Here is a 49,670-nt window from a genome sequence, read left to right as displayed (position 1 = left end):
GGATTTGAGCGAGCTGTGCTCTGGAAGGGGAGTACCCTGAGCTCTGAGAAACAGCTCCAGCAAAGCTGGGAGGCTGTGACGCTGGTAGGGAGTCGGCATCACATCGAGCAAGTAGCACTGCCATTCATTGTTTTCCGAGAGTGACAAAAGAGGGATAGTATGTTGCTCCTCAATAATTTTGTGAGCTTTGGCAATGTCACTGAGAGATAGTTTTTGCAGCACCTAGAGCCGTAGGACTCCTTGCTCAGCCAGTTGAGCGATCGCTTTTAGAACCGTTTATAAATTAGACAGAACTATTCGAGCAGCTTCAAGAGTGCGATCGATATCTGTTTTAGTGTGAGCTAAGGAAGTAAATCCTGCCTCAAATTGAGACGGAGCGAGATAAATTCCTTGTTTCAACATCCCCCGATGGAAGTGCGCAAACTTGTTGAGGTCAGATTTCTGAGTATCTTCATAATTATGAATGGGGCCTTCATTAAAGAAGAAACCAAACATACCGCTAATATGCCCTCCACAAGCCGTATGTCCGGTTGCTTGTGCCACTTGCAACAGTCCTTCTGTCAGCTCTTTGGTGATTTGATCAAGTTGCTCATAGGTTCCAGGCTGCTGCAACAATTCCAATGTCTTAATACCTGCGGTCATGGCTAAAGGATTGCCGGAGAGCGTTCCCGCTTGATAAACAGGGCCAGCGGGAGCCACCATTGACATAATCTCTTGCCGCCCACCATAAGCCCCCACGGGCAAACCACCCCCGATGACCTTACCTAATGTTGTGAGATCAGGGGTGACACCAAATTTCTCTTGGGCTCCTCCATAAGCAATGCGGAAGCCTGTCATAACTTCGTCGAAGACGAGTAGCGCTCCATGCTCTTGGGTGAGCTGCCGCAAGCCTTCCAGAAAGCCAGCTGCAGGTGGAATAAAGCCCGCATTACCGACCACGGGTTCTAAAATGACTCCAGCAATTTGGTTGGAGTTCTCTTCAAGAGGGCTTTGACAGCGGCTAAATCGTTATAGGGAGCGGAGAGCGTGTTGCTTGTGACAGATTTGGGGACACCTGGAGAATCTGGCAAGCCGAGGGTGGCAACACCAGAACCCGCTTTGACCAGAAACATATCCGCGTGGCCATGATAGCAGCCCTCAAACTTAATCACTTTGTCTCGTCCTGTAAAGGCTCGCATCAGCCGAAGAACAGTCATGCAAGCTTCTGTCCCAGAGTTGACGAAGCGTACCATCTCAATGCTGGGAACGGCATCGATCACCATCTCAGCCAAGATATTTTCCAGTTCACAAGGAGCACCGAAACTGGTACCTTTCGCGATCGCCTCATGTAGGGCAGCGGTCACAGCAGGATGAGCGTGGCCACAGATCGCAGGCCCCCAGGAGCCGACATAATCAATATATTGGTTGCCATCTACATCCCAAGCATAAGCCCCTGCCACTTGGTCAAAGACGATCGGTTGCCCACCGACAGAGCGAAAAGCTCGAACTGGAGAACTCACTCCGCCTGGCATCAGTTTTTGGGCTGCGGCAAAGATTTCTTGCGATCGCGTCGTGTTCAAGCTAGTCGTCGTCGCTAACATATTGCTTCCTCATCACACTAGATTGCAAAATTTCGCTTGATTGGAGCTGATAATCGCGAAAGTCATCAAAATTAGGGAATCTCGATCATGACTTCGTTGCGTTTCAACATCGGCAAGGTAAAGGGAGAATCGTAGAAGGCATAAGTCGCTGTCCCTTGAGCCTCAATCCCTTGCTGAATCAAAAAGTCCCGGAGTTTTGCTTCCTGTTCTTGCAGTTGATTATCTCCAGCATTGCCAGAGAAACGAATTGCCACCACTTTAGTGCCTGGTAATTCTTTGACAGTAACGCGCTCATCCTTTGGCTTTGGCAGCGTTGCCATTGAATAGGTGGAGGGCATAAAAAACTGCACAGCCCAGGTATTCTGATCACTTGCTTGAGTGACAGATGTAGTCATAGCGATCGCTGAACCTGCGGCTTGCTGCATCACAGGAGCGGTCATGGCAAGTTTTTCGCTTTTCTGCGGTTGAGTGACAGATAGGTTTTGACCAAAAATGTAGCCCGCTAGAATCCCAAAGGCATCATTATTGGCTTTACCTCTCTCCGCCTTCACAACGGTTTCAGCGACAATTTTAGGTTCATATTGCCGAATTTCGATGTCACCGTAGGACTGCAACACAGTGTATTTAGGTTCTTCACTTTTACTCACAATTTCTCCACGCAGTTAGAAGTGCAGTTAAGTGTCAGGTTAAGAGTAGGATGCGGCTGCCAATCGTCCATCTTCCATATGAATGATGCGATCGGCAATATCTAGAATGCGGTTATCATGAGTCACCAACAAAATAGTGCAGCCTTGCTCCTTGGCTAAGCGCTGCATAATCTCCACCACATCCCGACCCGATTTCTTATCAAGCGCCGCCGTGGGTTCATCAGCCAGAACAATTTTAGGACGACTAGCCAGGGCACGAGCGATCGCCACTCGTTGTTTTTGACCGCCAGAAAGGCTGTCTGCATAATAGTCCACGCGATCGCCCAGTCCTACTGCTTGTAACATCTCTGTAGCGATCGCATCCATATCTTTTTCTAGATAGTCTGGATGGAGTTCTAAAGACATCCGCACATTCTGTTTCGCCGTTAAAAAGGTGAGCAAGTTATGAGCTTGGAAGATATAACCAATTTGCTTCCGCACTTGTATCATTTTTCGCTTGCTGGCACCACACATCTCTTGTTCCAAGATCGTGAGGCTACCTTCCTGGACTGAACGCAAACCACCCATCAAACTCAGTAACGTGGTTTTACCAGACCCAGAAGGCCCAGTCATAATCACAATCTCGCCAGGATAAATCTCAAGATTAATGTCAAACAATGCCTGCTTCCGCAGTTCACCTTTACCAAAATAGTGATTTAGCTGATGAGCTGAGATGACAGGCTTTGAAGACATTTGAGCTGTATGAAGGTCTGGCGATCGCGCTTGCTCTAGATGGGGAGACATGGAGAAGGATGAAGGATGAGGGAGGAAGGATAAAAAGGGATGAGATGAGCTAAAAGATATCTGCTGGATCGGCGGCTCTGAGTTTACGGAGGGCGATCGCACCTGCTCCACCACACATAACGACGGTCAGAATTAGAACTGTGACAGCGCGGCTGAGTTTCATGGCGATCGGTAAAAAGGTGACAGATTTAAAAAAGGTATAGAAGCCACTTGCCAGCAGAAACCCTGGTAGAAAGCCTAGAGCGGCGAGGAGGAATGCTTCTTGTAAAATCACTCCAATCAAGTACAGATCGCTATAACCCATTGCTTTGAGCGTGGCGTATTCTGGTAAGTGATCAGAGACATCAGTATAAAGAATTTGGTAGACAATCACGGCTCCTACTAGGAAACCAATGGCTACTCCTAGATTAAAAGTAGGACCAATCGAGGAGCCTGTGTTCCAATAAGCAAATTCACGAGCTGAGAACTGTTCTAAGGTGAGCACGAGCAAGTTATCGGGTACGATCGCTTGCAAATCTGCCTGGAGTTGTTGAATGGATACGTTGGGATTTGCCTCAATAATCCCCAGGTCAATGTCATTGGCTCGTCGCTCGGAAAAGAGGCGCAAAAAGGTAGAGTCACTCATCAGGAGATTCCCTTCGGCTGAAAAGGAAGAACCCAGCGTAAATAAGCCAACCACTTTGACTTCTAAATCATTCGCCTGAACAGATAAGGGATTCTGCTTTTTGAGCAGGGCTGTCACGTCGCCCAGTTGTGGTGTTAGACCCGCTTTATCAAATAGAACTTGATTTAGTAATTTGAGTTTGTCTAGCTGCTGCTCCACTTCAGGGAGGTCAAAAGCAGGCCGATTGGGGTCGATGCCGTAGACAAAGATTTGCCGGCTGGCTTGGTTATCTGGGTTTCGCCAGCTTGCTTGACCAATGTACAGGGGGCGAATAGACTCAACCCCATCCATACCAGCGACGCGGTAGAGGTTGTCTCTAGGAAAACTTTTAATCGACTGTAAGTTATCTGATAACTTATTGACGATAAACAGATCTCCTTTGAGCGTTGCGTAGGGGCGAACTTGGGAGTCGAACAGTGCGTCCCTCACCCCCAGTTGGAAAAACATGAGAAAGTCAGCAAAGGCAATGCCTGCGATCGCCACTAGCAGACGAGTCCTCTGGCTGCTCATTTGCAGTAAGGCAAGGGGCGTTTTGCGAAATAATTTTGGCAGCATGGGTTCGTCGGTGGCAGAAGAGTTACTGGCGGTTAGCGAGAGAATCGGCTTGAATGGCAACCTGAACTTGCAAGTTGGTTAAACTCGCCACTCGTTGACTATCCTTTGGATCAATCTGAATTCTGACTTCCACCACTTTGCGATCGAGATTTTCCCCTGGTTTACCGCTCGTGACTTCTTGCTGAGTCACCTGCAACCCTACCGAGCTAACTGTACCTTCGAGTTCTCCCTCAAAGGATTCACTAGTAATCGCCACGGGCTGACCTTTCTGCACTTGGCTAATATCGGTTTGATACACCTCTGCCACCACCTGCATCTCGTTGGTTTGGCCCAACTCAGCGATGCCTGCACTGCCCACGACTTCTCCGGGTTTAGCATCAATGTCGAGAATGCGACCGGAGATCGGAGCCTTAATCGAGGCTTCTGCTAAATCTGATTCTGCCTTTCTGACGGCGGCGATCGCCTTGTCTACCTGAGCTTGAGCTGCCTGCACATCCACAGGACGCACTTCCTCAATGCGATTTAAGTTGGCTCTCGCTTGCCTGATTTGCTCGCGGATCGTGTTGGCGCTTTGGCTTTGTTTCGCCTTGACCTCATTAAGTTGGGCTTGAGCCGTTTGCAGAGCTAGTTGTCTGCGATCCAGTTCTGTCGCCGCGATCGCACCCTCCCGGTAGAGGGGCAGATAGCGATTGTAATCAGCATTCGCCGTTTCAACTTCTGCTTGCCAACGAGCGATCGTCGCCTGTTGAGTCGCTAGTTCCCCTTCCAACTGCTCTTCCAGACGGGCGATCTCCGCTTCCTGGGCGGCAATCTCCCCAGTCTTAGCACCTGCTTTCACTTTGGCCACTTCTGCCTGCGCGATTTTCACCTGAGCTTGGGCTTCCAAAAGCACATTTTGGAGTCGTGCTTGCGAGTCCATGACAGCAATGACTTGGCCTGCGTCCACGCGATCGCCCCGCTGCACTCGCAGTTCTGCCACGCGATCATTGCTGAGCGTGGCAGGGACGGAGACTTGGATCACCTCTGTCGCAGGCTCAATGCGTCCTAAAGCCGTAATTCGCTGGACTTTTGGGGCAGCTTTGGCTTCTGCAACCACAGTGGGTTGGCTGGGACGCTTGACTTGAGAAATGCCCAGGAAAGCGATCGCGCCTGAGGCAGCAGTCGCAGCAATGATCAGCGCTAGGGTGCCCCGATTTGCAGGCTTGGATAGGGTTTGGAAGTTCATGTTAATGGTTTTGTGGCAGTGTCCAGTTCGCCCAATCTTGAGGCTGCAAAAACGTTTCGTACAGTTCCGCTTCCGGAGTGTTAGGTTCTGGTTGATAGCCATATTCCCAACGCACCAACGGTGGCAGCGACATCAGAATTGACTCCGTGCGACCGTTGGTTTGGAGACCGAAAATCGTGCCTCGATCATAAACCAAGTTAAACTCTACATAACGACCGCGACGATATAGCTGAAAGTTCCGCTGGCGATCGCCATATTCCATTCCCCGTCGCCGCTCCACAATCGGGGCATAGGCAGGGATAAAAGCTTGCCCACAACTACGAACCAAGGCAAAAATTTCTTTCCAACTGCGGGGAGCTAAAGCGCCAATCTGATTGCTAAGAGTAGCGGCTGCACCCTCCAAGTTAGAACCGCGATAAAGTTTTCCTTGTCCATCTTGGTAATCAAAAAAGATACCACCGACACCTCTAGTTTCTTGGCGATGCTGGAGGTAGAAGTATTCATCACACCAAGGCTTGAACACTGAGTAATAATTGGGGTTGTGGCGATCGCAAGCTTGCTTCAGCGTGGTATGGAAGTGAGCAGCATCTTCAGCAAAAGGATAGTAGGGTGTCAAGTCAGCACCGCCACCAAACCACCAAACTGGGCCTGCCTCAAAGTAACGATAATTCAGATGGACCGTGGGAATATAAGGATTGTGAGGATGCAACACCATTGAAGTGCCTGTGGCATAGAAGCCATGTCCAGCCGCCTCCGGGCGTTGCGCCAAAATGGAAGGAGGCAGATGAGAACCCCAAACCTCAGAGAAGTTCACCCCACCTTGCTCAAACACAGCTCCTTCGAGCAATACTCGCGATCGCCCGCCACCGCCTTCGGGTCGCTCCCAGGCATCTTCTTGGAAGCTACCCACACCATCTATCTGTTGCAAGCTCTGGCAGATTTCGTCCTGCAACTGCCGCATAAACTGACTCACTTTCTCTTTGGTATCTATGGGCGGGAGAAAGGTAGATTGAGTGATTTGAGGCGTAGAAATCGGCATAACTCCAACTCAATGTCCTAAGAAGTGTATACACACAAGCAACGCAATATTTCGCAATAGAAGGTGAATTTTCTTCACCCAAGCTACTTGCAATCGATTTAGAAGTGGCCTTTCGCTAACCAACGAGCCGCATCTTTCGCGTGATAAGTGAGAATCAGGTCAGCACCCGCTCGCTTAAAGCTAGTCAGCGTTTCCAGCACCACGCGCTGCTCATCCACCCAACCGTTGAGGGCGGCGGCTTTAATCATGGAGTACTCGCCAGAAACATTGTAGGCAGCCACAGGCAAATTCGTTGCTTCTTTGACTCGCCAGATGATGTCCATGTAGGCCAAGGCAGGCTTCACCATCAGCATGTCTGCCCCTTCTGCGATGTCCAGTTGGATTTCTTTCAAGGCTTCACGGGCGTTGCCAGGGTCCATCTGGTAGGTGCGGCGATCGCCAAATTGTGGTGTTGATTCGGCAGCATCGCGGAATGGCCCGTAGTAAGCGGAAGCATATTTAGCAGCGTAGGAGAGAATGGGAATCCCCTCAAACCCTGCTTCATCTAAAGCAGCTCGGATCGCCTGCACAAACCCATCCATCATCCCAGAAGGTGCAATGATATCTACCCCTGCGTTGGCTTGAGCCACAGCGGTCTTCTTGAGTAGTTCTAGGGTGGGGTCATTCAAGACTCTTCCCGTTAAGTCACCCAGTTCCAAATAGCCACAATGACCGTGATTGGTGTATTCACATAAGCAGGTATCGGCAATCACGATCAGGTCGGGAACGGCTTGTTTAACTGCACTCGCAGCTTTTTGCACAATGCCGCAATCGTGCCAAGCTCCCGTCGCTTCTGCATCTTTATCTTCTGGGATGCCAAACAAGATGATGGCTGGAATTCCCAGGTCGTAAACTTCTTTGGCTTCTTCGACAATTTTGTCTATAGATAACTGGTAGACACCAGGCATCGACACCACTTCTTTGGCAATGCTGGTACCCGGAACCGCAAAGAGAGGATAGATCAGGTCTTGAGTGGTTAAAACGTTTTCGCATACCATCCGCCGGAGTTGCGGATTGCTTCTGAGCCGACGAGGACGATGAATTGGAAACATAGTATTAGTGCCGTGCAGCTACAAAAATTTGATCGAGGATTTCCTGAGCTCCTTGCTGCCGCAAACTGTGGGCGAGCTGAATACCAACCTGTTCTGCCTCATTTGCAGAACCAATGACAGTATCTTTGAGTAACTGTTGACCATCGACACTGGCAACCAACCCAGTTAAGGCTAACGTTTCGCCGTCGAGCTGGGTATGCACCCCAATCGGTACTTGGCACCCTCCCTCAAGTTCTCGCAGAAAAGCCCGCTCAGCCAAAACGCGATCGCGAGTAGGGATATGTTCGATCGCTTTCAGAAGGGATATAACTTCTACATCATCAGCACGGCATTCGATCCCCAAAGCTCCCTGTCCGACTGCATAGAGCGAAACCTCAGCCGGAAGGATTTGGTGAATGCGATCGCTCATGCCTAAGCGCTGCAAACCAGCTGCCGCTAAAATCAGAGCATCATATTCGCCTGCATCTAGTTTGGCAAGGCGGGTGTTCAAGTTACCGCGCACATCCTTGAGGGTGTATTGGGGAAACAGGTGTCGTAATTGAGCCAGTCGTCGCAGCGAAGAAGTACCAATGACAGCCCCAGCGGGTAGCGTATCAATTTGACAACCTTTGTATTTTTCCTGCACCACCAAAGCATCAGCTGGGTTTTCTCGCTCGGTCACCGCAGCTAGAGTTAAACCTTCAGGGAGATTGGTCGGCAGATCTTTCAGTGAATGCACTGCAAAGTCAATCTCTCGGTTCAACATACCGAGTTCCAGCTCTTTGGTAAACAGTCCCTTATCGCCAATCTTAGCCAGAGCTACATCCAAGATATTGTCACCTTGGGTAGACATGGTATGGACTTCAAACGTGATACCAGGGAAGCGTTGCTGCAACTGATCACGCACCCAATAGGTTTGCACTAGGGCGAGTTGGCTTTTCCGAGAACCGATGCGGACGGTACGAGTGGAATGGATAGCAGGAGAGTCAGTAGCTTGAGTTTGTGTCATGACAATTAGCCCAAAAGTGAGGAGTAGTTGAGTTGTCTAACGGTTTCAAAGAAGAAAGCCACATTCTCTTCTGGCGTGTTTTGCAGTACGCCGTGACCGAGGTTCATGATGTGCTTCTGAGTTCCTGCTTTGAGCACCGTATCTAAGATGTTTTGACGAATAAATTCTTGGGGACCAAACAGGATGCAGGGGTCCATATTGCCTTGCACGCCCATGTTGGCACCGAGGCGTTGACGGGCGACAGACATATCCACCGTCCAGTCTACGCTGACAATATCGACACCGGAGTGCACCATCAGTTCCAGAAGACCAGCGCTGTTGTTGATGTAGAGAATCAGCGGCGTTTCTGGATGAGTGGCTTTAATGTGGCGGACGACCTGTTGCAGATAGGGGAGAGAGAAATTCTTGAAGTCTTGAGGACTGAGTTGTCCTGCCCAAGAATCGAATAGTTGCACCACCTGTGCCCCTGCCTCAATCTGGTAGCAAGCATAAGTCGCGATCGCCTCTGCCAACTTACCCAAAAACTGATGCAGCATGGTTGGCTCTGTATAAGCCATACGCTTAATAATGGCGTAATCTTTTGAGCCTTTGCCTTCGATCGCATAGGCTGCCAGTGTCCAAGGTGCGCCCACAAATCCTAACACCGTTGCTTCACCATTCACTTCTTTCTGCAACGTCTGGAGAATCTGACGCACAAAGGGCAGAGAGGCCTCTGGATCAAGAGGTGTCAGCGCATCAATTTGCTCCTGAGTGCGGATGGGAGCCTCAAATACCGGACCCTTGCTCTCAATAATGTCGAAGGGAATGCCAATTCCAGGGAGTGGCGTGAGGATATCCGAGAACATAATCACACCATCAGGTCTAAAGGCATGGAACGGTTGTAGAGAGATTTCCACTGCTAAATCAGGATTTTCCGATCGCTCCCGAAAGGAAGGATACTTCTGACGCAACTCCCGGTAGATCTTCATATAGCGGCCTGCTTGGCGCATCATCCAGACAGGCGGGCGCTCCACCACTTCACCCAGCGTGGCTCGTAGCAAGAGATCATTCTTCATGCATTTCTCCTTACGTTAAGAATAGAAGACAAAACAAGTGGTGACATAGAAAGATATGCTGTCAGTCCAAGAAATTACAGAGCAATTTAGTTGAATGTCAGCTCTGAAACCACTGCCAAGTCAGAATTTGAAGAATTTAGTTGGTTTTGATCTGAATTGAGACCCCAACCCATTGCCAGGCATTTTTGACGAAGTTTGCGATAAGCAAGAGATAGGCTATCACAAGGCACATGAACTTCATCAGTCAATCTATCTGGTACTGCTTTGGGATATTCAGACTCAACAACTGCCTTATCTTCCATCACAACCTTAAAAGCAGCCCTTTGAAAAATAGGGTCCGCCAAGCGAGTGGTTAGGAAATTGCGGAACTGAATGCGCTTAGTAATGGTAGTACTGTCGTCAACAGGGACATGAACCGTAAAGTTGACTATTTTGCCACGCCCAAAGTCAACAACAAGCCGAGTGATATTGGGCATATAAAAACCCAGGCTAACCTTCACTTTTGATTTCGATGGCCGAAAGACGTATTTGAATAAGTCTTTTGCTTGAGTGTAATTTTCAACATTGACATCAACATGGCCTCCCCACGCTTCCGTATGCAGGTCATAGTCTTCCATCTTTTGTTCTGGTTCAAACCCATTACCAAAGGAACGAGTATGAATAATAGACACATGGGACATGTCCATATCATTCTCAAGGGTACGGGTGTAGTGAGCATTTAGTTCATACTCAAAGAAGATTTTGTGGAGGCTCGGATCTTCAAATTCTGGAAGGGGCGGGATTGGAGGACGTTCTGCTTCTGATAAATCCCCATAAAATAGCCAAACAAAACCATATTTCTCCTGCACTGCATAGCCGTCTATACGAGCTCCCCTCGGAATAGGAGTTCCAGGTTGATTAGCAGGGATATCCACACAGGTACCATCAGACTGAAATTTCCAGGCATGATAAGGACAAACAATGCAGTCACCTTCTACCCAACCGACTGAAAAAGCGGCACCTCGATGAGGGCAGCGATCTTGAAGTGCAACGACTTGCCCTTTAGAGTTACGGTAGAGAACAAATCTTTGATTTAGCATCACGATTTGTTTTGGTTTAGCGGTCACTGCCGAGCTAAACTCACAGGCATACCAAAAGTTCTTGAGCACTCTTAACTCCTACATTTAGCTCAGTGAATCCTTGCTCCAAGCCACAATCAGGCTTACATAGATTGCTTAATACCATTGAGTAGAAAGAGCAGTTGATTCGGATTGTTTTCTCTCAATCATTACTAGGGAATTATCCAACTAATAAGAAGCTATCCAATACTTCAAAACAATGTCACTCAGTTTTGAGAAGAGGTTTTGACCACAGGTCTGTATCGTTGCTCTTCTGTACCAAGGTTAAACAGAGCTTGTAGAGTCTGGATAGCAAGACGTTGAGCTTCTAAATCCTGCTGTGTACGCAGTTTTACCATCGGCTCGTGAAGAATTTTGTTGACAATACCTCGAGATAACGCTTCAATCACCATCTGATGTTTTTGAGCAAACTCAGAACCAAGACGAGATAGCGCTTTCTCTAGTTCTTGCTCCCGAATTATTTCCACTTTTTCTCGTAAACAGCTAATCGTAGAGACAGTCTCCCGTGAGCGCAACCAATTGTAAAACGCTTGTACCTCCTCTTCTATCAAGCCCTGGGCTTCTACTGCCATCTGCCGTCGAGTTTCTTGATTCTGAAGAACAACGGTCTTTAAGTCATCAACATTAAAAACCTGAACAGAATCTAGTTCATTCACATCTGCATCTACATTGCGAGGCACTGATATGTCAAATAGCATTAAAGGCTGATTGGCTGCTAAAGCTACTTTCAGCCTGGCTCTATCCAACAGCGGCTCTGTTGAGGAAGTGCTAGTGAAAACAATATCTGAGTCGGCTACGATCGGCATCAGTTCAATCAATGAGTAGCATGGTATTGACACATTACTAAACTGATTAGCTAGTTCCTGAGCTGTCTCGAGAGAGCGGTTGACAATTGAAAGTTGGGCAGCCCCTTTCGCTAAAAGATGTTGGATCAATCGCCGAGCCATTTGACCTGCACCTACCACTGTCACGCGACAAGTTGATAAGTCTTGGAGCTTGAGTTGGGCTAATTCTACCGCAGCGGAGCTGACTGAAACGGCACCTGTTCCGATCGAGGTTTCTGTTCTTACTCGCTTTGCGGCTGTAATGGTTTGCTTAAATAACTGATTCAGAACACATTTGATGCCACTGTACTGCTGGCTCAATGTGTAAGCACGCTTAACTTGGGCTAAGATCTGCCCTTCACCAATTACTAAGCTATCTAGGCCAGAAGCAACTTGCATCATATGCTTGACTGCATCCTGTTGCTGCAAAATGAAGAGGTGTTGGCATAGTTGGTTCAGAGGCAAGCGACTATACTCGGACAAAAACTGGGCAACTTCTTGAGTTGCTTGCTCTATTGCATTAGCAGCAACATAAATTTCTAGACGGTTACAAGTGCTGAGAATAGCGCTTTCTTCAATATGTAGATAGCTACATAGCTCTGCGATCGCCTTTTCCATCTGGGCTTCAGGGATGCTCAGCTTCTCGCGGATTTCAACCGGAGCTGTTTTGTGACTAAGACCAATTACTGCGATATTCATGGTTTATGCATCCTCCCTCGAAGTTTTTTCTTCCGTCTCAGAGATCACGTAATGATTGGAAATGTTTGCTGTGGAAGTTTTTGAACATTACTTAATTGAAGCCAGCAAATGTTGCTCTCAGTTTCAAGAACTTGAGAGGGCTGGGAAACAATATCCAAAAATCCCACGAAAAATCTGTGTACTGTAGCCAGTAAGTAGGTCTTGGCTACAAGCGTTGAAACATTGTTGGGATACTCTTGGCTGATATTAGGCTGAACCTACCAATGACTCGTTGAAGAACAGCAAAAAGAGCAGAGCCAGCATTGCTAAAGCGATCGCTTGCAGAGAGGACAGCTTTGTAGAAGTAGCAGCCCCAACCATCGGTTTACTAGCAGCCTCTTCTAGAGGTTGAGTCTGGATTGGAAATTCAGACGTAAGGTCTTCGCTAATAGTCTGAGGAATAGTCTGAGGCTCTTGGCTGATGAGCGGTTCTGCTATCCATTCTTTTTGGAAAAAGCCAGGGTTCAATACCCCTTGAGGGTCATACTTCTTCTTCATCTCATGAATTGTGGGCCAATAATCACCAAATTGGCGTTGCCATTGTTGTGTCTCAAAATTCACCAGGCCAGTCAAGTATCTTTTACCACCCATCTCAAAGCTTAAGTCACTCAGCTTACTAAGTTCAGCTAAGACAGGCTGAAGCTGCGATCGCGGGATGGTGGGATAAACTCCGAAGCCTATCAATAACTCTTCGTCTGGTAAAGCAAACATGGGTGTTCTGTTATCACGATTGACCAAACAGAAGCAGCCCATTGGAGTTCGACTGACATCGAGGAACGAAGGTAACTTCTGGAGTGCTGTTTCGATATAGTTCTTTGCAGTGGATGCTGGAAGAAATACATCGGTCCAAGGATGGGCAAGATTTGCAGCAGTCTCAACCTGAATGGTTGGTGCAATAAACTGCTCAAAATCCAGATTTTCTGTATGGATATGACGGTAAAAATTCAATCCCGCCAGGACTTCTCTGTCATCTACTGCGTCTTCAGCACTCATTTCAATGGTGATCTGCAATGTATAGAACCATTGAATCAGAGGTTGCATAATGCCCGTAGCTCTAGAAACTCCCTGGACGCAGGGGATGGGCAAAGATACTAGATGATCAACTCTTTTTTCAAGGACCAAAGCTTTTTTGTCATGCAAAAGAGCATCTAGATCATCGTAGAAGAGTAGATATGTGCGGGTGAGTGGAGGATATCGCCTGAGCTTATGCTGTACTTGTGTAATAATTCCAAATTGACCGAAACCACAAAGTACATGATGAAAAAGTTCACTATTTTCTTCAGGGCTACACCAAACAATCTCACCCTCTGCCGTGACAACTTCTAAACCAAGACAGTTACTAGCCTGCGTTCCATTGCGAAAAGATGAAGCACCCACACCTGCTGCCGCATGAGTGCCACCCAGCGTAACATTGAAGTAATTGGTGAGGACAGGAGGCACTAAACCATCGGGTGTACAAGCATTTACCACTTGCCCCCAGGAAACTCCTGCATCCGCCTTAAAGTAAAGGGCGTCTTTGTGAATCTTGTGAATCTGATTCAGACTCCTCATATCCAAAACAATTCCATTTTGGCTCAAGGATTGGCCGCTTAACGAATGTCCTGTGGCACGAGGAGAAATAATCAGCCCTTGTTGATGAGCATACCTAACTGTTTTAACAACATCATCAACTGAGTGAGGGCGGACAACAACCTGTGGCTTTTTGTGAAATACATTCCCGAAGTCTTGAGAAAACTCTGCAAGCATTTCAGGTCTACTACTAACCTCACCCGAAACTAAATATTGGAGGTCCTTGACGATGTTGTTCATAAAAGGTGTGAAAGGGTCTGTCTTCAATCATTGGCCAACCCGATTGGCCGTCAGAACAAAAATTTCAGAAAAATCGTAATTAGCCCTGAGAGAATCGGTTCTTCAGCAGGTTAATTCCAATTTGCACAATTTTAGGAGCCAGCTTAATCAAGTCAAAAATCCGGGAAATCAGGTTTTGGCTATTCTGAGGTGTAGCCGTTATATTCTTAGCTGGTCTTTCATACTTAAACATACAAACACAGTCACCTGCTGCTTGTCTGCTGATAATTGCAGCCTTCATGCCTGGGAAAGCCTTTCTAGTCGCTTCTTGTTCCATTTCGCATAGAGCGCGACAGGGGTTTTCTAGACCATACTCTTTTGCGAGCGAAAGAACTGGACAAACTCGCTGAATCTCGAGTACAGCATCTGTTCCTTCCTGAGAAATATCTACGACATCCATCGTAAAACCCATGATACGAAAAATTGGAATCGCATCAGTGAAGCCTTTAGCTAAGGCAGTGTTATCAATAAAAGCACCCATGAATGCCTTTTGTTGGGCAGGATAGGCTTCCATCATTTTTTCAAATGCCTCATCCTCGCCTATTTCATCGGCTAGCTTTTTGAAGGCTGCAAATCGATTTCTAAACATGTTTAAGGCTTTTGATGAATCCATTTTCATCACATCAGCCATTTGGATGTCGCCAATACCTACAATGTTCTCCATTTGTGAATTCCTCAGATTTTGGTTTTGTGATTATTCAGCTTTGACGATATCAACGATTCCTATGTCATTCGTTAATAGATCAACCAATCCATGCAGCTCGTTTTTAGTGGCTTGAAGGTGGAGATTATTGACGAAAAGTGATTGATCTCCACCTGTTTAACTGCGACAGCGATCCTAGACTCAGCCTCTTTGGCTAAATAGAGACCACCACTTAGGAGTGGGCCAAGGAGTAAAGGAGAATCACTGCAAAAACGATTTGCCTGTTAGCAAAAAGGCAGGCCATAACGATACTTACTTCCTGGGTCGGAGTATCAGAAGAGCGACTGACTGGGGTGAACCTAAACATTGGGTGATTACTAGAGCTACAAATTGCCACAATACGATTTAGCTGGAGCCAGCGGACTTGTCACACTGCAAGCAGAGAGACCTTTTAGACCCATTCGTGGGGGTTTCTGAGTACTTCTAGAAGCTTCTCCTCTCGGCTGCCGTGGATGGGCTGGTCGCTGTAGTTCCAGCAAGCTTCCCCAGGCATACAATTGAGGACGCTTTGAGTATTAACGATGCCGCTGGCTAGACCAAAGCGAACACCTCTGTCATGTAGGAGGATAAACTCGGCGTAACGTCCACGTCTGAGACGCTGCCAATACTTCTGCTGTTCGGTAAATTCCATATTCTTACGCTTCTCAACAATTGGAATGTAAGCTGGAAGAAATGCTTCAGAACAGGTTGTCACTAAAGAAAAGAGAGATTCAGCATCACGGTCTTGCAGGTAATCGAAGAAGATGCCACCGACACCTCGACATTCACCACGATGGGGAAGATAGAAGTATTCGTCACACGCTTTTTTAGCGCGTGGGTAGAATGTGGGGTCATGCTGGTCACAGGCATCTTTGTGCACTTGATGGAAATGCACCGCATCTTCTTCAAATAGATAAATGGGTGTCAAATCACCACCACCACCAAACCACCAAGAACCAGGCTGTGTCCCATCGCCAATTTGGAAATAACGGTAGTTCACATGGGCTGTAGGGACCATGGGGTTCAGTGCATTGATGACGACACTTGTACTCGAGGCGAAAAAAGGAGTTCCTTTTCCACTCGGCATCCCATTGGCAGGATCAGCCATCACTACATCTGAGCCTTGAAAGGTCATACCAGGAGGTAGTTCGCCTTGCATAGATACGTAGTTGATACCAACCTTTTCAAAGACATTGCCATTCCGCAGCGCCATGTCAATGTAAGTGATGCCGTTGTTGTTGTCACCTTCTACCCATTCGCCGTTCTCATCTTTGGTCCAACGTTGTTCTTGAAATTGAGTGCCATCTATTTCTTCGATCGCTTGGCAAACATTCTCAAACATGCGCTTGAAAACCTTCTCAGTTCTTACAAGCATGCTCTGCTGAGATTGAACGGGCTGTTCTACTTTTTCTAAGATTTCTAGCATGAGTGATGTCCTCTCAAAAGCAAATAACGACGATTGTGATTGATACTTTCCCCTGGAGGCGCAAGCATCTGCGAGAGATTGATAAAATTCAATCTCCCAGTACAGCGTAGATACTGCTAGCAAAATTGCTTGGTTTGAAGTTCAAGTATGTGCTCAATCACATCTTGAACCAGGGGACACAGGCGCTCTGTTATGGCGCTTTCAGTGTTCCACTCAGAAACTCACTAAATGATACGAGTTCGCTCTCAAGGTTTCGGAATTCACTGAAGGAGTGCTTCAGTCTTTCTCTCGTTACTTCCGGAAAAGTAGTGAGATAAATTTCAATCTTTCTTGATAACCTCCTTTGAATGAAAAACCGCAGAGAACTACTTCAGGGGCTTTTCGAGTTATTCCCGAAAAATACTGAAACTAAAATTAAAACTCTTTCACAATTGTCTACATAGATATGAGTGATTACTTAATCAGTGATCTATGTCACCTTAACCTAGTGAGGTTTAAGGCTGTAGAAGCTGGGTTGAGCAAGTTATGGCTAGAAGCAGCACAACATGCTCCTTGCTACCTAAAACAAGAAGCAACATCATGATGCTCTCAACCGAGAACTGATGAGCCCTATATCTTGGGAAGCAAGATGGATAAGTAAAAACTCACACCTCCGATAGACTCAACCTTAGCGTCACATGGTCAGGTTAAGTATTCTTTATGCAGCGAGTAATCTTCGTTTAATTATTAACAAAATCTAAAGTCAAGCTCTAGAGACTCTTTGGATACTGTGAGAGCTATTCTTTCATCCTTATTGGACACAAAATTGACACAGCGTAGTGTGCCAATAGAACCAAGCACCACATCGACTCATGTATCGATCGCGTATAGGCAGGAATTAACCATCACATCGGCTGAGGCTTGTAGTCCTAACTTGTAAGTAGTCTCAGCGATCGCTCGATAGGGATGATCCGGGTCAGGCGTGAGAGACGAGATTACTGACGCCTTTAGTTTCCTAGGAGAGATTGATATGACTGCCATAAAAAATATTCTCAACTTGGATGGCGATCGTCTCCTCAATGTCGTTGATGATTGAATTACTCCTGGCGTTGCTGAAACAGTAATAGACCTCGTGCATGAATCATGAAGGATGTACCAGTTCATAGTTGAGTAGGCCAGTAATCAGGGTTAAGCGAAGACCAAACCACTTTTTCCGGTGGAAGGAGAGAACACTCGCCTCCGGCATTATCTAGCTCGGTTGCACCGCAAGACTTTGTGTTACTCCAAGTCAGTCGAGATGTTGAAGTGTTCACAGCACTTGCTGCTCCACTATCTAAGGTATCGAACGGTGCCGCTGCCAGCTTAGTTCATTACTGTTTCAGCAACGCCTCCCGACAAACGCAGTGATTCAGAGAGCTTTCGGCTAATCCTGGTGTGAACTGAATCTGGGTAGACCTGCTGTAAACAGTTTGGATAGCAGGTGCTTTGAAAATTTTAGTAAATTTACGCACCTTTTAATCGAGGGATATTCATCCCTTAATGTCGCTGTGACATTTATATAGGGTTGGGGCGGTGACCAGATCGTAGCTTTTACGGAGATTTCGATGGCTCTACTTTTCTCGGAATACATTGAGGGCAGCAGCAACAATAAAGCCCTGGAAATTTTCAATGGCACAGGGTCAGCAATCGATCTAACTGCTGGTAACTATGTGGTTCAGTTTTACTTCAACGGTAGCTTGACCGCAGGGCTGACTATTCCCTTAACAGGCAGTGTGGCTGCGGGCGATGTGTTTGTGCTCGCTCAAAGCAATGCTAACGCCACGATTTTGGCCCAGGCAGATCAAACCAACGGAGCAGGCTGGTTTAACGGAGATGATGCGATCGTTCTCCGGCAGGGTGGCACCAGTGGCACAATTCTTGATTCCATTGGTCAGATTGGGTTTGACCCTGGTACAGAATGGGGAACGGGGCTAACTAGCACCGCAGACAACACTCTGCGACGTGACAGCAATGTTACTAGTGGCGATACCAATCCTACTGATGCCTTTGACTCCAACGGGCAGTGGGATGGCTTCGCGACGGATACCTTCGATGGATTAGGCAGCTATAGCGCTGCCCCGGCGACTGGAGCAGGCGTGACGATCGCCCAATCTAACAACAGCACTGAGGTTAACGAGCAGGGTGAAACCGCCGATACCTACACGATCGCGCTCAACACAGCCCCTACAGGTGCCGTAGAAGTGGCGATCGCCGCTGACGCAGAAACTCAAATCAGCGCCGATGGCGTCAACTTCTTCAACTCTCTAAACCTGACATTCGCAAATACAACGCCACAAACCATCACGGTTCGAGCCATCAATGATCCAGAAGTAGAAGGTTCTCCCCATACTGGGGTGATTACCCACAGCATCACCAATAGCGCTGACCCCGCTTATTCCAACAGCCTCACACCGATTGCCAATCTCAATGTCAGTGTGATCGACAACGATGTGGCTCTGACCAAAATTTATGAAATTCAGGGAAGCGGGGCAGCTAGTACTAAAGTTGGGCAAACCGTGACGGTCGAAGCGGTGGTTACGGGCGACTTTCAGGGTAGCAGTGGATTGAATGGCTTTTATGTGCAAGAGGCAGGAGGAGATGGCGATACAGCCACCTCAGACGGTATCTTTGTCTTTGCGCCCAACAGCATCGATGTCAGTGCAGGTCAAACGGTGCGGCTCACCGGGCGAGTTTCAGAATTTTCTAACCAGACGCAACTCGACAACATCAGTGGCTTGAGCATCGTTGGCTCCGGAGTAGTCACCCCGATCGCGGCGAGTTTGCCTGTCACCACAGCGACTGACCTAGAGCGCTATGAGGGCATGCTGGTCACCTTCCCCGAAACCTTGACCGTGACTGAAAACTTCAATCTGGGGCGGTTTGGCGAAGTGGTGCTGTCGTCAGAAGGACGATTGTTCAATCCGACCGAATTCATTGACCCGACTGATATCCCGACTACTGAAACCGAGAACGACGAAAACAACATTGCCGCTGTGACCGAGCAGCAAAATGCCAATAACTTGCGTGATATTCTGCTCGATGATGGCAGCAATACTCAGAACCCTGCGACGGTTCCTTTTTTGACTGAAGACGGCACGCTACGAGTCGGCAGCACAGTGGCAGGACTGACCGGGGTCTTGGGCTTCGGGTTTAATAACTACCGATTACAACCCACTGAAGACCCAAACTTCGTTGACTCTAATCCCCGCACAGCCGCGCCTGAAGAAGTGGGAGGCAATGTCAAGGTAGCCAGTTTCAACGTACTGAACTATTTCAATGGCGATGGTAACGGCGGTGGCTTCCCAACCTCGCGTGGTGCGACAACAGCCGCAGAGTTTGAGCGGCAGAGTGCCAAAATTGTCAGTGCGATCGCGGCGCTTGATGCCGATGTGGTGGGTCTGATTGAAATCGAAAATGATGGAGATGGTTCAGAATCAGCGATCGCCGAATTGGTTGATCGGCTCAACGCCTCGTTAGGCACAAAAGTCTACGACTATATCCGTGACCCTGCTACTGGAACGGGAACAGACGAAATTAAAGTCGCTTTTATCTACAAGCCTGAAACTGTCACTCCAGTAGGTACGGCACTCAGCGATCCAGATGCCGTCTACAATCGTCTGCCTGTCGCTCAAACCTTTGTATTGAACGCCAACGGTGAAACCTTTACTCCCGTAATCAACCATCTCAAGTCCAAGAGTGGGACCGGCGAAGGTTTAGACGCAGACCGAGGAGACGGTCAAGGAGCATTTAACTTTACGCGCGTACAGCAGGCAGAAGCGTTGCTCGGCTTCGTGAATAAGCTAAAGACCACCACAGGCGATAGTGATGTCTTAGTTTTAGGCGATCTCAACGCTTACGGAGAAGAAGACCCGATCGACGTATTGCGGAACGGTGGCTTGGTAGACGAGTTAGGCAGATTCATTGAGAATCCCTACTCCTATGTTTTTGCGGGACAGTCTGGACGATTAGATCATGCGCTAAGCACTGCCAGCCTCAGCGAGCAGGTCACCGGAGCCACCGAATGGCACATCAACACCGATGAACCCAGAATCTTAGACTATAACCAGGAATTCAATCCTGCTGGGCTTTATGAGCCTACCCCCTATCGCTCCTCGGATCATGATCCTGTTCTGGTTGGTGCAGAGTTGGCGAGCGCTCTCAACGTCGTGAATGGTGGCAATGGAGAGGATACGCTCAGCGGCACCTCTGGTAGAGACGAACTCAACGGCGATAACGGCAACGACACCCTCAATGGGGGTAACGGCAATGACACCCTCAGTGGCGGCAATGGCAATGATATCCTGCTAGGCCAAATCAGCAATGACATTCTCAACGGTGGCAATGGTGATGACCTCCTGAATGGTGGTCAAGGTCAAGACACGTTGAATGGTGGTAATGGTAGCGATCGCTTTGTGCTAGCAGCAGGTGCAGGTAGAGACACCATTCAGGATTTCCAAGATGGTACAGATTTTCTAGCTCTAGTAGGTGATCTCACATTTGGTCAACTGACGATCGCAAGCAATGCCAATGACACATTGATCCGTGTGACAGCAACCAACGAATTGCTGGCAACGCTAAACGGCATTCCCACTAACAACATTACGGCGATCGATTTTGTCGCTGCTTAAGGTGAAGCGCCTTGGGGTGGATAATATCCACCCTTTTTTGGAAATTTTGCAACACCGAAAACATTACAGCCCCTATTTTCCAACTCTATCAGGACTTTCCTATGACCTCTTCAGAAGCGATTCGCTTTGCTACGTTTAATGCTTCCTTAAACCGCAACAGCGTTGGGCAACTAATCACCGATCTATCTACACCGAACAATACACAAGCAAAAACGATCGCCGAAATTATCCAGCGAGTCAACCCAGATGTGGTGCTGGTAAACGAGTTTGACTATGATGCTGGCAACCAAGCCGCTGATCTGTTTCGGCAAAATTACCTCAGCGTCAGCCAAAACGGAGTTAATCCGGTTGATTATCCTTACTACTATGTTGCACCTTCTAACACTGGGATTCCGTCTGGATTTGACCTGAATAACAATGGTGCGATCGCCGGGGGTGATGATGCCTTAGGATTTGGCGCATTTCCCGGTCAGTTTGGCATGGTGGTGTATTCAAAATATCCGATCGCCACGGAGCAAGTTCGCACATTCCAGAACTTTCTGTGGAAAGACATGCCAGGGGCGCTGCTGCCTGATGATCCAACCACACCTACACCCAACGATTGGTATTCTCCTGAGGAGCTAGAAATCTTCCGTCTTTCCTCCAAAAGCCACTGGGATGTACCAATCGAAGTAGACGGTGAAACTATCCACGTTCTGGCTAGCCATCCCACCCCGCCCGTGTTTGATGGAGCCGAAGACCGCAACGGCAAACGCAACCACGACGAAATCCGCTTTTGGGCTGACTACATTACGCCTGGAAAAGGAGACTACATTTACGACGATCAGGGAAATGGGGGCGGTTTGGCTTCTGGTTCGCGCTTTGTGATTATGGGCGATCAGAATGCCGACCCGTTTGATGGCGACAGCGTTGATTTTGCCATTCAACAACTGCTAGAAAATCCGCTGGTTAATACATCCGTCACCCCGTCGAGCGCAGGTGGCCCCGATGCAGCGGCACGGCAAGGTGGTGCCAATACCACCCATCAAGGCAATCCAGCCTTTGACACCGCAGACTTTGCCGATACAACCCCTGGCAACCTGCGAGCTGATTATGTGCTCCCTTCTACCAACCTGGAAATTAAAGATGCAGGGGTATTTTGGCCGCCCGGCGAAGATCCTTTGTTTCCGCTAGTTGGCAACTTTAATCCCAATGTTCCCGGTGGGTTTCCCAGTTCTGACCATCGTTTGGTGTGGACAGATGTGGCGATCGCCCCAAACATCGATCGCCAAAGCGTGACAGAGATAGAGTTTTTGGGCGAAGTCACCTTCCCGACAAACTTCACCTTTGCGGGCACTCAAGTGGGTGGACTGTCAGGTATCACCTACGACGTGGAGAAGCAAGTCTACTACAGCATTTCAGACGATCGCAGCCAGTTTAATCCCGCTCGGTTCTACACCCTCCAGATCGATCTGAGCGACGGTAGATTAAACACGGGTGATCTCACGTTTCAAGATGTCACAACCCTTACAGATGCCAATGGTAATCCGTTTGCAGCCCTCAGCATTGACCTCGAAGGCATTGGCCTAACGGATGAAGGAACCGTTTACATCTCCTCAGAAGGAGAAGCCAATCCAGTGGCAGGACGGGTGACAAATCCATTTGTGAATGAATTTGACCTGGCGACTGGCAAGCAACTCAGCACCTTGCCTATTCCTGACAAATTCTTACCCTCTACCCCATTTCAAGACCTCAATGGAGATGGAGCAATTACCAACGCTGACCAGCCTTTCACACCCACGAAAGGCATTCGCAACAACCTGGCGTTTGAGAGCTTGACCATCACACCCGATCGCCATTTTCTCTACACCGCTACTGAAAACGCTCTAGCACAGGATGGTGCAGCCGCAGGCTTAGGCGTTGCCAGCCCTTCCCGCATTCTCAAATATGACCTGACTACCGGACAACCCGTCGGGGAATTTGTTTACATCACTGACCCAGTTGAGGTAGAGAGCGTGCCTGCGGGTCAGTTCAAAACCAATGGCTTGGTTGATTTACTGGCACTCGACAACACCGGAACCCTGTTAAGCCTGGAGCGATCGTTCTCCACCGGAGTTGGCAACAGCATCAAGCTCTATCAGGTACAGTTACAGGGAGCCACCGACGTGAGCAGCGTCGATAGTTTAACCGGGTTAGAAGTCAATCCTGTGGCTCAAAAGAGTCTCCTGCTTGACTTTGCTGACTTGGGCCTCACCCTCGACAATATCGAAGGCATTACCCTGGGCGACACATTGCCCGATGGACGGCGATCGCTCATTGTAGTCAGCGACAACAACTTTAGCTCTACTCAATTTACGCAAGTTCTCGCCTTTGCGATCGACACCGAAACTACTCCCGGTGTCACTCCTGTTGTAGAAACACCACCTGTGGTTGATCTGGATGAACCACCAAACAACCAACAGCCAGGAGATGCCGACGATCCAGCCATTTATGTTCATCCCACCGATGCAGCTCAAAGTTTGGTGATCGGCACGCTGAAAGATGGTGGTTTGTCCGTTTATGACCTCAATGGACAAATTCTACAAACCATCCTGCCAGGAGAACCAGGAGATGTACGCTACAACAACGTAGATTTAATGTACGGCTTCAAGGTGGGTGGGCAGAAAGTAGACTTAGCGATCGCGTCTGATCGTGAGAATGACACATTGGCGATCTACCAGGTGAATCCCACCACCCGCCAACTCGCAGATATCACCAGCAACCAAATTCCTGCTTCCATCTTTGGCATTGACGATGGTGAACAGACAGCCTATGGCTTAGCCACCTACACCAGTCCGTTTAGCGGCAAGTCTTATGTTTTCGTCAGCCAACGAGAAAATAGCCAGGTTGCTCAGTTAGAGCTAATCGATGATGGGGCAGGCGGCGTTAGTGCTAAAGTGGTGCGAACCCTCACCGTTCCAATTCCTGCTGGTGGTGAGCTAGAAGATGCTCAAGTCGAGGGCATGGTGGCAGACCGTGAACTTGGCTATCTTTATGTGGGGCAAGAAAACGGCGGTATTTTCAAATTTTCAGCAGAGCCAACAAGCGGCACAACTGGTACGCTGATTGAGGCAGTCAAACCCAATGGCAGCATCTTAGAAGCCGATGTTGAAGGGCTAACTATCTACTATGCCGACAACGGTACAGGCTACCTGTTGGCATCCAGTCAGGGAGATAGCACCTACGCTGTCTTTAGCCGAGAGGGCAACAACGACTATCTTGGTAGCTTTGCGGTAGGCAGCTCCAATGGAGTAGACAGCGTTGAAGAATCAGATGGTGCAGACATCATTAATGTGCCGCTCGGCCCCCAGTTTCCCTTTGGCTTGCTAGCGGTACAGGATGGCAACAACGATCCCGCTGTGGCAATCAACGATGAAGGTGAGATCGAAAATGCCAGCAGCAATTTCAAATTCATTCCTTGGCAGAACGTCGCTACTGCATTTCCTGAATTCCTCAAAATAGATACTACTAGCTTTGACCCACGCAACCCTGCCGCCTTTGCTACAGGTGGAAACAACAGCTTTGCGATCGCTCTAGGTGACACAAAAACCATCCTCAATTTTGGGGGTATTGGGAAAAACACCCGACCCTCAGCCAGCGCGATCGCTGAGGTTGACACACTCAAGTTTGATGGGGAAAGCTTAACTGCCCGGAACTTGTTGCTGACCCAACAAGATACCGATTTGGTGATTAGCTTTGTAGGCGACGATCAAACTCAAGTTACGCTCAAGAACTTCCGCCTAGAAGATTTAGAGAACTTGAGCAAACTGGGCAACCTCCTATTCAATGCCCAAAATGCTGTCCGAGATAGCTTTGATGTCTTTGATGTCAATAGTCAGCGTCGCACCATTTTTAACCGCAACTCAGTCACATTCCTCAACGACCTGGGTAATCGTGTCAGAGGTTTCAATGGCTCCAAGGACGTGATCAACGGGCAAGGAGGCAGCGATCGCCTAGAAGGGTTGAGTGGCGATGATCTGCTGCGAGGGGGCGATGGAGATGATACCCTTCTAGGCGGACATGGCAATGATATCTTGATTGGTGGTGCAGGACTAGACCAACTCACAGGCGGCAGAGGTCGTGACCAGTTTGAGTTGGTAGCCTCAGAGGGCATAGACACGATCACCAATTTTGAGATAGGTCGCGATCTCCTGAGATTTAGTGGTGGCACCACACCCGCTCAAGTGGCGATCGCCCAAGGTGTTGGGGCAAGGCTGAACGATACTGTGATTAGCATTGCAGGTCAAGAAACTGCAATGCTACTTGGCATTCAAGTGAGCGACATCAACAGCAACAGTTTGATCTTTGCCTAGTAGCACATAACCTTGAATCAAAGCAGAAGCTGTAAGGCTGTCTGATGCGTGCAATACCTAGCGCGATCGCGCTAGGTATTGTCTACACTCTACCGCTTCGGCAACTTCCGTATGAAACCTTAGTTGTACATCGCGCCCTATTAAACATGAGGATAGATCCCTAAACTCCCTCTAGAAAACTAGGGTACGCCCTTGCTCTTGAGATTGTCCTTGGGTGTAACTCACTCTATGCACTACTTGTCCATCACAATTTAGTAAACGAATCTCACCACCTTTGTTTGATAATTGAATTGAGTTTTTAGGCAAAGTGATGGAGGTTGTAGCAGCAGGAACCAATACGTTGAATGTTTAATGCCACTACCAGTTTGGTCGGCATCCCAGATTTGCTGATAAATGTCCATGTCTGACTTCCTTTATAAGAGTTTCAAAATTACGAAACGTTGTACTGGACGCTGATTGACTTGTTGCCTTCACTACACACTCAACATTTGCGCATCTGCCATCTTTACAAACACCTCTACTCGTTTACGCTTAAGGCTTCATAGGGAATACTTATCCAGCCACTGATCGCTCTCTTCAAGAAAAAGGCTGGGAGCGTCTTTGGGGCGATCGCTTCACCAAAAGCTAGGATAAAGGAATAGTTTGGCAACGGTAGCAAGTACCTATCTGTTCTCTGCGAGGTTTCCCAAGTGCAGTGCCTCATTAGCCTTGCCTATTGTTTCACCATTCCCTTCCCATCCCACCATTCAAAATTTGCCCACATCACTCCCGGCAATCACACCCACCTAATCTCCGTATGAGCTATAGAAACGCGACAGCTGCGATCGTGGCAACGGGCGTTCGCGCTCACCCAATATGCGTAAGAGCCGCTTTTTGTTAAATGACAACAACACTTGCCATTCCGCTGTCTCTAAGATCCCCGCAACACTTTGTTCTGGATGCTGCCGTGCTTCATACGTCAGCCACAGCAGTTGTCACGATACCATTGAGTAACACGCGATCGCGAACCAATTCAAAATTCAAAATAGATCTGCCAATGCATAGCCGATAGTTAAATCTCAGTCAGTGACCAACTGATGCTCGCTCACCCGACCTTGAGCGTCAAGCCGGATTATCAACCATTCAGAGTCGATGCTCATCAGCCCTCGCTCTGGCCCAAGCCAGTAGACCAGATCATAGTCCTGGAAGTAATCCGTCGTGCCAGGCTGCCCCAGAAGAGCAATGACTTCAGAACGGCTCTTGCCTGCCAATGTATGCCGCTTAAGCAGATCATCAACCATGCACCCGCGCACAGCAGCGGGAGAGTGGAATTGTGAACGCTCTTGCCAGTCGGCAGACTCGAATCGTTTACTTTCGCAACGATCCAAGGGCAGCGGAAGCAATATTTGGCGCAGGGTCCGCAATCCAAAATATCCTGCAATGAGCAAGCATACAAAGATAAAACTGCTCACTAGCACTCAACGGATGGACAGTTTAACTGTTGGGATACGATTGACCATGTGAATCTAACATCAACAGGTATAAGTTTGAAAATAAGCTTCATCGTTGATCAGAAACGTGATCGCTGTTGACACGGGTTGATTTTCCACAAAACCTAGTGTACCGAATACCGTCTCCTGCCAAAATTGATCAAGTTCTAAAATCTCCCGAAAAGGTGCAGGAGGAAGATTATAACTAATCGCATTAATGTCAGCGACAGCTCGTCTCATCTCCAAGTTATTCACACTGACACAGTTTAATTTCGAGTGATGTCTTGTCGGAAGCAGTTGCTCCGTTGCCATACCAGTCATCCTGAGTAAGGGAACAAGCCCCTGTCGAGCAAAGACTTCATCGAGTTGAGGACTGAGGAACTCTGGTATCGAGTCTTCAGCAACTATCATCCACCAGGGCTGCTTGCGCTTTTTGACATAATCAACAGCCACTTTTATTTTTGTTTCTAGCTCAGCCTCGTCACGAACAGGTTTAGTCAGAAAGATGGCATTGATAAAGAAATTGTCTGTGCCGCTCCAGGTGATGACTAATTCATACGCTTCTAAAACTTCTCCTTTAGGGCATGTACTGGTGAAGTAACTCCAAGCATCAATAAATTGTTGATTTGATGCAAAAATCTCTGACTTTAACATGACTTATAGCTCCTTATCGCTGATTTACCTAAGCTGAGCCAGATTTTCTTCAGTCAAGGTGCGATTGATGGACACAGCAGCGAGCGTTCCACTCGCAACTGCTACGGCGATCTGTGAATAAGGGCTAGACACATCACCCACCGCATAGAGTCCAGGAATCGAGGTTTGCTTACTCTCATCTACTTGTATGATGTCATTGCTGCCAAACTTACACCCTAACTTTGCGGCTAGAGGGCTGTGCTGATACGATGGAGGGCGCAGCAATATACCGGAACGGGGCAGCACGTCATTGTTCGTGAAGACGATTCCTTTTAGTTTGTCGTCTTGATATTCGAGTCGAGCGATTTTTTCTTCGCGTAGCTGAACTCCCCAATCTGATAACTGCTGTCGTTGCTCATGAGTTAATTCGGCAGGACCATCTGAACAGAGCACTAAATCGCGGCTCCAGCTGGTCAGCATGAATGTCATTTCAAGTCCTACCTCACCTTTGCCATAAATTGCTAAAGGTTGATCTCGCACTTCCCAACCATGGCAGTAAGGACAGTGGAAAATACTGCTACCCCAGAGTTCTGTGAATCCATCAATTGTCGGAAGTGAATCTTTCATACCCGTGGCTAACAGGAGTTTGCGACCGACAAACTGGCTGCCATCACTCAGGGTCACTTGAAAGCGATCGCTCAATTTCTGAGCATCGACCACTTCACCCACCTGAATTTCAACACCATCATAAGCACGCAATTGCTCTCGTCCAATTTGCAGCAGTTCTGTAGGTGAAATTCCATCTCTAGAAAAGAAACCGTGGGCAGCATGAGCAACTTGGTTGCGTGGCTTTCCGGCATCACAGACCAAAACCCGTTTGCAGGCTCGTCCGAGCATCAAGGCAGCAGTCAAACCGGCTGAGCCGCCACCGACGATGATGACATCAAAAACATCAGTTTGTGAGTTAACGTTCATAGCTTGTTCTAATGTTGTTGGCATTGAGTTGGCACTAAGAGAAAATTGAAACCTGCCATTAAGTGACGTCCATAAAAAAGGTGATCGGTCAAAAACTATCCACCTTCTTTAAGCAGATTCGCCCAGCAAAGGCACTCAGGTACTAACCCCGCTTTCAAAGTCAGAACTGCTAGGTGGTAAACCCACGATGTCTGCATAGGCGGCAGCGATCGCACAAGCACTGATCGGAATCGTCACTAGCAGACCCAGACTCAGCAGCAAAACACCCGCTAGATTGAGTAGTATCAACACCAAAGCAAAGCCCAAGAAAGAGAACCACTGCTTGGAAATCAGCTTGCGGCTCAACTCCATCCCATCCCAGAAGTTCATCTTCCTTTCGAGTACTAAGGGCAGTGCAAAGATGTAGGCGACTGCCAGGTAAAGACCCGGAACGAGAAGCAGTAACAACCCAATACCAATCACCAGGCTAGAAGCGAGACTGACCAGGAAAAGCGGCAGGTAGTTATTGAAACCCCTGAAGAAATCACCAAACGTTGTGGCTCGATTTTTCAAAAGTTTAAACGCCACGATTAAAAAGCCTGCATTTAAAGGAGCAGAAATTAAGAGGCTGATGAACCCCTCCAGAGAGACAGACTGGCTAATTTTGGCGATCGCAACGTTAATCAGGAAAAACACAAGTGTAAAGCCAGCAAACCCAACAGGGTTTTTCTTGAATGTTTTCCAGCCGCTGCCAATGTACTCGCTGATCTTAACTGTGTATCTTTTCTGAAGTAAGCCTTCAAGCCCCGTTGACCCGTAACCTTCCATAATCGTTCTCTCCAAAATGTTATTGGTATCGAGTTTGCAGTAAAAGAAAATTGAAACCTATTATCGAGTGGGTTAGGCGATCGCAACCGCAGGTCGCCAACGCTACAGAGGTCAATCAGCGTGGAACCGATCGTCATGCCATGTTCGGTTGCGACACCATAACAACACGGTTTTTATCCTGAAATACCCCCCAGCATGGCAATCAATCCGCTGGCAGCAACTACTGTGATCGCGCCCCACTTCAACGACGGGTTTCTATCTAGCCAATCCGTGAAGCTGGGTACGCTCAACTTGCCAAAGTCGCCCTCTACGGTGTCGTAACCAGAGATTGGGGCATATAGGTTGTCGGGTGCATCTGCCGATTTTGGCTCACCTGTCAGTTGAGCGGTAAAGCCAACCTGGAGAAATAAGCGATCGACAATCGATGGGGCAATGCGTTGCAGCATTTCTAATACTCGCCCCATATCACCCACAACAAAGTCACGGGTCGGATGTTCAGCGGCATATAAAATGGCATCGGCAACGGTGCTGGGTTTGTTGTAAGGCGGCAATCCAGCAGGTGCGACTCCCATCTTTGTCCGAATTTTGTTGAAAATGGGGGTATTCGTGATGGCGGGCATCACATTCGTGACGCTGATTGGCTGTTTTTGGTGCTGCAATTCAATTCTCATGGAATCTAAAAAGCCTGCTACGCCGTGCTTGGAAGCTGCATAGGGACTTTGTAATGGAAACGGAACTCTTGCCGCTAATGAGGAAACGTGAATGAGTGCGCCACCTCCTTCTTTTTTGAGGTGCGGTAGAGCCACCATCGCGCCATAGGCTTGCCCATTCAGGTTGACATCAATGACTCTTCTAAATTCTTCCGGTGTGACTTGGTCAAACGGGGCGACAACACTGGTACCAGAGACATGCACCCAGGTATCCAGTCGTCCGTAGGTGGCAATGGTCTGGTCGGCGATCGCTTTCACCTGTTCAAATTCGCTCACATCAGCAATGACGGCGATCGCGTCTCCACCCAACTGTTTGATCTCATCTACCAACGTTGCCAACCCAGACTCGCCGCGAGCAGCAACAACAACCTTTGCCCCTTTTTTGGCAAACCGCAGAGCTGTCTCTCTGCCAATTCCACTAGAAGCGCCAACGATGGCAACGACTTGCTGATTGATCGGCTTTAATTTCATGGGTTCTACTCCTAAAATTGAATCTCTTTAAATACAGTTCTCAATGCTTGCGGCGAATAATTGCCAATGCTTACACCGGGGTTCATCCCTTTGAAAAAGATGTCTCACATCAACGTCCGGTGTCAGTCCTTGAGAAAGGATAGAAGGTCGTTGTTGAGTTGTTCTTTGTGCGTGTCGGTTAAACCGTGAGGTGCGTCTGGATAGATTTTCAGGATGGAATGCTTCACCAGTTTGGCGGCTGCGATCGCAGCCGCACCAATTGGCACAATCTGGTCATCATCACCATGAATAATCAGCGTTGGCACATCAAACTTTTTGAGGTCTTCCGTGAAGTCGGTTTCAGAAAATGCTTTGATACTGTCGAAAGCGTTCTTGTGTCCCGCCTGCATTCCCTGGAGCCAAAACCAGTCAATCATGCCCTGAGAAACTTTGGCACCTGGACGGTTGAAGCCGAAGAAGGGACCGCTAGCGAGATCTTTGTAGAGCTGCGATCGGTCAGCTAGGGAGCCAGCGCGAAGCCCATCGAATACCTCGAGCGGCAGTCCGTTAGGATTATTCTCTGTCTTCAGCATCAGTGGCGGAACAGCGGAGATCAGTGCGGCTTTGACAACTCGTCCTGTGCCGTGGCGACCGATATAGCGGGCAACTTCACCGCCACCTGTAGAGAAACCAATTAAGGTAGCTCCGCTCAGATCTAGCGTTTCAATCAGCGTCGCGAGATCATCAGCATAGGTATCCATCTCATTGCCGTTCCAGGGTTGGCTCGATCGCCCATGTCCCCGACGATCATGAGCGATCGCCCGAAACCCGTGGTCTGCTAGAAACAGCATTTGAGCTTCCCAACTATCAGAATTCAGAGGCCAACCGTGGCTGAAGACAACGGGTTGTCCAGATCCCCAATCCTTGTAGTAAATCTGTGTACCATCTTGCGTTGTGATTGTGCTCATAAAATTTCTCCTCAATCAGTATGGGTTGGTTTCAATGCGAACGAAGGTACTGACTCGACATTCACTTCGTTGTTCTCATTCTTCAACAGACATTCCGTTTAGCCCACGCAAGTTCCTTGAGTTAAGCTGCAACTTTCCACGGTATCTTTTGGCTGGGGAAGATGGGGAATTGAGTTTTCCCCTATCCCTATCTCTCTGATTACTTGGTGCGCTCGACTTCCCTTGAAAAGTCAGCTTCTAAACGGTTTGAAGCTCCTGATAGCGTACAGCCGTTCCACTCACGGCGACCATCAACATACTGCTTCCACCGCCAGAATCAATTGTTTCGTAGTCCAAGGCAATGGCAATCACAGCATTTGCACCTAAGGTTTTTGCTTGATCAGTCAGCTCTTTCAGGGCAGTCTCTTTAGCTTCTCTAAGAGATTTCTCATAACTCGCTGAGCGTCCACCTACCATGTCACGCATTCCTGCAAGAAAGTCTTTGAAAATATTTGCACCCAAGATAGTTTCGCTACTGACTATCCCGTAGTGGTCAACAATTTTTTTGCCTTCAATCGTACCTGCTGTAGTCAAAATCACTGTTTCAACTCCTTAAAAAGCGATAGTTTCAAAGTACCTTGGGAATGAGGGAGCCACCTTCACCGCATTGGCTTTTACCTCATTGTTCTCATTCTTCAACAAACATTCCCTTGAGACCACGCAAGTTCCTTGAGTTAAGCTGCAACTTATCGTGAAGCGTGGTTTTCTTCCGAAAAAAAGACCCTGATTCAATGGCTATCTCTTATGTTTAGTAGTTCCAAGAAATCATTGGCCCGACAGCGGCTGCACTTCTAGCTGGTTCTGCCAGCCGTGATCGCGCAAATAAGATTCAAAGTCGGTCTGTGCAGAAAAATCACGCTTCAACTGTGCTAAATCTGCTGCATAGCCAACGTTCTCAAACCAGCGATACATGATGGTCAATTCCTCTCCAATTTGCTGCTCAAACGCTTCAAACGGAATTTGTTGGTATTCGACGGTTTTTCCTAAAACTCGGCTGAACGCAGCAGCGATTTCTGGCATGGTCATGTCCACACTGGCAAGTTCAATTTCGCGGTGCATGAATTCTGCGGGGCGATCGAATACATCAGCGACCATCTCCCCATAATCTTCTTCGGAAAGCTGCTGCAATTTCGTTTCAGGACTCAATGGTTGAAAGAGCGTTCCAGTCTCAACCATCGAGCGCATCATGTTGTAGTTGTAGAAGAAGAATACGGGTCGCAGAATTGTGTAGGGCAACTCGCTCGCTCTGATGTATTCTTCGACTTGAAACTTGCTGTCGAAATGCGGAATACCCGTGTTGCGTTCGGCGCTACCCACCGAACTGTAGACGAAGTGCTGAATGCCCGCGGATGAAGCCGCGTCTGCAACCGTTTTGCCCTGACGGATTTCGGTGTCTACTCCATCTTGAAAAATCTGTAGCGAAAAAACACCGTAGGCACCTTGCAAAGCGCGATCAAGGGAAGTGCGATCGTTAAGGTCTCCGACTGCAAGTTCTGCGCCTGCTTGTTGGAGGGCAAGAGATGCAGGCTTGTTGGGGTCACGCACTAAGGCACGAACCTTGAAATTGCCGCGTTGCAGAAGATGACGTGCGATCGCGCTTCCCTGATTGCCTGTAGCTCCGGTAACTAAGATAAGTCGCTCTGTGTTGATTGACTGTGACATAGAATTTCTCCTGAATCAGTATGGGTTGGGTTCAAGGTGAAGGCGCTGACTCGACATTTACCTTGTTGTCCTCATTCTTCAACAGACATCCCATTTAGACCACGCAAGTTCCCTGAGTTAAGCTGCAACTTATTGTGAAGCGTGGTATTCATCATCACCAGGCTGTAAGGCTCCAGTCTCTCCGGTGGAAAATCACTTTAATTTGTCGTTTGATTAGCGGATATTGAGTGGTGCAATTGGGTAAAGTTTTACCAACTAAGTTTATGTTGCCTCAACTTTCAATTACCACTGGGATATCTCGAATATGTTTTTTAGGCTTGCCATAGCTGTTGTCACCGCAGTGTTGATGATTGCAACCTCAGTCATGTTTCCGGGAGTTACCGCAGAGAAAACGGTAAAACCCCAAGTGCCGGGTGTCTATCAATTCGAGTTAGGCAATTTCACAATTACCGCCCTCAGCGACGGCACAGTGCCACTGGATCTGCATCCCATTCTGACCAATACGAACCAGGCAGAAATCGATCGCCTCCTGGATCACAGTTTCCTTAAAAACCCTGTTGAAGCTTCGATCAATGTATTTCTCATCGATACTGGAGACAAGCAGGTGTTGGTAGACACAGGTTCAGGGCAATTGTTTGGAGAACTAGGCGGCAAGCTACCAAGGTCGTTGCAGGCAGCAGGCTATACAGCCAATGAGATCGATATTGTTCTCATCACTCATATCCATACCGATCACAGCGGTGGTTTGGTTGTAGGGGGTCAACCCGTGTTTCCGGCTGCTACGGTCTATGTCGGCAAACCCGATATTGATTTTTGGCTTAACCCTGCTAACGCAAAGCGATCGCCAGACTATCAAAGATATTTTACCGAAGCAGTTAAAACAGTCAAACCCTATCTGGACAGGGGCAAGCTGAAGTCGTTTTCCGGCGAGACGGTAATTATACCTGGGATTACCGCACGCCCTACACCAGGACATACACCCGGACACAGTTTCTTCTTGGTAGAAAGCCAAGGCGAGAGTATCGAGTTTTGGGGCGATATTGTGCATGTCGCCTCGGTTCAATTTCCGCAGCCCGAAATCACGATCGACTTTGACGTTGATCCGAATGCCGCAGCAGCGCAACGGGCCAAACAATTTGCCGATGCAGAAACATCCCGCCGTCTCGTCGCAGCCGCTCATGTCTCTTTCCCAGGAATCGGTCATATTCGTGCAAACAATCAGGGCTATGATTGGGTGCCTGTGGACTACCGCTGGCGTGAATGATGAGATTGCACCGCAAAAAGAATAAGACATTGAAGCGTCCAGAGATTCCGCGAGCCCGCTATGTTAGCTGTTGGCAATCGTAACGGCTCGATTTACATGCGTGTCCGTAGTCAACTGCTCTACGACGAACGTGGCCAGATCGGCGCGGGTTACCTGTCGGCCCTTCTCTACACCTGCGAGCCCGCGCACGGAGCCGAAAGCTGGCTGGTCGTTCAACACGGCGGGGCGAACTAGCACATAGGGGATTCCTGACTGTGCGATCGCCTGTTCCATAGCGGTCTTATCCGCTGTCGAGCCACGCAGGAATGTAGGCAGCAGCAACAGCCGGAACGGGAGTGTTGCCTGCGCCGTGCTGTCCCCTACACCCAGAGCCGAGATTGCGATAATCCGGCGTGTGCCGTGCTTCTTTGCGGCTGCGACGACAGCGCGGGCAACCCGTTGTTCGATCTCCGTCTTCCGCCACGGCGTCTTGCCACCGACTGTATCGATCACGGCGTCTTGATCAGCTGTCGCGTCGGACATCGTCGCTGGGTCGGTTGCATCCCCCGTGAAAACGCGAACGTTAGGCGGGGCGTTGTATTGAGCACTATCGCGGATGAAGGCCGTCACAGTGTGGCCGGCAGCAATGGCCTGCTCCACCACCCGTCTTCCCGTCTTGCCCGCCGCTCCGATCACTAAGACATTCATCGTGGTACCTCTTTGGGTTGGATCACATTCAAAAGTTTTTACGGCACAGCCAGCTTCTCTACTCTGCGGTTGCAGCATGCTCTATGACTCTAACGACAGCATCTGGATGAGAAACCATCACTACATGCGATGCGCCATTCACGACAATCGTTTCCTTCGAGTTGGCACGCTTTGCCATGAAAGAGAGGGCTGCCTCCGGAATATTTAAGTCGCGATCGCCATAAATGAACCAGGACGGGGTGGACTTCCAAGCAGGGGCACCAGAGGCTTCGTTAAAAGCAGCTTCCTTAATGGGTCTTTGGGTGCTAGCCATCAGCTGTGCCGCTGCGACAGGTACATCCGCAGCAAACTGGGCGTGGAACTTTTCTTGCTGGATATAAAGATCTTGACCCCCATCAGGTATTGCAACAGGTGGCGCGAGCGCTGGCCCAAGGGTGCTGCCAGGATAACGTCCCGAGAGTTCGACGGCAGTCTCACCTGCATCTGGAGCGAAAGCCGCAACATAGACGAGTGCCTTCACGTTATCGTTGTCATTGACCGCGTTGGTGATCACCGCACCTCCGTAGGAGTGTCCGACTAACACCGTAGGCCCCTCAATGCTCTTGAGGACGCTGGCAACATAGTTCGCGTCGCTTTTCACTCCCCGCAGAGGGTTGGCTACGGCAACTGTCGGGTAACCCTTCTCGTGCAGTTGGGTCAATACGCCATTCCAACTAGAAGACTCTGCGAACGCACCATGAACAAGAACGATAGTGGGTTTGATGTCTTGTGCGTTTGTAGTGTTCATGACAGTTCCTAGCGAAGTGATTAGAGTGGTTCCTAAAAAGAGTGCGGCGATCGAAAACAAGCGGGTACTGCTTCTAAGAGCGGACATGTTCACGTCTTGGTCTCCTTTGTGTTCATGACTCGACGGTTACTTCGTTGTTCTCATTCTTCAACAGACATTCCCTTTAGACCACGCAAGATCCTTGAGTTAAGCTGCAACTTATCGTGAAGCGTGCTATTCTTCAGCCCCACCCCGCCAGAACGGTCTACTGGCATTCCTTATTTTTCAAACGGTCGATGGCTTGAGAACACACGCTTCGATCAGTCTCAGCACCTCCATCTCCGTGTTGTGGCTCGCGAACTCCAGCGCCAGCTCCTTTGCTCGCTCACGATATACAGGGTTGTCGAGAACTTCTCTCGCCGCTGCACGTAAGTCCTCTGCCGTTGCCTGATTGGTTCTCAGGTCGATTCCGACGCCCGCCCACTGCACATGTGCCGATACCTCTCCTTTGTCTTCCGTCATCCCTGCCGAGACTATCGGAATCCCATGGGCGATCGCCAGATTTACCGTGCCATATCCTCCGTTTGTGAGCAGCAGATCTACGTTCGGCAGAATCAATTCGTAAGGCAGAAATGACGCGACATGTGCATTTGCCGGAATCTCGGTAAGAATCGACTCGATCGGTTGTCCTCCCGTGGTTGCCAGAACGATCACATCCTCTTCCTTGGCCAGTCCAGTCAACGCTGGACCAATGAGTTGCTCGAGGTTTCGGTTCGCGAGCGTTCCCTGAGTCACAAGAACCAGGCGCTTTGTCCGATCGAGTTCATGCCACCACGTTGGCAGCGCTGGCTGTCCTGGGGGCATCGGTAGAAGACCGATATAGTGCACAGGCGACGAGGAGGACGAATCATCCGAATACTGGAAACTCTCGATTCCCGGTTGCAGATAAAGATCAGGCAGCACAGACATGCTCTCTAGGGGGGAACATGGTAGCGGACCGTAGCCAAGTTCGGCTAGGGCCTTATCTACTCCAGCCTTGGCTGGCTTATGAAACACACGCTCTCGTCTCTCACGTTCTGCAAGCTGCTCTTTTTCCGACATGCCCGGTTGTGGTGGACTGTTCTTCGCACTGAACAGATTCAGCACGCTTATGCCCAGATGCACAATTGCGGGACGTTCCTCGCGTGCTCCCAGAAGCATCGGCAGCGTACCGAAGAACATCGCATCTGCCAGAATGACATCCGCAGGAAAGTCTTGCAGAGCTTGATTGAGTCCTGCTGTCTGCCCGCCGATCTTTTTCGCAAAGAAATATTCGAGGTCGAAAGCTGACAGCTCCAAGCCTGGATTCTTCGCCTGCCTCAGCTCCAAGTAGCGAGGCATCGCATCGGTGAAACTGTTGGTTGCCGGAGGCTCCGGAGTAAACGGCACTCCTGCTGCCTCCACCACCGACCTCAACTCAGGTGCCGTCTGTACAACTACCTCGTAATTGTGTTTTATCAGAATGTTGGCGACTGCTAGCAGTGGATTCAAATGGCCTGGGGCGGCTGTTGATGCAATTAATACTTTCATTGGAAATCCTTTAGTGTGGTTCGGCCACATCTTCAAGTGTTTGCTTTACTCATGGATTCTTACAAGACGGGTTTCCGGATTTGGGCCTAAATACCACCCTATTTGTTTTCTTGGTAGTGTGATTGGTCGCCAAGGTAGTTAACCCAGCTTTCAATCATGTCTTCATTCTTCAACAGACATTTCATTTAGCCCATGCAAGTTCCTGCAGTTAAGCTGCAACTTATGGTGAAGTGTGGTAGTTTTGCAGACTTTTAACCTCGTATTGACATATATCCGTAACGGATATAGTATGAGGTATGGATAAAAAGAATACAACCAATAAACCCCTTACTCCAGCAGTGTTTCATATCCTTCTCGCGCTCTCCACACAAGAGCGCCATGGCTATGAAATCATGAAGCAGGTCGAGTTGGATTCGCAGAGCAAGGTAAAGATGGGACCTGGAACGCTCTACGGCTCGATTGGTCGCATGATTGAGGCGGGATTGATATGTGAGAGTGACAAAAAGATAGACCCAAAAATGGACGACGAGCGGCGGATCTATTACCAAATCACCGGGCTCGGTAAAAAAGCACTCGCTGCGGAATTGGAGCGATACCACGACCTTCTGATGGTTGCTCAACAAAAACGGATCTTTCCGAATACTTTTGCGTAGGACATATGAACGAACGCTTAATACGACGATACCGGAACTGGTATGCAAAACCGCTTCGTCTTTACTCGAAGCCTTACTATGAGCGCTTCGGTGAGGGAATGAAGCAAGCTTTCACCGATCTCCTCCGAGAGCGTGCAGAGGAAGGACGAGGATTATTTGGTTATGCTCTTTGGCTGTTCATCGAAACATCTGCCGGAATTATACGAGAGAACATAACATCTATCGTTAGGCAAAACAAAAACATTATTTACCTTGCACTCGGGACAGCATTCATATTGCTGATGCCTTTGATAGCGATGCTGTTTACCAATCAAGTAGTTTGGGATCTGACCGATTTCATTGTTGCTGGTACCCTCATCTTTGGTACGGGTCTCGCCTATGAACTGGTAGCGAGGAAGGGGGGCACGATGGCATACCGAGTAGCCGTTGGCATCGCACTCGCAGCAGCGTTCCTCCTCGTCTGGATGAACCTTGCCGTTGGTATCATCGGGTCTGAGGACAACCCCATTAACCTGATGTATTTCGGAGTGGTCACCATTGGCATCCTCGGTGCCACCATTGCGCGTTTACGGCCACGGGGAATGGCACGTACGTTGTTTGCAACAGCACTCGCTCAGGCATTGGTTCCCGCGATCGCACTGATGATCAAGAAACCCCAGGTGACATCGGTAGAAGCATCCATGGGTGTGTTGGGTGTATTAGGTCTGAATGCGTTTTTCGTCATGATGTTTATTGGATCTGCTTTGCTGTTTCGGCGCTCCAGAATCAGGCTATGAACTGGAGCTGATTCTATGTAATGCCCTAGGTGTATTTCAGTCCCCAGCCATTTCCAGGTAGCGATAATGAATCCAACCAGGACGAGCAGAAAGCTTTACCCATTCGCCAGAACACTCGGTTACTCTGACGTTGACATCATGTTGGTAAGGGATGACACCAATTCTTCGATCATTAAAATCAGGGCCAGAGCGGATGACGACTCCATCTGGGGCAGTGACCAACACTGTGCAAACAGGTTTAATACCTGGTCTTAGCCGACATAGTTGTTCGACTGGGCTTTGATCTTGAGTAGCTACGGCTGGCGCAGTAGAGCCGACTACAATTAGTGTTAAAAAGGCTAAGGCAGCCAGTTGTTTGTTGAATTTAAGCATGATTTTCCTTAGTTTGGATGAGCAGCTTGCCAGTCTGAGATGAACTCTTTTGCAAGGATGCGAGAAACTGAGCGATCGCCACGGAGACTGGCATCAAGATGGAGAACATGTGTCAGGTTCAAGACGAAAAACTTGAACACACTCGAAAAAGTCCACGGCCCTTTTGACGTAACTAGCTAGGTTCCTCTGAGACTTTAACGACCAGTTTTCCCTTCTTGTTGCCATTGAAAAGTTTTAGGATTGCTTTCGGTGCATTTCCCAAACCCTCGACAACCTCCAGAGCATATTTAATTTTCCCCTGATTAAGCCATTGTCCAAGGTCGCTTATTGCTTCAGACCATCGAGGAATATAATCGAGGATAATAAACCCCTGCACACGAACACGCTTCATCAGAAGGTGGCTGTAGTTATAAGGGCCGGGAACAGGCTCTGTTGCATTGTAAGCTGAGATTAAACCGCATAGAGGAATACGTGCGTGCAGATTAATTTTGGTCAGCACAGCATCAAGAATAGAACCACCAACATTATCGAAATAAACATCAATCCCATCGGGACAGGCTTGAGCGATCGCGCTTTCCAAGTCAACGGTTTTATAGTTGATCGCTGCATCAAACCCAAGTTCTTCAACCAGCCAGCGGCATTTCTCATCAGAGCCAGTTATACCCACCACACGACAACCTTTGATCTTGGCAATTTGTCCAACAATGGAACCAACTGCTCCCGCCGCTGCTGACACAACCACAGTTTCTCCAACTTTTGGCTGTCCAATATCCAAAAGTCCAAAGTAAGCCGTGCAACCCGTAAATCCCAGGGGTCCCACAAATGTGGTGAGCGGACAGGGCAAAGGGGCAGGTAGTCGCATGAGAGAAAAGCCACTGTTTCCTTCAGCGATCGCATAATCTTGCCAACCCAGCAGACCCGAAACCAAATCTCCCTGTTTAAAGTTTTGATTCTTAGATTCTTCAACCACGCCGATAATAGCGCCGCGCATGACTTCCCCGATTTCAACGGGAGGCATATACTGCTCCATGTCACTCATCCAAATGCGATTGGTAGGGTCTAGCGAAAGATAGATGGTCCGTACCAAGATCTCACCTTCCTGAGGGCTGGGGATTGGTTCTTCCCGATACTCAAAATCGCTTTCCTTGATGTCACCAACAGGACGAGATGTCAAGCGTAACTGCCGATTTATCCCTGTTCTCATAGCTTTATCCTTGAGTAGTCCTATTCATAAGTACTTGCATAGCTTCACCTGTTTTTTTCAAAAACGGTAGCTCAACATTTGGAAGTACAACCCCTTCACTTTTCAATGAATGTCATAGATTAAATTCAATGCGAACGAAGGCACTGGCTCAACGTTTACCTCGTTGTTCTCATTCTTCATCAGACATTCCATTTAGCCCACGCAACTTCCTTGAGTTAAAGCTGCAACTTATCGTCAAGCGTGGTATTCTCCAGGAGAAAAGAAAAGACCGTGATTTAGTGGTTTGCAATTCGCACAACAAGGATGCAGCCCCTTATAAAAGTAAAAAAGACTCGCTTTGCCCTTTAATCTGGCAATTTGCTTATGGATGCCAATGCCAAGAAATCCAAGCGCAGTGGGGTTGCCTCTACACGAGTCAGAGGAGTCACTTTGTCGCCTCATGGATGGCAACGATTTCAAGCGGCAAAACAGCAGGCAGAATCGGAGGAAACCTGGGGGAAGCGGTTCACACAGGAAGATCTCAACGAACGCACAGGACTATCTCTCAATACCCTAGCCCGAATCCTTAATCGCGAGCTTGGTGTCGATCGGCAGTCGCTAGAGATCCTTTTTCAGGCATTTGGGCTGGAACTCACAAAGGCTGATTATACACCCCCTGTCGCCGCCTCTAAAACGTTAGAGTCGCAGCGGGAAGATCCGCAACAAGACTGGGATAACGCGGTCGATGCCTCAGTGTTTTATGGCCGTGAAACCGAATTGGCGCAACTGTGGCAGTGGGTAGTAGCTGAACGCTGCCGCGTAGTTGGGCTACTCGGGCTCGGTGGGATTGGCAAAAGCACGATCGCCGTCAAAGCAGCGCTACAGATGCAGTCTGACTTTGAGGTTGTGGTATGGCGATCGCTTGCCAATGCACCCTCATTCGACGATCTCCTCACCAGCCTGTTGAAATTTCTGATGCCGCTTCAAGGCGACGATCCCATCATCCCTACAACGGTAGGCGGAAAGTTGTCGAAGGTGATGGAATATTTGCGATCGCAACGGTGCCTGCTGATTTTAGATAATGCTGAAACCATTTTGCACAGTGAGCAGGTAGGTCAGTGGCAATCGGGGTATGAAGCTTACGGGCAATTTTTAAGAACAGTGGGAGAAACACCCCATCAAAGCTGTTGCTTGCTGACTAGTCGCGAAAAGCCACGGGAAATCGCCCTGTTGGAGGGCGAGCAGAGCGTAGTGCGATCGCTTTCTCTCAGTGGACTCACGCCCGATGATGGACGCGCCATTTTTCAGCAAAAAGGAGCGTTTACAAGTTCACAAGCCGAGTGGCAAACCCTAGTTAATCACTATGGCGGCAATCCTCTGGCACTGAAGTTGGTCGCCTCTGCCACACAAGACTTGTTCGGCGGCAGCGTCGCAGAGGTTCTAAGCTATCTTGAGCAGGGCGTTTTTGTCTTTGAAGACATCCGCGATTTGCTCGCTCGCCAGTTCAATCGTCTATCGATAGAGGAACAGAAAATTCTCTACTGGTTCGCTATTCACCGAGAACCGGTAGCGATCGCAGAGATTCGTGAAAACGTGATTGGTGCAGCTTTACAACAAACCGTTCCCCAACAAGTAAATTCGCTGCTCCGGCGGTCGCTACTCGAAAAAACAGATGGATTATTTTTCTTGCAGCCCGTTGTGCTGGAATATGTCACAGAACGGTTGATACAACAGGTCTGTACAGAATTTACAACCCGACAGCTTGATGTATGGCAAAGTCATTCATTGATTCGAGTACAGGCGAAAGACTATATCCTCAAGATGCAATTACGATTCATCGTACAGCCTGTAATAGAATGGCTTTTATCGTCTTATCGAAATGTTTCAGAAGTTGAAGATAGAGCAAGGCTACTTCTGGCACAACAGCGACAACAGCCAGAATATGGGGCAGGATATGCGGCAGGGAATTTGATCAATCTGCTGGTGCAACTTAAAGTAGATTTGCAGGGTTCCGACTTTTCTGAACTCGTGGTGCGGCAAGCCGACCTGCGGCAGATTAATTTGGTAGGGGTCAATTTTCAAAATTCTGATTTAGCAACATCCCTGTTTTCAGAGACCTTGGGGGTGCCAACATCGGTTGATATTAGCCCCGATGGTCAAGTTTTTGCCGTAGGCGATATCAACGGTTTTGTGTATTTGTGGGACGTTGCATCTCATCAACTCATTGCAACATTTGAAGGACATCGCGGTGGAGTTTGGGCTGTTGCATTTAGTCCCGATGGCACGACACTGGCGAGTGGCGGTAATGATGCGACGGTACGGTTGTGGAATGTGCAAAGTGGCCAGTGTTTGTGGGTTTCGACTGGGCATACGAGTCGAATTTGGTCTTTAAGCTTTAGCGCTAATCGTCAATGGTTAGCCAGTGGTAGTGATGATCAAACCGCAAGAGTGTGGAATTTACAGGGTGACTGCTTGCACGTTTTGAAAGGACACACCAAAAACGTTTATTCCGTTCACTTCTCACCCAACCATCCAATTTTAGCCAGTGGCAGTAAGGATACCTCGATTCGGATTTGGGATGTTGAGACTGGAAAATGCCTAAATGTGTTGCAAGGGCATTCTTCCGGTATTCGCTGCGTGCGCTACAGCCCGGATGGTCAACGATTGGCAAGTGGCGGTCTCGATGGCTGCATTCAACTATGGATTCATCCGCCTAATTCTAAAACTCATTCATTTAGTCCTGAATTATCGCTGCGGGGGCATACCAATTGGGTTCGAAACATTGTATTTAGTCCAGAGAGTGACACTTTAGTCAGCAGCAGTGATGATGGCACCCTTCGGCTTTGGAATGTCCAAGACGGATACTGTACGAATATTTTGGGCGAACAGACGGTATCTGCTCTGGCGCTTGCCATCAGTACCGATGGTCAGGTCTTGATCAGCGCCAACCAGGATCGAACCGTGCGGCTGTGGCAGATGCCGAGTGGGCAAAGCGTCAAAACATTAAGCGGTTATACCTATGGAGAACACGCCTTAATTTTTAGTCCTGTCACAGTTACAGCAGCTCAGAATCAAAGTGATTCTGCCTCAGCGGGAACTGGATCGCCAAATCGACTACTTGCCAGTAGTAGTAGTCAAACGGGAACGATTCACTTATGGCAATGGCAGGTTGATAGAGAACTACTAAGTTCGCCTCCCTATAAAACCCTATACAGAGAAAACAGCCTAATTTCAAATTTGAGCTTTAGCCTGGATGGTCAAACCATCGCTACCAACGGGGAAGATGGCTCCATTTTTGTATGGGATGTACAAACAGGACGGGGCGATCGCTGGATTGCTCATGATGCTCCTGTGTTAGCGGTGCTGTTTAACCCCGTTGGGCAAACCCTAGCAAGCAGCAGCCGTGACCGAACAGTGCGTCTGTGGGATGTGCAAACTCACCAATGCTTACACGTGCTACAGGGTCATCAGAGCAGCATGCGGGCGATCGCTTTTGATCCCCAAGGTCAAACGCTGGCAAGTGGTAGCTATGACCAGACGATTCGGCTATGGAACGCGCAGACCGGAGAGTGCCTACGGGTACTAGAAGGACACAAGGGCGGGGTTTACGCGCTAGCCTTTCATCCAACCGAGCCGATTCTAGCAAGCGGCAGCTTTGACCAAACGATTCGATTGTGGGATGTACAAACTGGAGCCTGTCTAAGGACATTACAAGGGCATACCAGCATCGCGTTTACCATTGCTATTAGCCCTGATGGTCAAACTGTTGCCAGTGGCAGTGATGACCAAACTGTTCGCCTCTGGAATCTGAAGACGGGGGAATGCCTTCATGTGCTGGGTGGGCAAGCCAGTTGGATTGCATCGGTTGTCTTCAGCCCCGACGGTCAAATTCTATTAAGTGGGAGCTTCGATCGCACCATAAAACTGTGGGATGTCGCTACAGGACGCTGTATCAAAACGGTGAAAGGCGATCGCCTTTATGAGGGCATGAATATTCAAGGCGCAACGGGGTTGACGACGGCTCAAAAAACAACATTGAAAGCATTAGGAGCAATTTCGCGCTAGGCATTACCGTTCTTACAATATCTTGCAGAAAAGCGATCGCCTTAACTCAGCGATTACCTAGCGGATCTTAAGTGGTGCAATCTGGAGAAGTTTTGCAAATTGAGCTCATGTCGCAACAGCTTACGCCATAGGCTATTTAGGAGAAAAGCCGTGAACGAAACAGTCTCTTGTTTTATTGAAGATGATGGCTCAACTCTGCCTGTAGCGCCTTTTCCACCAAACGCTTGGTGAGTTGTTTGAGCAACCCTTGCTCTCCGAGAACGGCTTCGGGTCCGGAGTAATCTTACAGCAGTTCATCGAGCAGCTGGTCCACTTTGGCGGCAGAAGGATTCGATTCTTTCATGGGCGGTCTCCTGTCATTGGATGTTATTTTGACCGCTTACACAAAAAACTGTACAGTCTCGTAATAGTCAATCTCAACCGATTCTTGATTTCATCATCTAAAAGCAAGAAGCTGTTTACCTCTGCCAGTAATTTGCCTGGAGATTCTTGTCGACGGCGATCGCAATAAATGGCTGTTGAGAAGTTTTTCAGACAACTTTTGCTAAGCCTTCTGTGATCAAGCTGTTAGACCCAAGATAACAATGCCACCTAGCATTCCAGTGGGCCACCTAAAATAGCCAAAGCGGCTGTGATGGCTGCGACTCCACTGAGTCTAGCCGTGGATATCACAATCACCAAAATATTCCTGGCAACCCTAACGCTGCAATTTTTTAATCGCTTCATCTATTTTTCTGAAACCTCGCGTTGTAGATTAAGCAAAAACTAGCTCAGAATCTTCTCCGTCCTTATTCGCCCGCATGCAAATTAATACTGGAGTATTGAAATGCAAGTTTCAGATTGCTGTTTAGGTTTCGATTTCTGCTTCTTGATGAGGTGCACTTGAACACTTGAGGTCTCATCCATTTTTCTTCAAACCTAACTTCCCCTTCTCTTGAGTTGACTTGTACAATGGTCAGATTGCGGTCACTTCAGTTCTAGGTTCTCCGACTTATGCGAGAGCGATTGCTCATTGATTGGCGTACTCAAAACAGCTCGGAGCGTGGTGGCAAAAGATGAGCTTACGAACCATTACTGCAACTAGATATGTCACGCCACTGCGCGAAGGGGGATCTCTACCAGCCATTGTAGAAGCCGATGATGATGGCATGTATGTGCTGAAGTTTCGAGGGGCAGGCCAAGGCGCGAAAGCACTGATTGCAGAGTTGGTGGCAGGGGAGATTGCTCGAGCCTTAGGGCTGCCTGTTCCTGAGATTGTCTGGGTTCACCTCGATGCTGAACTTGCTCGCACTGAGCCTGATCCAGAAATCCAAGACTTGATTCGAGCTAGTGTCGGGCTGAATCTGGCGCTCGATTACCTACCCGGTTCTGTGACATTTGACCCCATTGCAACGAAACTCGATGCTGACCTCGCCTCTTTAATCGTCTGGTTTGATGCTTATGTGACGAACATCGATCGCACAGCACGGAACACGAATATGCTGATGTGGCATCGACGACTATGGTTGATCGATCACGGTGCAGCTCTCTACTTCCATCACACCTGGAGCAACTACCTAGAACGGAGCCGCACTCCTTTTGCGGCCATCAAGGATCACGTGCTACTCCATAGTGCTAGCACTATGCGAGAGGTGGATGCGAAAATAACGGAACGGCTGACACTCAGCATCATTGAGTCCATCGTGCAGCTGATTCCGGATGCTTGGCTAGGGGAAGACACTCCATTTAGTGGACCCCAGCAACATCGAGCAGCCTATATCGAGTACCTGATAAGACGGTTGGAAGCACCACGTATTTTTTTGGAGGAAGCCGTTCGTGCCCAATCTCTTAGCGTATGATTACGCCATCATCCGCGTCGTTCCCAGAGTGGAGCGCGAAGAGTTTGTCAATGTGGGGGTGGTCGTTTCCTGCGCCAGCCGCAAGTTCCTCGAAGCGCACATTGAGCTCGACGAGCAACGACTCATAGCACTCGATCGCAACCTGGATGTTGAAATCATTCGAGATTATCTCGCTGCTGTTGCCCTCATTTGTGTGGGCGGTGAACCCGCTGGACCCATTGGTCGGTTGCCTCAACGCGATCGCTTCCACTGGATTGTGGCTCCTCGGAGCACGGTAATCCAGACATCGCGAGTGCATACAGGTCTTTGCTCCAGCCTACCCCATGTGATCGAACATCTCCTCGACACCATGGTGCGTCCGTGCAAGCAAAACAAAACGACTGTAACCCACACGGCTTAGTGCTACTGGCACCTTTTCTCAAGGTAAATAATTGTGATTCCTGGGAAGAATGAACCTGAGATGAAGCGGTACCCGTATGCTGATTGCTTTCCTAGCAAGAATCACTGCAATTCCCAAGAGAGCTTTCCCTTTACTTCAGGTTCTGCCACTCATCCTAGGTCTGAGTACATCAGCTGTTAGCATTCTGCTGTAGCAGGCTTTGGTTCAGCAAGAACAAGCTCAGATTCAGCACGCGCTGAGCGTTGAGGCAGGAAATCTAGAACTGGAAATTACGGAAAAGATTAAGCCTCAAGTGCAAGCACTGATGCGGATGGCTGAGCGGTCGGGACGGCATGGCAAACCTTCCCAAGCAGAGTGGGAGTTTAATGCAGCGCTCAATGTCCGAGACTTTAGGAGCTATCAGGCGATTGCCTGGGTTGATCCTGCTCACCGCGTTCGCTGGCTGGTCCCGCTACAAGGCAATGAAGCCGCGCTAAATCTGGAACTGGACTTTGAGCAACGACGCAAAGCTGGGCTGAATGCGGCTTATCAAGCAGCGCAGGGTTGCTGTGAGCCATACTATTGACCTGGTACAAGGAGGGAAGGGCTTTCAAGTCTATGTTCCTATTTTTAGAGAGCAACAGTTTGATGGTTTTATTGTCGCAACTTACCGAACTCAAGAACTGATTAATAGCATCTTGTCAGAGAAGGATGCTCATGGCTATGTGGTTGCCATTTTTGATGGAAAAGACCAGATCTACACCCATGATGATGTAGGCGAGGGCAATCGAGGTAAATGGCACCAAGAGAGTACTGTCGAACTGTATGGGTTGAACTGGCGAGTTCAGGTTTATCCGACAGCGCTCCTGTCCAATCGAATGAGATCGCCCCTGTCCACCATCACCTTAATCGGCAGTTTAGCTGTATCTTGGCTCTTGGCCTTGGCTGCGCATCTAACTTGTCGAGCTAGACTAATAGCCCAGAACGTCAGTGCTATTAACACCGTGTTGAAGCAGGAAGTTGGGAAACGCCAACGGATTGAAGTGGCGCTCCAAGAAGAACAAGACTTCTTGCAGGTCTTACTCAACACGATTGAAGCTGGCATCGTAGCTTGTGACGTGGCAGGAACACTAACGTTGTTCAATCGAGCGGCGAGAGAGTGGCACGGATTAGCAGAGCAACCACTTCCGCCTGAGCAATGGGCACAGCACTATAGCCTTTACCATTGGGACGGCAAAACCCGGATGCGGAAGGAAAAGATTCCGCTGTTTCGAGCCTGGCAGGGAGAGCTCGTCCGCAATGTAGAGATGAAGATTGAGCCACAGCAAGGCCAAACCCGGATGGTCTTGAGCAGTGGCAAGCCATTACCAATGCTCAAGGAGATCAGTTAGGGGCTGTGGTGGTGATGCATGACATCACGGGTTGCAAGCAAAGTGAGATCGAATTGCAAGAGAGTGAGGCAGCCATTCGAGCCCTCTATGAGATTACTGCTGCCCATCAACTGAGTCTTGCAGAGCGATGCCAGCGTTTGTTGGCAATGGGGTGTCAGCATTTCCAGCTTGATTTCGGTTTTCTGGCACACATTCAAGGCGATCGCTATGAAGTCGTCAGTGTTCAAACTCCGGATAATTCAATTCAGCCAGGCGATCGCTTTGATCTTCGGCAAGCTTACTGCCTAGAAACTTTCAAATCTAGCGTTCCAGGTTGCTTGATCCACACCTACATTCCAGGGCCGATTCCAGAAAAGCCCTTGGTGGTTGAATATCTCACACCCGGTTGTTCTTCGATGCTAGGGATGACTGTCCCGATCGCGAGAAATCCGCCTGCTGAGAGGATGATGGCGCAAGATCAAGCGATCGCCTCTCCCGATGTTTTTGCTGATCCCCTGCTTCAGGCTGCCGCACCCATTTGTCGCCAAATTCAGTTGAAGTCGATGCTCGCTGTTCGGACTTCCTATCAGGGGCAGGCAAATGGAGCTGCTGGGTTACACCAGTGCGATCGCTTTCGCGAATGGACTCCTGATGAGGTAGAACTCCTGGAAGCTGTGGCGGCCCAAGTGGGAATTGCCCTAGCTCAGGCTCATTTGTTAGACCAAGAAACTCACCAGCGAGAGGAGCTAGCCATCAAAGGAGAAGAGCTGACGCTGAAAAACTTTGCTTTGGAGCAAGCAAAACGAGCAGCTGAAGCGGCGACTCAGGCCAAAAGTGAGTTCTTGGCAACGATGAGTCACGAAATTCGCACGCCACTCAATGGTGTGATTGGCATGACGAGTCTGTTGCTCAACACGCCTCTCTCTTCTCAGCAGCACGAATTTGCCCAAATCATCCGCAGCAGTGGGGAAGCACTCCTCACCCTGATTAACGACATCAGGACTTACGCAAAAGCAGCTCTAAACTGAAGCAATGAGCTTTACCAAACTCGACTACTGCCAGTATCTACTGAGCAGTCCCATCAACTACACGGTCACGAATTTAGCTGACCATCTGGAGGGGGTTAGCCATGACCGCATCAATCGCTATCTACGTGGCGAGAAATTGACCCCTCGTTTGTTATGGGAGAATGTCAAACCTCTGCTGCAACCCTCTGCCAACGCTTATCTTTTATTCGACGATACTGTTCTCGATAAGCGGCATTCAACCTTAATTGAGCTAACACGGCGGCAGTACAGTGGCAACGAGCAGATGCCTTCGGCAACGCTTCGCGAACGTGTGCTTCGGGGCATTGGGCTGGTGAGTTGCGTGTACGTCAATGGCGAAACCGGCCACTTCTGGGTGATCGATTACCGCCTATATGACCCAGGTGAAGATGGGCAGAGCAAGCTAGACCACGTTGGTCAAATGCTCAAAGGGGTGGTTTACAGCAAGCATCTACCGTTCAGTACCGTTTTGATGGACAGTTGGTATGCCACTCAGAAGCTGATGAGCCAGATTGACCAGTTCCAGAAATCCTATTACTGCCCGCTCAAGAGCAATCGGCGCATAGACGATAGTGGCGGGAGGGCGCCGTATGTGCGAGTTGATGAACTCGTTTGGCGTGAGCAAGAGTTGCAACAAGGCAAGCTCATCAAGATGCGGGGCTTTCCTAAAGACAAGAAGGTGAAACTGTTCCGAGTCACTGTTTCTACCAACAGGACGGAGTTTGTCGCCACCAACGACTTATCTCAAG

Annotated in this window: 42 protein-coding genes and 2 pseudogenes; 13 read left to right on the top strand and 31 right to left on the bottom strand. The window is 48.8% G+C overall.

Going from position 1 to position 49,670, the window contains the following annotated elements; all coding sequences use genetic code 11:
* From H6F72_RS29985 to H6F72_RS25470, 17 genes are all read right to left on the bottom strand, one after another.
* Positions 1–222 (bottom strand): hypothetical protein (locus H6F72_RS29985; RefSeq protein ID WP_206755463.1); only part of this gene is annotated, 222 nt, incomplete at its 3' end.
* Positions 223–276: 54 nt separating this feature from the next.
* Positions 277–939 carry an aminotransferase class III-fold pyridoxal phosphate-dependent enzyme gene (locus H6F72_RS31245; RefSeq protein WP_370527565.1) on the bottom strand — a complete coding sequence of 221 codons (663 nt, stop codon included), beginning with the start codon at positions 937–939 and terminating at the stop codon, positions 277–279.
* A gap of 5 nt (positions 940–944) precedes the next feature.
* Positions 945–1,580 carry an aminotransferase class III-fold pyridoxal phosphate-dependent enzyme gene (locus H6F72_RS31240; RefSeq protein ID WP_370527564.1) on the bottom strand — a complete coding sequence of 212 codons (636 nt, stop codon included), beginning with the start codon at positions 1,578–1,580 and terminating at the stop codon, positions 945–947.
* Positions 1,581–1,651: 71 nt separating this feature from the next.
* The gene (locus H6F72_RS25535) at positions 1,652–2,227 is read right to left on the bottom strand and encodes a heme-binding protein (protein WP_190442195.1); all 576 of its coding nucleotides are present in this window, start codon (positions 2,225–2,227) and stop codon (positions 1,652–1,654) included.
* Positions 2,228–2,266: 39 nt separating this feature from the next.
* Positions 2,267–2,959 carry a DevA family ABC transporter ATP-binding protein gene (locus H6F72_RS25530; RefSeq protein WP_190442202.1) on the bottom strand — a complete coding sequence of 231 codons (693 nt, stop codon included), beginning with the start codon at positions 2,957–2,959 and terminating at the stop codon, positions 2,267–2,269.
* Between the two features lie 100 nt (positions 2,960–3,059).
* Positions 3,060–4,289 (bottom strand): ABC transporter permease DevC, encoded by a 1,230-nt coding sequence (gene devC, locus H6F72_RS25525; RefSeq protein WP_242017132.1) that lies wholly within the window; start codon positions 4,287–4,289, stop codon positions 3,060–3,062.
* Complete coding sequence (locus H6F72_RS25520; protein WP_190442192.1) at positions 4,252–5,454, bottom strand: HlyD family efflux transporter periplasmic adaptor subunit; 1,203 nt, start codon at positions 5,452–5,454, stop codon at positions 4,252–4,254. The genes devC and H6F72_RS25520 overlap by 38 nt, the downstream gene beginning before the upstream one ends.
* A 1-nt stretch (position 5,455) precedes the next feature.
* Positions 5,456–6,493, bottom strand: coding sequence for an oxygen-dependent coproporphyrinogen oxidase (gene hemF / locus H6F72_RS25515; protein ID WP_190442190.1), 1,038 nt, complete (start codon positions 6,491–6,493; stop codon positions 5,456–5,458).
* A gap of 98 nt (positions 6,494–6,591) precedes the next feature.
* Positions 6,592–7,584 carry a porphobilinogen synthase gene (gene hemB / locus H6F72_RS25510; protein ID WP_190442188.1) on the bottom strand — a complete coding sequence of 331 codons (993 nt, stop codon included), beginning with the start codon at positions 7,582–7,584 and terminating at the stop codon, positions 6,592–6,594.
* A 4-nt stretch (positions 7,585–7,588) separates the two neighbouring features.
* On the bottom strand, positions 7,589–8,572 hold the full coding sequence (hemC, locus tag H6F72_RS25505) for a hydroxymethylbilane synthase (protein ID WP_190442186.1): 984 nt from the start codon (positions 8,570–8,572) through the stop codon (positions 7,589–7,591).
* Between the two features lie 5 nt (positions 8,573–8,577).
* Entirely contained in the window at positions 8,578–9,627 is a 1,050-nt protein-coding gene (hemE, locus tag H6F72_RS25500) for a uroporphyrinogen decarboxylase (RefSeq protein ID WP_190442183.1), read from the bottom strand.
* 86 nt (positions 9,628–9,713) lie between these two features.
* Entirely contained in the window at positions 9,714–10,775 is a 1,062-nt protein-coding gene (locus tag H6F72_RS25495; RefSeq protein ID WP_190442182.1) for an aromatic ring-hydroxylating dioxygenase subunit alpha, read from the bottom strand.
* 176 nt (positions 10,776–10,951) lie between these two features.
* Positions 10,952–12,268: a glutamyl-tRNA reductase gene (locus tag H6F72_RS25490; RefSeq protein ID WP_190442181.1), complete on the bottom strand. Its 1,317-nt coding sequence runs from the start codon at positions 12,266–12,268 to the stop codon at positions 10,952–10,954.
* Between the two features lie 246 nt (positions 12,269–12,514).
* On the bottom strand, positions 12,515–14,053 hold the full coding sequence (locus H6F72_RS25485; RefSeq protein WP_199299309.1) for an FAD-binding protein: 1,539 nt from the start codon (positions 14,051–14,053) through the stop codon (positions 12,515–12,517).
* 142 nt (positions 14,054–14,195) lie between these two features.
* The gene (locus tag H6F72_RS25480) at positions 14,196–14,819 is read right to left on the bottom strand and encodes an L-2-amino-thiazoline-4-carboxylic acid hydrolase (RefSeq protein WP_190442179.1); all 624 of its coding nucleotides are present in this window, start codon (positions 14,817–14,819) and stop codon (positions 14,196–14,198) included.
* A gap of 430 nt (positions 14,820–15,249) precedes the next feature.
* Positions 15,250–16,263, bottom strand: a complete 1,014-nt coding sequence (gene hemF / locus H6F72_RS25475) for an oxygen-dependent coproporphyrinogen oxidase (protein WP_190442178.1) — start codon at positions 16,261–16,263, stop codon at positions 15,250–15,252.
* A gap of 849 nt (positions 16,264–17,112) precedes the next feature.
* Entirely contained in the window at positions 17,113–17,283 is a 171-nt protein-coding gene (locus tag H6F72_RS25470) for a hypothetical protein (RefSeq protein WP_190442177.1), read from the bottom strand.
* A 175-nt stretch (positions 17,284–17,458) separates the two neighbouring features.
* Between H6F72_RS25470 and H6F72_RS25465 the strand changes: the two are divergent.
* From H6F72_RS25465 to H6F72_RS25455, 3 genes and pseudogenes are all read left to right on the top strand, one after another.
* Positions 17,459–17,608, top strand: a pseudogene (locus H6F72_RS25465) (IS1 family transposase); the annotation flags it as partial.
* A gap of 238 nt (positions 17,609–17,846) precedes the next feature.
* Positions 17,847–20,909 carry an ExeM/NucH family extracellular endonuclease gene (locus H6F72_RS25460; protein ID WP_190442175.1) on the top strand — a complete coding sequence of 1,021 codons (3,063 nt, stop codon included), beginning with the start codon at positions 17,847–17,849 and terminating at the stop codon, positions 20,907–20,909.
* A gap of 101 nt (positions 20,910–21,010) precedes the next feature.
* Positions 21,011–25,240, top strand: a complete 4,230-nt coding sequence (locus H6F72_RS25455) for a phytase (protein WP_190442173.1) — start codon at positions 21,011–21,013, stop codon at positions 25,238–25,240.
* Positions 25,241–26,298: 1,058 nt separating this feature from the next.
* Here H6F72_RS25455 and H6F72_RS25450 read toward each other — a convergent pair.
* The 8 genes from H6F72_RS25450 to H6F72_RS25415 all read right to left on the bottom strand — a co-directional run bounded on the left by H6F72_RS25450 (position 26,299) and on the right by H6F72_RS25415 (position 32,953).
* Entirely contained in the window at positions 26,299–26,520 is a 222-nt protein-coding gene (locus tag H6F72_RS25450) for a hypothetical protein (protein ID WP_190442171.1), read from the bottom strand.
* Between the two features lie 231 nt (positions 26,521–26,751).
* A complete protein-coding gene (locus tag H6F72_RS25445; RefSeq protein ID WP_190442169.1) occupies positions 26,752–27,363 on the bottom strand; it encodes a hypothetical protein in 612 nt (203 codons plus the stop codon).
* A 24-nt stretch (positions 27,364–27,387) separates the two neighbouring features.
* Positions 27,388–28,317: an NAD(P)/FAD-dependent oxidoreductase gene (locus tag H6F72_RS25440; RefSeq protein ID WP_190442167.1), complete on the bottom strand. Its 930-nt coding sequence runs from the start codon at positions 28,315–28,317 to the stop codon at positions 27,388–27,390.
* Between the two features lie 135 nt (positions 28,318–28,452).
* Positions 28,453–29,124 carry a glycerophosphoryl diester phosphodiesterase membrane domain-containing protein gene (locus H6F72_RS25435; RefSeq protein WP_190442165.1) on the bottom strand — a complete coding sequence of 224 codons (672 nt, stop codon included), beginning with the start codon at positions 29,122–29,124 and terminating at the stop codon, positions 28,453–28,455.
* Positions 29,125–29,297: 173 nt separating this feature from the next.
* Positions 29,298–30,305, bottom strand: a complete 1,008-nt coding sequence (locus H6F72_RS25430) for an SDR family oxidoreductase (RefSeq protein WP_190442163.1) — start codon at positions 30,303–30,305, stop codon at positions 29,298–29,300.
* A gap of 122 nt (positions 30,306–30,427) precedes the next feature.
* Positions 30,428–31,252 carry an alpha/beta fold hydrolase gene (locus H6F72_RS25425; protein WP_190442161.1) on the bottom strand — a complete coding sequence of 275 codons (825 nt, stop codon included), beginning with the start codon at positions 31,250–31,252 and terminating at the stop codon, positions 30,428–30,430.
* A 237-nt stretch (positions 31,253–31,489) separates the two neighbouring features.
* Entirely contained in the window at positions 31,490–31,831 is a 342-nt protein-coding gene (locus H6F72_RS25420) for a heavy metal-binding domain-containing protein (RefSeq protein WP_190442159.1), read from the bottom strand.
* 225 nt (positions 31,832–32,056) lie between these two features.
* The gene (locus H6F72_RS25415) at positions 32,057–32,953 is read right to left on the bottom strand and encodes an NmrA/HSCARG family protein (RefSeq protein ID WP_190442157.1); all 897 of its coding nucleotides are present in this window, start codon (positions 32,951–32,953) and stop codon (positions 32,057–32,059) included.
* 346 nt (positions 32,954–33,299) lie between these two features.
* Between H6F72_RS25415 and H6F72_RS25410 the strand changes: the two genes are divergently transcribed.
* Positions 33,300–34,217: an MBL fold metallo-hydrolase gene (locus H6F72_RS25410; RefSeq protein WP_199299308.1), complete on the top strand. Its 918-nt coding sequence runs from the start codon at positions 33,300–33,302 to the stop codon at positions 34,215–34,217.
* Positions 34,218–34,280: 63 nt separating this feature from the next.
* Here H6F72_RS25410 and H6F72_RS25405 read toward each other — a convergent pair whose 3' ends face one another.
* From H6F72_RS25405 to H6F72_RS25395, 3 genes are all read right to left on the bottom strand, one after another.
* Positions 34,281–34,904 (bottom strand): NAD(P)-dependent oxidoreductase, encoded by a 624-nt coding sequence (locus tag H6F72_RS25405; protein ID WP_190442153.1) that lies wholly within the window; start codon positions 34,902–34,904, stop codon positions 34,281–34,283.
* Positions 34,905–34,962: 58 nt separating this feature from the next.
* Positions 34,963–35,691 carry an alpha/beta fold hydrolase gene (locus H6F72_RS25400; protein ID WP_242017131.1) on the bottom strand — a complete coding sequence of 243 codons (729 nt, stop codon included), beginning with the start codon at positions 35,689–35,691 and terminating at the stop codon, positions 34,963–34,965.
* Between the two features lie 264 nt (positions 35,692–35,955).
* Entirely contained in the window at positions 35,956–37,239 is a 1,284-nt protein-coding gene (locus H6F72_RS25395; protein WP_190442151.1) for a glycosyltransferase, read from the bottom strand.
* Between the two features lie 296 nt (positions 37,240–37,535).
* Here H6F72_RS25395 and H6F72_RS25390 point away from each other — a divergent pair, with 296 nt between their 5' ends.
* Both H6F72_RS25390 and H6F72_RS25385 read left to right on the top strand, forming a co-directional pair.
* Entirely contained in the window at positions 37,536–37,892 is a 357-nt protein-coding gene (locus tag H6F72_RS25390; RefSeq protein ID WP_190442148.1) for a PadR family transcriptional regulator, read from the top strand.
* A gap of 5 nt (positions 37,893–37,897) precedes the next feature.
* Positions 37,898–38,668, top strand: a complete 771-nt coding sequence (locus H6F72_RS25385) for a hypothetical protein (RefSeq protein ID WP_190442147.1) — start codon at positions 37,898–37,900, stop codon at positions 38,666–38,668.
* A gap of 36 nt (positions 38,669–38,704) precedes the next feature.
* Here the strand turns inward: H6F72_RS25385 and H6F72_RS25380 are convergent, their stop codons facing one another.
* The gene (locus H6F72_RS25380) at positions 38,705–39,040 is read right to left on the bottom strand and encodes an SH3 domain-containing protein (RefSeq protein ID WP_190442145.1); all 336 of its coding nucleotides are present in this window, start codon (positions 39,038–39,040) and stop codon (positions 38,705–38,707) included.
* 172 nt (positions 39,041–39,212) lie between these two features.
* Positions 39,213–40,244, bottom strand: coding sequence for an NADP-dependent oxidoreductase (locus H6F72_RS25375; RefSeq protein ID WP_190442143.1), 1,032 nt, complete (start codon positions 40,242–40,244; stop codon positions 39,213–39,215).
* A gap of 363 nt (positions 40,245–40,607) precedes the next feature.
* Here H6F72_RS25375 and H6F72_RS25370 point away from each other — a divergent pair, with 363 nt between their 5' ends.
* Positions 40,608–44,288 (top strand): NB-ARC domain-containing protein, encoded by a 3,681-nt coding sequence (locus tag H6F72_RS25370; protein ID WP_190442141.1) that lies wholly within the window; start codon positions 40,608–40,610, stop codon positions 44,286–44,288.
* Positions 44,289–44,466: 178 nt separating this feature from the next.
* Here H6F72_RS25370 and H6F72_RS30485 read toward each other — a convergent pair.
* A pseudogene (locus H6F72_RS30485) lies at positions 44,467–44,631 on the bottom strand (IS256 family transposase); the annotation flags it as partial.
* Between the two features lie 712 nt (positions 44,632–45,343).
* On the opposite strand from H6F72_RS30485, the gene H6F72_RS25365 reads away from it, so the two are divergent.
* The 6 genes from H6F72_RS25365 to H6F72_RS25340 form a co-directional block, all read left to right on the top strand.
* On the top strand, positions 45,344–46,126 hold the full coding sequence (locus tag H6F72_RS25365; protein WP_190442139.1) for a HipA family kinase: 783 nt from the start codon (positions 45,344–45,346) through the stop codon (positions 46,124–46,126).
* A complete protein-coding gene (locus H6F72_RS25360; RefSeq protein ID WP_190442136.1) occupies positions 46,104–46,526 on the top strand; it encodes a DUF3037 domain-containing protein in 423 nt (140 codons plus the stop codon). The genes H6F72_RS25365 and H6F72_RS25360 overlap by 23 nt, the downstream gene beginning before the upstream one ends.
* Before the next feature lie 199 nt (positions 46,527–46,725).
* A complete protein-coding gene (locus tag H6F72_RS25355) occupies positions 46,726–47,091 on the top strand; it encodes a hypothetical protein (RefSeq protein WP_190442134.1) in 366 nt (121 codons plus the stop codon).
* On the top strand, positions 47,075–47,896 hold the full coding sequence (locus H6F72_RS25350) for a CHASE domain-containing protein (RefSeq protein ID WP_190442132.1): 822 nt from the start codon (positions 47,075–47,077) through the stop codon (positions 47,894–47,896). Before H6F72_RS25355 ends, H6F72_RS25350 begins: the two co-directional genes overlap by 17 nt.
* 14 nt (positions 47,897–47,910) lie before the next feature.
* Entirely contained in the window at positions 47,911–48,903 is a 993-nt protein-coding gene (locus tag H6F72_RS25345) for a GAF domain-containing protein (protein WP_190442197.1), read from the top strand.
* A 4-nt stretch (positions 48,904–48,907) separates the two neighbouring features.
* The coding region (locus H6F72_RS25340; protein ID WP_190442129.1) for a transposase at positions 48,908–49,670 on the top strand (763 nt) is incomplete at its 3' end.

Origin of the sequence: Trichocoleus sp. FACHB-46 (genome assembly GCF_014695385.1) — a bacterium.
In the GTDB taxonomy this organism is placed as follows: domain Bacteria; phylum Cyanobacteriota; class Cyanobacteriia; order FACHB-46; family FACHB-46; genus Trichocoleus.
Note: the sequence above shows the minus strand (reverse complement) of the source record. Positions and strands in the feature narration are given on the sequence as shown.

Excerpts from the sequence above, each read along its gene's own strand:
- H6F72_RS31240 (WP_370527564.1), bottom strand. The coding sequence starts at position 1,580 with ATGTTAGCGACGACGACTAGCTTGAACACGACGCGATCGCAAGAAATC.
- H6F72_RS25530 (WP_190442202.1), bottom strand. The coding sequence starts at position 2,959 with ATGTCTTCAAAGCCTGTCATCTCAGCTCATCAGCTAAATCACTATTTT.
- H6F72_RS25520 (WP_190442192.1), bottom strand. The coding sequence starts at position 5,454 with ATGAACTTCCAAACCCTATCCAAGCCTGCAAATCGGGGCACCCTAGCG.
- hemF (WP_190442190.1), bottom strand. The coding sequence starts at position 6,493 with ATGCCGATTTCTACGCCTCAAATCACTCAATCTACCTTTCTCCCGCCC.
- hemB (WP_190442188.1), bottom strand. The coding sequence starts at position 7,584 with ATGTTTCCAATTCATCGTCCTCGTCGGCTCAGAAGCAATCCGCAACTC.
- hemC (WP_190442186.1), bottom strand. The coding sequence starts at position 8,572 with ATGACACAAACTCAAGCTACTGACTCTCCTGCTATCCATTCCACTCGT.
- hemE (WP_190442183.1), bottom strand. The coding sequence starts at position 9,627 with ATGAAGAATGATCTCTTGCTACGAGCCACGCTGGGTGAAGTGGTGGAG.
- H6F72_RS25490 (WP_190442181.1), bottom strand. The coding sequence starts at position 12,268 with ATGAATATCGCAGTAATTGGTCTTAGTCACAAAACAGCTCCGGTTGAA.
- H6F72_RS25485 (WP_199299309.1), bottom strand. The coding sequence starts at position 14,053 with ATGCTTGCAGAGTTTTCTCAAGACTTCGGGAATGTATTTCACAAAAAG.
- H6F72_RS25480 (WP_190442179.1), bottom strand. The coding sequence starts at position 14,819 with ATGGAGAACATTGTAGGTATTGGCGACATCCAAATGGCTGATGTGATG.
- hemF (WP_190442178.1), bottom strand. The coding sequence starts at position 16,263 with ATGCTAGAAATCTTAGAAAAAGTAGAACAGCCCGTTCAATCTCAGCAG.
- H6F72_RS25470 (WP_190442177.1), bottom strand. The coding sequence starts at position 17,283 with ATGGCAGTCATATCAATCTCTCCTAGGAAACTAAAGGCGTCAGTAATC.
- H6F72_RS25460 (WP_190442175.1), top strand. The coding sequence starts at position 17,847 with ATGGCTCTACTTTTCTCGGAATACATTGAGGGCAGCAGCAACAATAAA.
- H6F72_RS25455 (WP_190442173.1), top strand. The coding sequence starts at position 21,011 with ATGACCTCTTCAGAAGCGATTCGCTTTGCTACGTTTAATGCTTCCTTA.
- H6F72_RS25450 (WP_190442171.1), bottom strand. The coding sequence starts at position 26,520 with ATGGTTGATGATCTGCTTAAGCGGCATACATTGGCAGGCAAGAGCCGT.
- H6F72_RS25445 (WP_190442169.1), bottom strand. The coding sequence starts at position 27,363 with ATGTTAAAGTCAGAGATTTTTGCATCAAATCAACAATTTATTGATGCT.
- H6F72_RS25440 (WP_190442167.1), bottom strand. The coding sequence starts at position 28,317 with ATGAACGTTAACTCACAAACTGATGTTTTTGATGTCATCATCGTCGGT.
- H6F72_RS25435 (WP_190442165.1), bottom strand. The coding sequence starts at position 29,124 with ATGGAAGGTTACGGGTCAACGGGGCTTGAAGGCTTACTTCAGAAAAGA.
- H6F72_RS25430 (WP_190442163.1), bottom strand. The coding sequence starts at position 30,305 with ATGAAATTAAAGCCGATCAATCAGCAAGTCGTTGCCATCGTTGGCGCT.
- H6F72_RS25425 (WP_190442161.1), bottom strand. The coding sequence starts at position 31,252 with ATGAGCACAATCACAACGCAAGATGGTACACAGATTTACTACAAGGAT.
- H6F72_RS25415 (WP_190442157.1), bottom strand. The coding sequence starts at position 32,953 with ATGTCACAGTCAATCAACACAGAGCGACTTATCTTAGTTACCGGAGCT.
- H6F72_RS25410 (WP_199299308.1), top strand. The coding sequence starts at position 33,300 with ATGATTGCAACCTCAGTCATGTTTCCGGGAGTTACCGCAGAGAAAACG.
- H6F72_RS25405 (WP_190442153.1), bottom strand. The coding sequence starts at position 34,904 with ATGAATGTCTTAGTGATCGGAGCGGCGGGCAAGACGGGAAGACGGGTG.
- H6F72_RS25400 (WP_242017131.1), bottom strand. The coding sequence starts at position 35,691 with ATGAACACTACAAACGCACAAGACATCAAACCCACTATCGTTCTTGTT.
- H6F72_RS25395 (WP_190442151.1), bottom strand. The coding sequence starts at position 37,239 with ATGAAAGTATTAATTGCATCAACAGCCGCCCCAGGCCATTTGAATCCA.
- H6F72_RS25390 (WP_190442148.1), top strand. The coding sequence starts at position 37,536 with ATGGATAAAAAGAATACAACCAATAAACCCCTTACTCCAGCAGTGTTT.
- H6F72_RS25385 (WP_190442147.1), top strand. The coding sequence starts at position 37,898 with ATGAACGAACGCTTAATACGACGATACCGGAACTGGTATGCAAAACCG.
- H6F72_RS25380 (WP_190442145.1), bottom strand. The coding sequence starts at position 39,040 with ATGCTTAAATTCAACAAACAACTGGCTGCCTTAGCCTTTTTAACACTA.
- H6F72_RS25375 (WP_190442143.1), bottom strand. The coding sequence starts at position 40,244 with ATGAGAACAGGGATAAATCGGCAGTTACGCTTGACATCTCGTCCTGTT.
- H6F72_RS25370 (WP_190442141.1), top strand. The coding sequence starts at position 40,608 with ATGGATGCCAATGCCAAGAAATCCAAGCGCAGTGGGGTTGCCTCTACA.
- H6F72_RS25365 (WP_190442139.1), top strand. The coding sequence starts at position 45,344 with ATGAGCTTACGAACCATTACTGCAACTAGATATGTCACGCCACTGCGC.
- H6F72_RS25345 (WP_190442197.1), top strand. The coding sequence starts at position 47,911 with ATGCATGACATCACGGGTTGCAAGCAAAGTGAGATCGAATTGCAAGAG.